Source organism: Pseudomonas sp. Ma2-10 (genome assembly GCF_054330215.1).
Window position 1 is genome coordinate 1 of the sequence record NZ_JBTEYL010000026.1, and the last position, 57487, is coordinate 57487.

Annotated in this window: 52 protein-coding genes and 4 pseudogenes (1 of these 56 cut by a window edge); 24 read left to right on the forward strand and 32 right to left on the reverse strand. The window is 57.9% G+C overall.

All coding sequences use genetic code 11. The features are described from left to right. Positions 1 to 731: 731 nt before the first annotated feature. A pseudogene (locus ACXPVS_RS23045) lies at positions 732 to 926 on the forward strand (AAA family ATPase); the annotation flags it as partial. On the opposite strand, the gene ACXPVS_RS23050 reads toward ACXPVS_RS23045, so the two are convergent. The 6 genes from ACXPVS_RS23050 to ACXPVS_RS23075 all read right to left on the reverse strand — a co-directional run bounded on the left by ACXPVS_RS23050 (position 916) and on the right by ACXPVS_RS23075 (position 5262). After that, entirely contained in the window at positions 916 to 1140 is a 225-nt protein-coding gene (locus ACXPVS_RS23050) for a hypothetical protein (RefSeq protein ID WP_458512004.1), read from the reverse strand. The pseudogene ACXPVS_RS23045 and the gene ACXPVS_RS23050 sit on opposite strands and share 11 nt — an antisense overlap. A 17-nt stretch (positions 1141 to 1157) precedes the next feature. Further along, complete coding sequence (locus tag ACXPVS_RS23055; RefSeq protein ID WP_458511949.1) at positions 1158 to 1982, reverse strand: transporter substrate-binding domain-containing protein; 825 nt, start codon at positions 1980 to 1982, stop codon at positions 1158 to 1160. A gap of 63 nt (positions 1983 to 2045) precedes the next feature. Next, entirely contained in the window at positions 2046 to 2414 is a 369-nt protein-coding gene (locus tag ACXPVS_RS23060; RefSeq protein WP_458511950.1) for a RidA family protein, read from the reverse strand. Next, positions 2411 to 3817 (reverse strand): FAD-dependent oxidoreductase, encoded by a 1407-nt coding sequence (locus ACXPVS_RS23065; protein WP_458511951.1) that lies wholly within the window; start codon positions 3815 to 3817, stop codon positions 2411 to 2413. The genes ACXPVS_RS23060 and ACXPVS_RS23065 overlap by 4 nt, the downstream gene beginning before the upstream one ends. Next, positions 3807 to 4148 (reverse strand): (2Fe-2S)-binding protein, encoded by a 342-nt coding sequence (locus ACXPVS_RS23070; protein ID WP_458511952.1) that lies wholly within the window; start codon positions 4146 to 4148, stop codon positions 3807 to 3809. Before ACXPVS_RS23070 ends, ACXPVS_RS23065 begins: the two co-directional genes overlap by 11 nt. After that, positions 4138 to 5262: an NAD(P)/FAD-dependent oxidoreductase gene (locus tag ACXPVS_RS23075; RefSeq protein ID WP_458511953.1), complete on the reverse strand. Its 1125-nt coding sequence runs from the start codon at positions 5260 to 5262 to the stop codon at positions 4138 to 4140. The genes ACXPVS_RS23070 and ACXPVS_RS23075 overlap by 11 nt, the downstream gene beginning before the upstream one ends. A 156-nt stretch (positions 5263 to 5418) precedes the next feature. Here ACXPVS_RS23075 and ACXPVS_RS23080 point away from each other — a divergent pair, with 156 nt between their 5' ends. Continuing rightward, positions 5419 to 6315, forward strand: a complete 897-nt coding sequence (locus tag ACXPVS_RS23080) for a LysR substrate-binding domain-containing protein (protein WP_458511954.1) — start codon at positions 5419 to 5421, stop codon at positions 6313 to 6315. A gap of 28 nt (positions 6316 to 6343) precedes the next feature. On the opposite strand, the gene ACXPVS_RS23085 is transcribed toward ACXPVS_RS23080, so the two are convergent. From ACXPVS_RS23085 to ACXPVS_RS23155, 15 genes and pseudogenes are all read right to left on the reverse strand, one after another. Beyond that, positions 6344 to 6907: a hypothetical protein gene (locus tag ACXPVS_RS23085; RefSeq protein WP_458511955.1), complete on the reverse strand. Its 564-nt coding sequence runs from the start codon at positions 6905 to 6907 to the stop codon at positions 6344 to 6346. Between the two features lie 89 nt (positions 6908 to 6996). After that, a complete protein-coding gene (locus ACXPVS_RS23090) occupies positions 6997 to 8553 on the reverse strand; it encodes a BCCT family transporter (RefSeq protein ID WP_458511956.1) in 1557 nt (518 codons plus the stop codon). Between the two features lie 229 nt (positions 8554 to 8782). After that, positions 8783 to 10030 (reverse strand): M24 family metallopeptidase, encoded by a 1248-nt coding sequence (locus ACXPVS_RS23095; RefSeq protein WP_458511957.1) that lies wholly within the window; start codon positions 10028 to 10030, stop codon positions 8783 to 8785. Between the two features lie 51 nt (positions 10031 to 10081). Next, a complete protein-coding gene (locus ACXPVS_RS23100) occupies positions 10082 to 11383 on the reverse strand; it encodes an MFS transporter (RefSeq protein ID WP_458511958.1) in 1302 nt (433 codons plus the stop codon). A gap of 100 nt (positions 11384 to 11483) precedes the next feature. After that, positions 11484 to 11855: an ethanolamine utilization protein EutQ gene (locus ACXPVS_RS23105; RefSeq protein ID WP_348127006.1), complete on the reverse strand. Its 372-nt coding sequence runs from the start codon at positions 11853 to 11855 to the stop codon at positions 11484 to 11486. After that, the gene (locus ACXPVS_RS23110; RefSeq protein ID WP_458511959.1) at positions 11852 to 13180 is read right to left on the reverse strand and encodes an NAD(P)/FAD-dependent oxidoreductase; all 1329 of its coding nucleotides are present in this window, start codon (positions 13178 to 13180) and stop codon (positions 11852 to 11854) included. The genes ACXPVS_RS23105 and ACXPVS_RS23110 overlap by 4 nt, the downstream gene beginning before the upstream one ends. Before the next feature lie 10 nt (positions 13181 to 13190). Next, complete coding sequence (locus tag ACXPVS_RS23115) at positions 13191 to 14444, reverse strand: FAD-dependent oxidoreductase (protein WP_458512003.1); 1254 nt, start codon at positions 14442 to 14444, stop codon at positions 13191 to 13193. Then, positions 14433 to 14597: pseudogene (locus ACXPVS_RS23120) on the reverse strand (rubredoxin); the annotation flags it as partial. The pseudogene ACXPVS_RS23120 and the gene ACXPVS_RS23115, both read right to left, overlap by 12 nt. Positions 14598 to 14602: 5 nt before the next feature. Next, positions 14603 to 16048: an aldehyde dehydrogenase family protein gene (locus ACXPVS_RS23125; RefSeq protein WP_458511960.1), complete on the reverse strand. Its 1446-nt coding sequence runs from the start codon at positions 16046 to 16048 to the stop codon at positions 14603 to 14605. Between the two features lie 10 nt (positions 16049 to 16058). Next, on the reverse strand, positions 16059 to 17249 hold the full coding sequence (locus tag ACXPVS_RS23130) for an aromatic ring-hydroxylating oxygenase subunit alpha (protein WP_458511961.1): 1191 nt from the start codon (positions 17247 to 17249) through the stop codon (positions 16059 to 16061). 317 nt (positions 17250 to 17566) lie between these two features. Beyond that, the gene (locus ACXPVS_RS23135) at positions 17567 to 18502 is read right to left on the reverse strand and encodes a LysR substrate-binding domain-containing protein (protein WP_458511962.1); all 936 of its coding nucleotides are present in this window, start codon (positions 18500 to 18502) and stop codon (positions 17567 to 17569) included. A gap of 71 nt (positions 18503 to 18573) precedes the next feature. Beyond that, positions 18574 to 18945, reverse strand: coding sequence for a RidA family protein (locus ACXPVS_RS23140; protein ID WP_458511963.1), 372 nt, complete (start codon positions 18943 to 18945; stop codon positions 18574 to 18576). A gap of 59 nt (positions 18946 to 19004) precedes the next feature. Next, positions 19005 to 20567 carry a BCCT family transporter gene (locus tag ACXPVS_RS23145; protein ID WP_458511964.1) on the reverse strand — a complete coding sequence of 521 codons (1563 nt, stop codon included), beginning with the start codon at positions 20565 to 20567 and terminating at the stop codon, positions 19005 to 19007. A gap of 49 nt (positions 20568 to 20616) precedes the next feature. After that, on the reverse strand, positions 20617 to 21603 hold the full coding sequence (locus ACXPVS_RS23150) for a membrane dipeptidase (RefSeq protein ID WP_458511965.1): 987 nt from the start codon (positions 21601 to 21603) through the stop codon (positions 20617 to 20619). 11 nt (positions 21604 to 21614) lie between these two features. Then, a complete protein-coding gene (locus tag ACXPVS_RS23155; protein WP_458511966.1) occupies positions 21615 to 23057 on the reverse strand; it encodes an aldehyde dehydrogenase family protein in 1443 nt (480 codons plus the stop codon). Positions 23058 to 23150: 93 nt separating this feature from the next. Between ACXPVS_RS23155 and ACXPVS_RS23160 the strand changes: the two genes are divergently transcribed. From ACXPVS_RS23160 to ACXPVS_RS23170, 3 genes are all read left to right on the forward strand, one after another. Beyond that, entirely contained in the window at positions 23151 to 24056 is a 906-nt protein-coding gene (locus tag ACXPVS_RS23160; protein ID WP_458511967.1) for a LysR substrate-binding domain-containing protein, read from the forward strand. A 187-nt stretch (positions 24057 to 24243) separates the two neighbouring features. After that, positions 24244 to 25965 carry a hypothetical protein gene (locus ACXPVS_RS23165; protein ID WP_458511968.1) on the forward strand — a complete coding sequence of 574 codons (1722 nt, stop codon included), beginning with the start codon at positions 24244 to 24246 and terminating at the stop codon, positions 25963 to 25965. Beyond that, a complete protein-coding gene (locus ACXPVS_RS23170; RefSeq protein ID WP_458511969.1) occupies positions 25965 to 26714 on the forward strand; it encodes a DUF3726 domain-containing protein in 750 nt (249 codons plus the stop codon). The genes ACXPVS_RS23165 and ACXPVS_RS23170 overlap by 1 nt, the downstream gene beginning before the upstream one ends. 108 nt (positions 26715 to 26822) lie before the next feature. Here ACXPVS_RS23170 and ACXPVS_RS23175 read toward each other — a convergent pair. Next, positions 26823 to 27107 (reverse strand): annotated as a pseudogene (locus tag ACXPVS_RS23175) (GMC oxidoreductase); the annotation flags it as partial. A 126-nt stretch (positions 27108 to 27233) separates the two neighbouring features. On the opposite strand from ACXPVS_RS23175, the gene ACXPVS_RS23180 reads away from it, so the two are divergent. From ACXPVS_RS23180 to ACXPVS_RS23200, 5 genes are all read left to right on the forward strand, one after another. Next, the gene (locus tag ACXPVS_RS23180) at positions 27234 to 28076 is read left to right on the forward strand and encodes an alpha/beta hydrolase (RefSeq protein ID WP_458511970.1); all 843 of its coding nucleotides are present in this window, start codon (positions 27234 to 27236) and stop codon (positions 28074 to 28076) included. 529 nt (positions 28077 to 28605) lie between these two features. Beyond that, a complete protein-coding gene (locus tag ACXPVS_RS23185) occupies positions 28606 to 29715 on the forward strand; it encodes a hypothetical protein (RefSeq protein ID WP_458511971.1) in 1110 nt (369 codons plus the stop codon). 14 nt (positions 29716 to 29729) lie between these two features. Continuing rightward, on the forward strand, positions 29730 to 30221 hold the full coding sequence (locus tag ACXPVS_RS23190) for a hypothetical protein (protein ID WP_458511972.1): 492 nt from the start codon (positions 29730 to 29732) through the stop codon (positions 30219 to 30221). 39 nt (positions 30222 to 30260) lie between these two features. Beyond that, on the forward strand, positions 30261 to 31079 hold the full coding sequence (locus ACXPVS_RS23195) for a sulfotransferase family protein (RefSeq protein ID WP_458511973.1): 819 nt from the start codon (positions 30261 to 30263) through the stop codon (positions 31077 to 31079). Between the two features lie 43 nt (positions 31080 to 31122). Next, positions 31123 to 34254, forward strand: coding sequence for an autotransporter domain-containing protein (locus tag ACXPVS_RS23200; RefSeq protein ID WP_458511974.1), 3132 nt, complete (start codon positions 31123 to 31125; stop codon positions 34252 to 34254). Between the two features lie 420 nt (positions 34255 to 34674). Here the strand turns inward: ACXPVS_RS23200 and cysC are convergent, their stop codons facing one another. Further along, positions 34675 to 35292 carry an adenylyl-sulfate kinase gene (gene cysC, locus ACXPVS_RS23205; protein ID WP_458511975.1) on the reverse strand — a complete coding sequence of 206 codons (618 nt, stop codon included), beginning with the start codon at positions 35290 to 35292 and terminating at the stop codon, positions 34675 to 34677. 1286 nt (positions 35293 to 36578) lie between these two features. Here cysC and ACXPVS_RS23210 point away from each other — a divergent pair. The 6 genes from ACXPVS_RS23210 to ACXPVS_RS23235 all read left to right on the forward strand — a co-directional run bounded on the left by ACXPVS_RS23210 (position 36579) and on the right by ACXPVS_RS23235 (position 42134). Continuing rightward, a complete protein-coding gene (locus tag ACXPVS_RS23210) occupies positions 36579 to 37523 on the forward strand; it encodes a PDR/VanB family oxidoreductase (protein WP_458511976.1) in 945 nt (314 codons plus the stop codon). 51 nt (positions 37524 to 37574) lie between these two features. Beyond that, positions 37575 to 38906, forward strand: a complete 1332-nt coding sequence (locus tag ACXPVS_RS23215; protein ID WP_458511977.1) for an aromatic ring-hydroxylating dioxygenase subunit alpha — start codon at positions 37575 to 37577, stop codon at positions 38904 to 38906. Continuing rightward, positions 38896 to 39429, forward strand: a complete 534-nt coding sequence (locus ACXPVS_RS23220) for an aromatic-ring-hydroxylating dioxygenase subunit beta (RefSeq protein ID WP_458511978.1) — start codon at positions 38896 to 38898, stop codon at positions 39427 to 39429. The genes ACXPVS_RS23215 and ACXPVS_RS23220 overlap by 11 nt, the downstream gene beginning before the upstream one ends. Continuing rightward, positions 39429 to 40022 carry a cysteine hydrolase family protein gene (locus ACXPVS_RS23225; protein WP_458511979.1) on the forward strand — a complete coding sequence of 198 codons (594 nt, stop codon included), beginning with the start codon at positions 39429 to 39431 and terminating at the stop codon, positions 40020 to 40022. The genes ACXPVS_RS23220 and ACXPVS_RS23225 overlap by 1 nt, the downstream gene beginning before the upstream one ends. After that, positions 40019 to 40831 (forward strand): SDR family oxidoreductase, encoded by an 813-nt coding sequence (locus tag ACXPVS_RS23230; protein WP_458511980.1) that lies wholly within the window; start codon positions 40019 to 40021, stop codon positions 40829 to 40831. The genes ACXPVS_RS23225 and ACXPVS_RS23230 overlap by 4 nt, the downstream gene beginning before the upstream one ends. A gap of 67 nt (positions 40832 to 40898) precedes the next feature. Continuing rightward, positions 40899 to 42134 (forward strand): dienelactone hydrolase family protein, encoded by a 1236-nt coding sequence (locus tag ACXPVS_RS23235; RefSeq protein WP_458511981.1) that lies wholly within the window; start codon positions 40899 to 40901, stop codon positions 42132 to 42134. Between the two features lie 55 nt (positions 42135 to 42189). Here ACXPVS_RS23235 and ACXPVS_RS23240 read toward each other — a convergent pair whose 3' ends face one another. The 3 genes from ACXPVS_RS23240 to ACXPVS_RS23250 all read right to left on the reverse strand — a co-directional run bounded on the left by ACXPVS_RS23240 (position 42190) and on the right by ACXPVS_RS23250 (position 45849). Next, positions 42190 to 43212, reverse strand: coding sequence for an AraC family transcriptional regulator (locus ACXPVS_RS23240; RefSeq protein WP_458511982.1), 1023 nt, complete (start codon positions 43210 to 43212; stop codon positions 42190 to 42192). A 3-nt stretch (positions 43213 to 43215) separates the two neighbouring features. Then, a complete protein-coding gene (locus ACXPVS_RS23245; RefSeq protein ID WP_458511983.1) occupies positions 43216 to 44229 on the reverse strand; it encodes an AraC family transcriptional regulator in 1014 nt (337 codons plus the stop codon). A 363-nt stretch (positions 44230 to 44592) separates the two neighbouring features. After that, positions 44593 to 45849 (reverse strand): OprD family porin, encoded by a 1257-nt coding sequence (locus ACXPVS_RS23250; protein ID WP_458511984.1) that lies wholly within the window; start codon positions 45847 to 45849, stop codon positions 44593 to 44595. A 413-nt stretch (positions 45850 to 46262) separates the two neighbouring features. On the opposite strand from ACXPVS_RS23250, the gene antA reads away from it, so the two are divergent. The 8 genes from antA to ACXPVS_RS23290 all read left to right on the forward strand — a co-directional run bounded on the left by antA (position 46263) and on the right by ACXPVS_RS23290 (position 53906). Further along, positions 46263 to 47666 (forward strand): anthranilate 1,2-dioxygenase large subunit, encoded by a 1404-nt coding sequence (gene antA / locus ACXPVS_RS23255; protein ID WP_458511985.1) that lies wholly within the window; start codon positions 46263 to 46265, stop codon positions 47664 to 47666. 2 nt (positions 47667 to 47668) lie between these two features. Continuing rightward, positions 47669 to 48160 carry an anthranilate 1,2-dioxygenase small subunit gene (antB, locus tag ACXPVS_RS23260; protein WP_458511986.1) on the forward strand — a complete coding sequence of 164 codons (492 nt, stop codon included), beginning with the start codon at positions 47669 to 47671 and terminating at the stop codon, positions 48158 to 48160. Between the two features lie 17 nt (positions 48161 to 48177). Further along, a complete protein-coding gene (gene antC / locus ACXPVS_RS23265) occupies positions 48178 to 49203 on the forward strand; it encodes an anthranilate 1,2-dioxygenase electron transfer component AntC (protein WP_458511987.1) in 1026 nt (341 codons plus the stop codon). Between the two features lie 105 nt (positions 49204 to 49308). Next, positions 49309 to 50469, forward strand: a complete 1161-nt coding sequence (locus ACXPVS_RS23270; RefSeq protein ID WP_458511988.1) for an ABC transporter substrate-binding protein — start codon at positions 49309 to 49311, stop codon at positions 50467 to 50469. A 64-nt stretch (positions 50470 to 50533) separates the two neighbouring features. Then, the gene (locus ACXPVS_RS23275; protein WP_458511989.1) at positions 50534 to 51445 is read left to right on the forward strand and encodes a branched-chain amino acid ABC transporter permease; all 912 of its coding nucleotides are present in this window, start codon (positions 50534 to 50536) and stop codon (positions 51443 to 51445) included. Between the two features lie 10 nt (positions 51446 to 51455). After that, positions 51456 to 52481 carry a branched-chain amino acid ABC transporter permease gene (locus ACXPVS_RS23280; RefSeq protein WP_458511990.1) on the forward strand — a complete coding sequence of 342 codons (1026 nt, stop codon included), beginning with the start codon at positions 51456 to 51458 and terminating at the stop codon, positions 52479 to 52481. Further along, positions 52478 to 53227 carry an ABC transporter ATP-binding protein gene (locus ACXPVS_RS23285; protein WP_458511991.1) on the forward strand — a complete coding sequence of 250 codons (750 nt, stop codon included), beginning with the start codon at positions 52478 to 52480 and terminating at the stop codon, positions 53225 to 53227. The genes ACXPVS_RS23280 and ACXPVS_RS23285 overlap by 4 nt, the downstream gene beginning before the upstream one ends. Next, a complete protein-coding gene (locus ACXPVS_RS23290) occupies positions 53220 to 53906 on the forward strand; it encodes an ABC transporter ATP-binding protein (protein WP_458511992.1) in 687 nt (228 codons plus the stop codon). Before ACXPVS_RS23285 ends, ACXPVS_RS23290 begins: the two co-directional genes overlap by 8 nt. Here the strand turns inward: ACXPVS_RS23290 and ACXPVS_RS23295 are convergent. The 6 genes and pseudogenes from ACXPVS_RS23295 to ACXPVS_RS23320 form a co-directional block, all read right to left on the reverse strand. Further along, positions 53895 to 54037: pseudogene (locus ACXPVS_RS23295) on the reverse strand (NIPSNAP family protein); the annotation flags it as partial. The gene ACXPVS_RS23290 and the pseudogene ACXPVS_RS23295 overlap by 12 nt on opposite strands. 132 nt (positions 54038 to 54169) lie before the next feature. Further along, a complete protein-coding gene (locus ACXPVS_RS23300; RefSeq protein WP_458511993.1) occupies positions 54170 to 54331 on the reverse strand; it encodes a hypothetical protein in 162 nt (53 codons plus the stop codon). A gap of 91 nt (positions 54332 to 54422) precedes the next feature. After that, on the reverse strand, positions 54423 to 54908 hold the full coding sequence (locus ACXPVS_RS23305; RefSeq protein ID WP_458511994.1) for a hypothetical protein: 486 nt from the start codon (positions 54906 to 54908) through the stop codon (positions 54423 to 54425). Further along, complete coding sequence (locus ACXPVS_RS23310) at positions 54869 to 55519, reverse strand: efflux RND transporter periplasmic adaptor subunit (RefSeq protein WP_458511995.1); 651 nt, start codon at positions 55517 to 55519, stop codon at positions 54869 to 54871. Before ACXPVS_RS23310 ends, ACXPVS_RS23305 begins: the two co-directional genes overlap by 40 nt. A 248-nt stretch (positions 55520 to 55767) precedes the next feature. Further along, positions 55768 to 57192, reverse strand: coding sequence for a diaminobutyrate--2-oxoglutarate transaminase (locus ACXPVS_RS23315; protein ID WP_458511996.1), 1425 nt, complete (start codon positions 57190 to 57192; stop codon positions 55768 to 55770). Positions 57193 to 57309: 117 nt separating this feature from the next. Then, a protein-coding gene (locus tag ACXPVS_RS23320; protein WP_458511997.1) for a TonB-dependent receptor crosses the window boundary here: on the reverse strand, positions 57310 to 57487 show its 3' portion. 1883 nt of this gene lie beyond the right edge of the window; only the last 178 of its 2061 coding nucleotides appear in the window; the start codon falls outside the window, past its right edge; the stop codon is at positions 57310 to 57312.

The following is a 57487-nucleotide window of genomic DNA, read 5'->3' on the forward strand; positions in this document are numbered from 1 at the left end:
TACATCTTTGATTTCTCGCGGAGTAACTTGTGATGCTGATAATCTTGTTGACTATCAGTCTGACTCCACAAGCACCCACACGAATTGCTTGATTCAGTTATTAAAGAGCGGTTGGTTAAGATCTTTCGTCTCAACCGAGGCGCGCATTCTACAGCAGCCCCTGTTACTGTCAAGCGGTTATTTTTCGAAGTTTTCAAAGTTTCCTTTGCAACTTCAACCACTTGCGCTTCCGATCTCTCGTTAGCGGGAGGCGAATTCTACAGCGTTACTCGCTGCTGTCAACACCTCTTTTACACCGCTTTCGACCGAGAAGACCGAATCGCTAAAAGAGCCAAACAACGCCGCTCTTTCAACTCCTTCTGGGCTTCGATGACCTGAAGCAACTCGCTGCCGAAAACCGCATAACTCTTTGTTTACCAAGGAGTTTTTCGTTTCGACTGCGCTGGAAGTGGGGCGAATTATAGACGTCCAGAATCTGCCGTCAACCCTTAATTGAGCTTTTCTATCAAACGCTTGCTGGCCGCCGTAAAACAGCCCGTTCCCCCTCTATATAGAAGGATGGGAAATCCCGAAGCCCTAGGATAGCTTTGCGCAGCCCCATAACCAGAAACAGGATCAAGCAGAAAGTGGTTGATCCTCTTAGGGGGCGCTCAATCAGCTGCCGCACACTTTCGCCGCAGGCACCGCCCTGGCCATCAATTGCTCTACCGCCCGTCCCACCTCTCCCACCGCCCAATACCGACCTGATCATCTGGCTCGATACGTGGCGGCTCACCTGTTTCACCCGGGGGATCATGCACAGCGTAATGAACCGCCCTCGCCCTGATCTCGCATCTGGCTATAAAGAGAAGCTCGACCGGGCATTCCTGACCTTTCTGAAATTCGTGTGGAATTTCGATCGTGGCTATCGCCCAGTTAGCGAGGCGGGGTGACTTTCGCCATCCAACTCGAGGAAAAGTCCAACCGCCGGAAATTTCCCGGGCGGCCTTTTGTCTGGGGATTGGATGCTCCGGGAGATAAAGTGCAAGCAGTAGTCGTCTTTGCACCCTTCAAACAAAATGCTTGTGCCACCTCACCTTGCGTGTCGCCCGCATTGAACAGCTGGCTCAGTGCGAATTGCTCGACCTCATCAAGCTGCATGTTTCTCTCCGAGAGGTTCAGTTATTTCCTGAAATATCGTATTCGAAGTATTTTTTACGAATACGATCATAAGTCCCATCAGCCTTCAAGTCTGCCAAGGCTTTATTCAGTTCACCCGCCAAGGGATCATTTTTACGCACGGCAATTCCTGCTCCCGTGCCGAAGTAGTGTTCGTCAGTGAAATTTTCACCCAGCATGTGATACATCGCCCCGCCAGGGGTTTTCAACAAGCCTTCTTCAATAGCGACAGATCCTGCGAGGGAGGCGTCGAGACGGCCGGCCGCGAGATCAAGAAATACTTCATTCTGGCTGCCATATTTAATGATCTGTGCGCCAGCGGGTTCAAACGTTAACGTCGCATAGCGGTCGAAATTCGTAGCACGTTGTACGCCAATTCGCTTGCCGGCCAGATCGCCAGGAAGGGTATTGATCCCACTGTCCTTGCGCGTAACGAGCTTGGCGGGCAAGCGATAATAACTAGTGGTGAAGTCAACGGATTTCAAACGCTCCTCAGTAATTGAAACCGAGGAAATAGCGGCGTCAATCTTGCGTACTTTAAGTGAGGGAATAAGGCCGTCGAACTCGATCTCGACCCATTGGCACTTCGCATCAAGTTTGGCGCACAACGCTTGGCCAATGTCATAGTCAAAACCCATCAGTTGGTTGTCTGGGGTTTTGTACGCGAAGGGTGGATAGGCTGCCTCAACACCAATACGCAATATTCTTTCACTGGCTTGAGCCACACCGGTCATTGCAATCATCGCGGCAAGCCCGAGGGTTTTTACATTGAATTTAAAGTGCATGTCTTTCTCTCGCTTTTTTATTTTGATGGGTGATGCCATGCGAGTGCCGTCGATGCTGAGTGACGGTACTGATGTCCGGCTATAACGGTGAATTACTAACTGTTAGTCCGTCACTGGCGACTGTGCAGCGACCACAATGAGTTCCAGGCGAATCTGTTCGTCGTCAAACACAACTTGGGCGGTCGCCCGCGCGGGAGTCTCGCCGGGAGAAAACCACTGGCTCCATACCTCATTCATGCAGTCAAAGTCAGCGACCATGTCTTTCATCCAGAGCTGTGCACTCAAGATGCGCGTGCGACTGCTGCCTGCCTGCTCCAGCAGTCGCTCCAGTTGCGCCAACACCTGGCGCGTCTGACCACCAATGCCTTCGCTGCAATCAGCAGCGACAATGCCGCTGAGCCAGGCAACGCCGTTGTGGAGGACGACCCTGCTCAGGCGTGGATTGCTGTCTAAACGTTCGATCTCGCTCATACCGTCTCCATGGGAAGATGGGGGTGGGACTCGCCAGACAGCTGGCCGAGTGTGATGGGTTTGATGGGGGGGCGAATGTGGTAGTAACCCACCTGGTCCGGGGACACCTGGCGCCGCTCGGCGATGACCTCGGTCACGCTCAGGCCGCATAACCGACCTTGACAGGGGCCCATGCCACAACGGCCAAACGCCTTGGTCTGGTTGGGGCCCAGACACCCGAGATCGACATAACGGCGCACCTCGCCGGCACTGATCTCTTCACAGCGGCACAGCGTGACCTCGTCGGCGGGGATGCGCGTTTCCTGCAGGGGGCGATACAGCGCATCAATGAGTGGTCGCGCCGCCAATTGTTGACTTAACGCTCGTTGCAATGGCACGGCATGGTGCTCAAGCGCGCATGCATCGAGTCGTTGCAACTGCTCTGCGACACGCAGCGCAGCAATCCTGCCCTGGAGTCGTGCGGCGAGTGCGCCGCCGATGGAGCCGCCATCTCCTGCGATAAAAATGTCCGGCTGACTGGTTTCACCCCAGGCATCACGACCCGCGACCCAGCACAATTGCGCGGGGCTCCAATGATGTTCAAGGCGCAGCGCCCAACTGATCTGGGTGTTGGGGACCACCCCTTGGTGGAGCAGGATCAAGTCAGACGCGATGCGCCGTTGCACGTTGTGATGATAGAAACTGAGCGCACTGGCCCGGTCCGCCCCCTCGATGCGCAGTTCCCGCGCACCTCGATAATGCTTGACGCCGGCACGCCGTAACGTGGCTAACAACGACACCCCCTTGAGCAGGTCGCGCCAACCGCGCAAGGCGCCGGGAATACTTCGCCAACTGCGCAAAACGTCACGGTGGCTTGAGGTATCGACCAACGCGGCGATTTCAATTCCAGCCCGCAGGTACTGGACGGCCAACAGGTACAGCAAGGGGCCACAACCGGCCAGCACCACTGGGTATGCCGGTAGGAGCGCGGCGCTTTTGAGCAGGATCTGCCCGGCCCCCGCCGTCATGACGCCAGGCAAGGTCCAGCCAGGAATGGGCATTGGCCGCTCATAGGCGCCGGTGGCAATCAATAGTCGTTGGGCCTGTGCAACGTAGGCCTGACCGCCAACGAGGTAGTGCACCTGCTTGTCTTCGGTCACCCACCACACAGACGCGCCACTCACCGAGTGCGCACCACACGTGATGAAGGCATCAGTCAACGCCAGGCCGGCCAAGTAATCCCCGCCAAGCACTTCCAGACGCGAGGCATCAGTGTTGCGGATGTTGCGATAGATTTGCCCACCGGGTGATGGCTGCTCGTCCAGGACCAATACGGTCAGGCCATGTTGCCGGGCTTCCACCGCGGCACTCATCCCCGCGGGGCCGGCACCGACGATGAGAAGATCGAACAGTTCAGGCTTCATAACGATCACACCCCATTTCAGCAGTAACGGCCAATGCGCGAGCACCCTGTTGGCTGCGCACACGCATGCCGGCGCGGACGGTGACCATGCACGCCTGGCAGTTCGGCACTCCGTCAATTTCCACCAGGCATTCGAAGCACACACCCATCAAGCAATAGGGCGCACGTGGCTGTCCCGACACCGGCGTGGTACGGGTACTTCTGACACCTGCGGCAAGTAAGGCTGCGGCCAGGGAAACACCTTCCGGCACCGACAAAGTGCGGCCATCAAATTCGATGGTGTGCCAGGAATGCTCGCGGGTTGTTGGATGGAACAGGCTCTCAGCAGGCATGAGCGACCTCGCTAGACGGAATGAAGCGTTGCAACGAGAATGCCGACACCGTCGGCAATACCTCTACGCCGGCAATCCAGGGTGCCAGTGTCAGTGCATGGGCAGCGGCCAGGGTCACACCGCTATGGCACGACACCACAAAGCAGCCAGGCGCATTGGCCAGGTCCTCGTAAATCGGGGCGCCGTCGGGGCTCAGCACCCGCAACGATCCCCAAGCCCTGACCAGCCGGACATGCTCCAGTTGCGGAAAACACGTCACTGCGCGACCGGCAATCTGTGACATCACCGACACGCTGGTGCGGTCATCGAAGCCCACCCGCTCGGCTGAGTCACCGAGCTGTACGGTTCCCTCATCTGTCTGGCGGACATACGTCGTGGGGTATTGAAGAAACGGCTTGAGTCTTTCGGTGATCAAAATCTGCCCACGACTAGGCTCCAGGGGAATATCTTGGCCAAGCAACGCACCAAGGGCTCGATTGCCGAGCCCTGCGGCTAACACCAGCCGGTCGCTCGCCAATCGTTCAGACCCCGCGGTGATTTCAAATCCCGCAGTGCTTTGCCGAATGTCATCTACCTTCAATCCATTGAGCACCTTTACCCCACGTAGCTTGCACGCGACATGCAGTGCATGAAGTAGCTTCAACGGATTAACGTGGCCATCCATGGGCGAGTAACAGGCACCGACCACTCCAGGTCCAATGCCGGGCAAGCGCTTGTGCAGTGCAGTTTGGTCCAGGACTTCAAACGAATAATCGCCGCCCTGTGCGACCCGAATCTCATGCAACAGGCGCGCTTCGTCGGCCAGCTCCACCTCAGACAGGCACAGTTGAAATCCACCGGGTTGCTTCAGATGCACATCAACGCCGGTTTCAGCCAATAGCATGGCGGCCAACTGGGGCCAGAGCCTGACGGAGGCTCGGGTCCACTGTGTATAGGCGCTCATGCCATGGCCTTTGCCTTGCACCCAAAGCAATCCAAAGTTGCCGCGCGCAGCACGAAAGGCCGTATCACCTTCGTCTACCACGATCACTTGACGCCCGAGCAGCGACAGGCCGTAGGCGGTCGCCATGCCCGCCAGACCGCCGCCAATGACTATAAAATCAGTTTTTTGCATAGGTCCTGCTTGATCAACTGCCAAACCACTCTGTACCGAGATAGCCAGCAAAGCTGAGACGTCGTCGAAGTAGCAATGATCCTATGACGCTGTAACACGGATTAAAAATGCTTTATTTTGCGACGACCATGTCTTTTTGTTATAGGTCGATGTGCCATGAACCTTCGTCAATTAGAGGCCTTTAGAGCCGTGATGCTCGGACAGACCGTGACCCGTGCCGCCGAGATGCTGCACATCTCGCAACCAGCAGCGACGCGCCTGATCGGAGCACTTGAGGAGAACATAGGGTTCGCCCTGTTTGAGCGGATCAAGGGGCGCCTGCAACCAACACCTGAAGCGCTGGTACTTTACGAAGAGGTAGAAAGGTCTTTGCTGGGAGTCGAGCGTATCGCCCGCACGGCGCGCGAAATCATTGATCTCAAGCGCGGCTCACTCCAGGTAGCCTGCGCTCCAGCGCTGGGATTGTCGTTTTTGCCGCGAGTCATCAGTGCATTTCTCGAAAGGCATGAGCACGCACAAATAACGTTGGTAGTTCAATCTTCCAGAGAAGTGGTGGACGCGATTGTGGGCGAACGATGCGATGTCGGATTTATTGCTCAACCCAACGCTTATCCCAGCCCGCGTGGTGAGAAGATCATTCGGTCATCTCTGCGATGCGCCCTGCCCTTCGATCACCGACTACGCGACAAGGCGGTGATCGTCCCACAGGACCTTGAGGGGGAGTGCTTCATTTCCTATCCGCACGCGGTCGCCTCGCGCCAACACATCGACTCCATCTTTGCCGCGTATGGGGTGGAGCGCAGGATGAACCTTGAAACCCAGCTCTCGATGTCAATGTGCACGTTCGTGGAGTTGGGGGCCGGCGCTGCCCTGGTCGACCCCATCAGCGCACTGGAACACAAGGGCGAAAAGGTGATTTTTCGCCCTTTCGAACCCGCCATCGAAATGGACTTCAGTATGTTAGTACCGCAACAGACAAAGCCCTCGAAGTTTCACGAGAGCTTCCTTGAACACGTCAGGGGATTTGTTGCACGTGAGGTGACCTTCAACTGAGCGGCGCAACGCGCGAAACCACGCGGCATCAGCGCGGGGTTATTTTGAACGGCCGCTCAAGATTGTTTTCCGGGTCGAACTGGCGCCGCTCGGTAAAATTCAGATGGCGGCCATACACATGAAACGAAAGGCTTGTGTGCTCAGTTTCATTGATCACACTGTGAATACTCCCGCTTGGCAAAAGTAGCGCCTCTCCAACGGTGATGCATTGCTCACCCATTAGCTGCAGCTCGGCGTATCCCGGACGTTGCGCATCGTCCAAACGCTGCCAAAACAGGTTACGTTCGGTGCCATCGACACCCACCACCACCGCCCAAGTATCGTGGTCATGAGGCGGTACGCCACGCCCGGGTAGCCAGCTATCGACCACCACGAATAATGACTGGTCGGGCTCCACGTGTAACAGCGTCGTGCCATAGCCCAGTTCTGAGTCGGCCTCATACATGTCGGCACTTAGCCAACTACGTTTTTGCACCATTCGCTGGACGATAGGTCCGACCTGCACAAGCAGTTCAGCCTCATCCGTCACCTCATGCACAAGTTTCCTAAGCGCCACGACAAAATTCTGTATGTCGTCCTGTTGCGGTCCCATCTTCAACGTCCCCTTTTGGCCGGTTTGCCTTCCACACATTGGCCAACGGTCTGCCTCCGAAGAGGCAGGCCGTTCTCCTTGAAGCAACCTTAGTCGCGAGGCTCTTTGGCCAGCGCTTTAACGAAGCCGATCATTAGCAACAGCATGAGCACCATAAACGGTAACCCCATGGCCACTGCGCCGGCCTGAATGCCTTTGAGCGCGGTATCGCCACCGATTACGAACAGCGTGATGGTGACTAATGCAATCATCACTAACCAAAGCACCCGCTGTACTGGCGAAGTTTCCGGGTCACCGCCCGCGGCCAGGTTATCGACTACTAAGGCCCCCGAGTCCATGGAAGTCACCATAAAGATGACCAGCAGGATGACCACCAGTCCTGAGCTGATGAGCGGCATCGGAAGCATCTGCAGGAACTGGAAAATCGCCGTATTGACGTCGGTCAGACCGGCCGCGAGGGATCCACTACCCGAGATGACTTGATCGATGGCGCCTCCTCCGAACGCGGTGAACCAGGCGATAGCCGCCAGGGTTGGCACCAACATCACCACGCCGACCATATGACGCAACGTACGGCCTCGGGAAACACGTGCAACGAATACACCGACCAATGGACCCCACGTGCACCACCACGCCCAATAGAACACCGTCCATCCTTGGAACCAATCCTGGTCTGGACGATTGACCCAGTTACTCAGTGGCAGGAAGAACTCGACATAATCAACGGTCGTGCTCAGCACACCGGAAAAAAAGGTCGACACCCCAATACCGATCACTACCAGTATGAACAAGCCCAACGCCAGCAACATATTGATATTGCTTAGCAACTTGACGCCAGCATCCATGCCGCGCCATAAAGAAAATCCGGCAAGGCCAGTCACTATCAGGATGAACAGCAACTGCAAACCAAAGGAGTTGGGAATACCCAGTACTTGTGAGATGCCGGCAGTCGACTGCATGGCGCCCAGGCCTAGAGAGGTGGCCAAGCCGAACACCGTAAGCACCACAGTAAAAACATCCACCAACTGCCCTGGCAGCCCTCGATGTGCTTTACCAATCAATGGTTGCAGCCCCGAACTAAGGGCAAATGGGAGGCCTTTGTTATAGGCAAAAAAGCCAACCACCAACGCACTGGTCAGGTAGATGGCCCAAGGATGAAAGCCCCAGTGAAAGATCGTCGCACCCATTGCGGCATGCTCGGCCTGCGGGGTGTTGGCGAGGACATTGAGTGGCGTTTTCCACCAAGCGGTATATTGTGCGACCGGCTCAGCCACCCCCCAATACAGCAGCCCAACACCCATCCCTGCTGCAAATAGCATCGAAAACCAGGACAGTGTGCTGAACTCCGGCGTCGCGTCCTTGCCACCCAAGCGAATTTTACCAAAGGGTGAAATGGCCACGCCGGCGCAAAACAGCACGGCCAGGTTGCCCATAATCATAATGAACCAGTCGCAGTTCTTAAGAATCCAGCCTTTGGCCCCCTCCAGTGACTGGCCGAAGGTTATCGGGTCATGCAATGCAACTAAAACCAGCGCCAATACAATCAAGAATGAAACAGGAAAAATAACCCGATGAATATTCAATCCTAATATTCGGGTATTGAACGATCGAGAACAGGATCCTTCATCGACAACTAACTCTTTCATGCTAAGGGCCTCTCTATTATTTTTGTATTTACAGCCAACATCGAATAACCGCTAATCAGGCGTAACGTTATCCAGACCAGAACGCACGGCAACGCATTGGGATTTATGTTCAAACAGGAAGCGGTGCACGACAAATCATTTTATCTGCGCCACTAATGACTATTTCTCATGAGTACTCGTGTACCCGTTTTGGCTGTGCGCACAACGGCGACCACCCGCGATGAACGACTTACAACCAGTCCTCCTGCCACGGATATTGGGAAAGTACCTCACAGCCGTTTGGGGTAATTAGCACTTGCTGTTCAAGTTTTATACCTTCCTTCCCTCCTCGTTCGCCCATATAACTTTCTACGCAAATCACCATATTCTCTTCGAAAACGCCCTCATAACCACTGCTCTTCCAATCAGCGCCTTTATGCGCCAGTGCCGGGTATTCATCGGCCAAACCGACACCGTGTACTACACAGCAGTAACGGTTGTGTTGATAGGGTTGTGGAATGTCCCACGATCGTTGAGCGAACTCGTGATGGCTCAGGCCTGGGCGCAACAGCGCCATGTTGTGCTGAATATGTTCATGGGCCAGCGAATACAGCTTGCGTTGCTCGGCGGTAGGAGCAACGTGACCGACGGTCCAGGCGCGCGATATATCCGCGCAATAGCCATAGGGACCGATCAGATCCGTGTCGAAGGAAATGATTTCACCTTCCTGCATCACCCGATCGCTGGACTCCTGCATCCACGGGTTGGTTCTAGGCCCGGAGGCCAGCAGGCGGGTTTCGATCCACTCTCCACCGTGGCGGATATTCTCGTAGTGCAGCCAGGCCCACAGTTGGTTCTCGGTCATGCCCGGGCGCTGTTCATCATGCATGCGCTGAATGCCTTTCTCGCACACCTGGATGGTCCAGCGCATCAACTCCAGTTCGGCGGCTGATTTAATCTTGCGCGCCTCCTCCATCAGACTGTGCCCCTCGACCACCCTCAGCCCCCGAGCCTGAAGCAGCTCAAGCCCTTCAAAGTCGGCCTTGTCCACGGCCAGGCGCGCGTTGGCACCCGCGTGCTCGTGCATCACCTCGACAATTTCACGGGCCCAAATGGCAGCTTTCTCGGATATGCGCGAACCGGCGCCGAAATAACTCCAACTGACGGCCTCGCGCACTTCATCGATCAAACTGATGCCCTCGTGCAAGTGTTCGCAATTGTGGAACTCCCACAAGATCACCGGCCCTGTGGCGAACACCAAGGTGTAACGAGCGAAGTTGTGCAACGTCCACACCTGCATGTTTGAGGTATCAGTGGCGTAGCGAATATTGACCGGATCATAGAGCAGGATGGCGGCGCAATCGCGCGCCAGCAATTGATCGCGCACCCGCTGCAAGCGATAGGCACGCGCCGCTTGCAGCGTTTCCAGCGTGACGGGGTTGTGCAAGGGTTGCGTGGAGTAATCGCCAGTACGGTATTTATTCTTATTTTCGAACATGCTTTCGAATCCGTTAATCGCAATAGGAGAAAGGACGGTCACCCTTTGGCTTCATGGATGATTCAGCGTCGTGGATGTTTCAGTCTCGTTGATCGCGCTGTCGCACTGCGTGCTCTGGGCGTTTATGCCGACCGACTCGACGACTGCCACCAGACTGGAACTGGCCAGTCCATTGGGCGTTGTCGGGTGATGAAGGGGGGCGTCGTCTTGCAAGTGCTCGCCGGTGACCTTGCCTTGGCCTACGAACACGACAAGCAGCGCAGCGCAGGCAGCGAAGAAGAAATAAAGACTCGATGCGCCGAAGTGCTCCATCAGTGAACCGGCCAGCAGAGGACCGACCCCGGCCCCCACACCAAACGCCACCAACAACACGCTGGCCAATGAAACGCGCAATTGAGGTTCGATATTGTCGTTGGCCAGTGCCACACCGAGCGGATACAGGCAAAACTGCAAAAAGCCTATCCCCGCACCGAACAACATCAAGGTGTTGAACGAAGGGTGTTGATAAAACCCCAGCGGCAGCGTGACGAACATCAACAGCGCTGCGACAGCGCGAATCAAGCTGGCACGTGGCAGTCGATCCGAAAGCCAGCCCAAGGGTAGCTGGGCCAGCAATCCGGCCCCAATCACCAAGGCCATGAACTGACCGATTTCGACCGTATCGAGTCCCTGCTGACTGGCATAGATCGAGGCCAGACCGTAAAAGCCACCCGTCATCATGCCCGACACCACCAGGGTCGCTAACGATTGAGGTATTCGACGCAGGAACAATTTAATGTCGACAGGCGCCGCAAGGATGGGCGTCGGATGCGGGCAGCGGGTCAACGCCACCGGCACCAGGCTCAACGCAAAAGCGATGGCCACGCCAAGCAGCGCGCGGATCCCCAAGTCGCCATTGAGACTCAGCGCCAGTTGGCCAAGCATCATGCCAACGTAGCTGGCAACCATATAGAGGGCCAGCACGCTGCCGCGCTGTTCGGTCTGAGCCTGATCGTTGAGCCAACTTTCCAACACCATGAACTGACACATCATGGCCACCCCAACCAGCGCTCGTAACAGCAGCCAGAATGGCAAGGCATTACTGAACTCATGGGCCAGCACTGCAGCGGCAATTCCGCCAGCGCAGGTGACGTAACTGCGGATGTGTCCGACCCGTTCAATCAGGTAATGCCCGACCTTGCCGCCCAGAACCATGCCCAAGGCATTGGCCGCCATCAATGCGCCGCTCCATGTCTCGGCCCCACCTCCTGCGTTCAGGCGCAGCGCCAGATAGGTCATCAACAACGTCGAACCCAGTTGCATCAGCAAACTGGTCAGATATAAGGCGCCAAACGTCTTCGTCAGTCCAAGCACTGAGCAACCTCGTCGATGATGTGTGCGTTAGAGTGCAAGCTGCAACGTTGCCGCCCCAGGACATCGCTCTGTACATACTGCATTGCACTGCGCTCCCGACTCAGGCCAAACCGTGTCGCTGCTTCCAGTCGCCTGGCTGAACCACATACCCGAACAACGCATGGCCGCCATAGACCAGTTCGGTGCCTTCGGGAATCCACAGCAACTGTCCCGGTTCAACCCGGTACACCTCACCGTTGGCCTGCAATTCGAAGCAGCCTTCGATGACGAAGATCACCTCGTCATACAGCAGGGTCCACGCGACTTGCGCGCCCTCCCAGCGGGCAAAGCCGATACCGATATTCGGCGACACTTCATTGCTGATTGCACGAGCGACATAAGCGGCCCCGGGTGGGCCACCACGCAGCGTGAAATCCAGATCATGATGATCGACCCGCAGCACTGGGCCTTTTCCAGTAACGACCTTGCTCATAGCTCACTCCGACTGTTCCAGGCCGCCAGGCGGATACGCGAACGCACGCCGAGGCCGAGGAAGGGTTCCGGAGGATTGAGTGACGGCATGCCCGTCACGGCCTGAATGTCGCGCAGTTGCGCCGAATCGGCACCCACGGCGAGGTCCGCGAGCAAGGTACCTGAGATGGTGCCCCAGGCCGCGCCGACACCGTTGTCGCATGCCGAGGCGTAGACACCTTTCTCCAGTTCGCCAAAGAAGTTGGTGAAGTTACGCGAGATGGCGTAAACGCCGCCCCAGGTATGACTGAAAGGCACTTCAGCGAGCTGCGGAAAACGCGCCTGGAACGCTTTTCGGTGATCCTTGCGCACACTCTCGCGCATGGCATCGTTGGTACTTTGGCCGTATTTGGGAACATGCTTGTAGGTATTGCGGATGATCAAGCGGCGGTCCTGAGTCATGCGTACCGTGGTACCGGCGTGGTCTGCCGGGGTCAGCCCCCAATCGAGTTGACCGCCATAGGCCGCCAACTCGGCATCGGTCAGAGGGCGAGTCCAACTGGCGAAGGTCATCACCGGCAACAGACGATTACGCAGAAAACCGAACTCTTGAGTGAAGATGCTGGTGCCAAGCAACAGCTGCGCAGTGCGAATCCGCCCCTGATTGCCGTGCAGAATCCAGCCGCCCTGGCCATCACGTTCAAGGCGCTGGATCGGTGATTCCTCAAGCAGTTCGACATTACTCGGCAGTGAGCGGCCCAGGCCATTGACCAGCGCTGCCGGCTGCATCAAGTAGCAACCAGGGGTGTAGATCGCGCCACTGTAATGGCGGGTGCCCACCACCTGAGCCAACTCGGCACGCTCGACCCGACGGAACGGCTCACCGAGGTCGCTCAACAAGTGTTCGAAATGATCCAGATAAGCCAGGCCGCGAGGACCTACCGCGCCTTGATACTTGCCGGCATGGGACCATTGGCAATCGATTCCATGGGTTTGAATCAATCCCTGTAACTGGGCGATGGCGCCGCGATTGAGCGCGAGCAAACGCTGTTTGTGCGCGGGATCCGGATGTTCCAGGGCGAATTTGTGTGGCAGGTCGATGACAAAACCCGAGTTGCGTCCAGAGGCACCATAAGCGACGCGCTGGGCATCGACCAGCAGGATTCTGGCCTCTGGACAGAGCTCGGCCAACCGGCGGGCCGCGGCCAGGCCAGCGAAGCCGGCGCCGATCACCGTGTAGTCGGCGCGCTGTTCACCCTGCAAGCGCTTGCAGGGTGGCTGCTCGGGCAAGGCGGCATACCAGCCACAGCTGGCATCGTCATGGGGAAGGTTGATTGTATTTTTCATGGTGCTGCCCTCAGGCCACGGCCCGCTGAGCGTTCTGACAGGACTGCAGCAATGTATTGCGCTGCAATTGTGCTTGGCGACCGAGCAGGACGAAGCCGCAGAGTGCCCCCTCGATGTCGTAATAACTGGCACTGAGGCCATCGGCAGTCGGCGTGCAACGCCACTCCCCGGCAACGCCGACGGTGGGTGGCAGCAGACACAGTGGCGCCGCCGGGGTCTTCACGGTGACTGGCATCAATGGATAGCTGACGTTGGTAGGCTGGCCAAGCAAGGTCTTGCACAGTGCCTGAATACCCTGGTTGATGGGCGCCAGGTACGGGAGCAATTGGCCGTCGATTTCGATGCAGTCGCCCAGGGCATAAATCCCCGGTTGCGAAGTCTGCAGTTGGGCGTCCACTTGAATGCCGCGGCCAACGGCGACCCCGGCGGTCTCGGCCAGGCTCAGGTTGGGACGCAGACCCACGGCGGACAACACCAGGTCGGCTTCCAGACTTTGGCCATCGGCCAGGCTCAGGCGATAGCCGTCTTCAGCCGATTCAATGCGTTGCAGGGTGTTCTCCAGATGCCAACTCACCCCCAACTCGCTCAAGGCAAGCTGCAGCTTCCGCCCCGCCTCCACCGGCAGCAGACGCTCCATCGGCCAATGGCCGAGACCGATTACGCTGACGGCAAAGCCACTGCTGGCCAAGTCGTTGGCAAACTCGCAGCCGATCAGGCCGTCACCCAGGATTGCCACTCGCCGCACGCCTACCAGGCGCTCACGCAAGCGCTGGTAATCGTGCAGGTTGTTGACACTGAGTAACGCCGCAGTCTCACCCTCGATCGGCAGTCGGATGGGCTGCGCACCACTGGCCAGTACCAACTGGCCGTACTCCATTTCGCCGAAATTGGTGTGCAGGCGTTGCCTCGCGCTGTCGATACGCGTCACCGTACAGTGCGGATAGACTCGGATATTCAAGCGTTTTTCGATCGCCAGCGGCGCCTCACCCGCCAATGCTTCCGCACTCTTGCCCTGTGCCAGGCCAATGGACAGCGTCGGCTTGGAATACAGGTGGCCAGACTCTTGAGTCAGCACGCGGATCTCGACCTTCGGGTCGGCCTTGCGTAACGCCTGGGCCAGGCCATAACCGGCATAGCCACTGCCGATAATGACGATCGGCTGGCGAGGCAGTGTGGCCGTTGGCGGCGGTTGCAGCTGCACCGCAGGCGCAACCGGCGCACTGACTGCGGCGGTCGCCACTACCGATTCACTGATATCCAGCATCTCGAAATCGCCCTTGCCGACGCCACACTCGGGGCATTTCCAGTCTTCTGGCACTTCTTCCCAACGCGTGCCGGCGATGATGCCGTCCTGCGGCCAGCCGAGGGCCTCGTCGTAGATCAGCCCGCAGACCACACAAAGCCAAGTCTTGAACATGTTGCTTACTCCCCCGCTACGCGGATCGCTACGTTCTTTGTACGCACGTAGCTGTACAAGGCTTCCTGTCCCTTTTCCCGGCCAAAACCGGAGAGGCCGACACCGCCAAACGGGGTTTCGATGCCACCGGCATACCACTCGTTGACAAACACCTGGCCAGCTTTCAGGCGCCGAGTGCAGCGCATGGCGCGACTGATGTCTTGGGTGAACACACCCGCCACCAGGCCAAAAGCGGTGCCATTGGCGATGGCGATCGCCTCTTCTTCGCTGTCAAACGGGATCACCGCCAACACCGGACCGAACACCTCCTCCTGAGCGATGCACATCTCGGGGGTCACGTCGCGAAATACGGTCGGGCGCATGAAGTGCCCGGCACGGTCACTGAAGCCCTCTCCGCCAGTGGCCGCTACCGCGCCCTCTTCGATGGCGCGTCGACACAAAGCTTCAATGCCTGCCAGTTGCCCGGCACTGACCACTGGCGTGAGGTCTGGGTTGTCATGGCCGACGCCCACGCTGAGCCCTTCGGCCAAGGCGACGACAGACTCGACGACCTCGTCATAAATCTCACGCTGCACCAGCAGCCGCGACATGGCAGAGCAGACCTGACCGGCGTTGAAGAAAATACCGCCCTTGACGCTGGCGAGCAGTTGCTCGCGATCAGCATCGGCGAAAGCAATCGCTGCCGACTTGCCACCCAACTCCATTACGCTGGGGATGGCATGTTCGGCGGCATCGCGCAGAATCGATTGACCGGTTGGCACTGAGCCCGTGAAAACAATCTGGTCGACAGCGCGATGGCCAACCAGATGCGCGCCAACCTCACGACCACGACCGCAGATCAGGTTGACCGCGCCCTTAGGCAACCCAGCCTTGGCAACTGCACGGATCAGTACGCACATACCCAACGGCGACAGCTCGGGCGATTTGATCACCACCGCATTGCCAGCCGCCAACGCCGGTGCAAGCGAGCGGGCACAGATCGAAACCGGGAAGTTCCACGGCACGATCTGCGCGGACACACCCATCGGGTCATACAGGGTGAAATCCATGTAGCCATTGCCGAGTGGAATCGAAGTGCCTTCGATCTTGTCGGCCATGCCTGCGTAGTACTCGAAGTAGCGTGCAGCCTCGACGAACTCATCTTTGGCATCATTGAGGCTCTTGCCGTTTTCCTGGCACAGCACCCAGGCGCCCTCTTCGGCCACGGCGCGGATTTCTTCGGCAATGCGCAGCAACCAGGTGACACGCTGCGCCGGACGAACGCGGGTCAACTCACCGCTGTCCGCGCAACGACGAGCCGCCCGCACGGCGCGCTCGGCATCGGCGACAGTGGCCTGGGCGATAGTCGCCAGCGGCTCGGCAGTGCCGGGGTTGTTCACCGTCAGCTGTTGCGCGCTGTCGAGCCATTCACCATCGATGTAGTTGAGCCAATGGGATGCGATTGGGTACATGCTCATCTCCTCAGGCCTCCGGTACGGTGGCTAACAGCTGACGTGCAGCCCACTGATGGAAGAAGTGAGTCGGAACGTCCATCTCCGGCGAGAACGCACCGCCTTTGTAACCAGGAGAGTGACGGCCTTTCTGCATGCCTTCGACCGAGCTGATGTCTTCGGCAAATACCACCTTCCAGGACTCCAGAATGGCGTTACGGCAAGCGGCGTATTCATCACCCAGGGCCTCGTCTCCTACATAGAACAGGCGCAGGTGTTCAATAGTTCTACCGGGTGCAACCGGCTCCAACTGCATGGCGAACGCGTGATCAGCCTGGATGCCCAGCAATACGTTCGGGAAGAAGGCTATGTATTCGGCATTGCGCAGACGGTCTTGCGGCCAGCTCGGAAACTTCGGCAAATGCGTACCGGCTACATCCGACAGGTTGTAGGCATAGCTGCCCTGTCCGCCGAAATGCTCGTCAAAGAGGATGTTGTAGTGATCCTCCAGGCGCGAATAGGCGTTCAGGCTCGGGTGTACCCACGGCAGGTGATAGGCTTCGCAGTAGTTCTCGACGGCCAGCTTCCAGTTGCAGTTGATGTCCAATGTGGTCGCGTCATGACCCGGACGGCGGCGCAGCAGGCTCATGCCGTCCTCGCCAAGGAACTGAGTCCAGCGCGCGGTCAAGGGTGCAAGCATTTCTTCAAGCGGCTGTGCGTCACCCGACAGGTTGATGAACACCATGTCCATCCAGATGGCGCTGTTGATTGCTTTCAAACCGTGCTTTTCGCAAGCGAAACGCTCGTCCTTGTGCTTATCAATACCGCCGACATGCGGAGTGCCACGCAAGGCGCCATTGAGGTCATAAGTCCAGGAGTGGTAGGGGCAACGAATAACGCCCTGTACTTCACCCTCTTCTTGCACCAGCTTCATGCCGCGGTGGCTGCAGACGTTATGGAAGACCTGCACCAGGCCTTCGCGGTTGCGCATCAGCAGCAATGGCAGCCCCATGAAGTCGACAGGCTTGACCGAGCCGTTCTTGGTCAGATCGCTGGCGAAACCGACACACGCCCAGGTCTTGCCCATCACCTGGTCGCGTTCCAATTCGAAGTAATGCTGATGGGTATAGAACTCGTTGCTCAACCCGGTGGCTTGATGAATCGGGTTAAGTACGGTTTCCAGATGATGCACAGGAATCTGTTGCAAGGCGGTATTGCTCATTATTGTTTTCCCCTGCTGGGCACGGTGTGAAATGTTCGGCAGGCTCACTGGCCATCGTCCGTTGGCAGTGAGTTTCGAGAAAACGAGCAGTGCTCGACAAACGATATTTACATCACGATTTATGACTTTTAATCATAAATTCAAACAGGCCAGATTCATGCATCAAAACGACAGACACGCACTGTCCGACGATCGCTGATCAACGCTTTCAGACCGTGGGAATGCAGCAGGTTTTGATGATGTGTAAAGACGCGGAGGCATATTGCAGGCGTGCCGCAGGCCACCAGCCTGCGGCATGTTTCATTGAAGAACGGAATCTATTCGCTGGAACCGAAATCTGAGTCACTGAGCGTCGTCGGTAACTGCTCGATCAACCAGGTGCGAAAACATTTAACACTTTGCCGCATCCTCCCCTGGCCCTTCGGCTCCAGCAGGCAGAACTGCGCGTCTGAACTCAATACTGTATCGATCGGCCGTACCAAAGCACCGGTTTGCAGGTGATTGTCGACCAGGTTCGACCAGGCCAAAGCGATACCCTGCCCACCGAGTGCCGATTGGATCAGCATGGAGTAACTGTTGATATTGATCCGGCGCCTGGGCTCAACGCTCTTTAGCCCAAGCCGTTGGAACCATTCAGTCCAACCAATCCAATCGCGCTGTGGATCTTCCAGCCATAACCAAGTGCACTCAGCCAAATGTTCTGGCGTTTTCAACTCAGGGTACTTTGACAGGTAGCTCGGGCTGCAGACCGGGAACACCTCTTCGGAAAATAGCGGCGTTACCTGCATGTCTTGCGGAGGGGTTCGGCAGTAGTACAACGCCAAGTCACAATCCAGCCGCGTGAAGTCCTTTACCTGATCGTAGGCGATAATGCGCAGATCAATGTCTTCGTTATTGCGCTGAAATTCAGACACCTTGGGTAGCAGCCACAGCGAAGCCATCGCGGAACTGGTGGCCACTGTGACCTGCTGCGCGCCCTGCCAGTGGCGGATTTCGCCTGTGGCCTGAGCTACCTGCATCAGTGATGCTCGCACCGTTTCATAGTATTGGCTGGCGGTTGGGCTAAGGTGGATCGAGCGCGTAGTGCGCTCGAACAAAGTCTTTCCCAGGTAGTTCTCCAGCAGACGCACTTGCCGACTGATCGCCCCTTGGGTGACATTCAGTTCCTGTGCGGCCAGCGTAAAACTCAAATGGCGCGCGGCCGCTTCAAATGCCACCAGACTGTTGAGTGGCGGTAGTGGATGGATTTTCATGCAGGCAAGGTCACATCTGTATTTTGATTTTATCGAATCAGTCTAGCCCCTGCCGCTCAACGATGACAGCCTCAAGTCGCGGCATATACCACTAGTTCTACCAACATCTCTTCACGCGCCAGCCCGGCGATGATCATGGCCGCCCGGTTCGGGTATGGGGGCGAAAAATACTCGGCGTACACCGCGTTGACGGTGGCCAGATAAGCGCGGTCAGTCACGTAAATCAACACCTGGGTTACCGCATCCATGCCCAGGCCAGCCGCTTCAAGCGTGTGCTTGAGGTTGTCCAGGGTCTGCCGGGTCTGCGCCTCGATACCGCCGGCAACCACCTGACCTTGCACATCAATCGGAATCTGTGCGGTGTAAAGCGTCCCGTTACCGACAACCGCCCACTCAAGGGGCGCTTTTGATGGAAATAGTTGGGTTTTAACTGCTTGTTTCATTGTTGGCTCCATAAAAAAAGGGAGGCGGCGGCTGCCGCTCTCCCTACAGAACGGGGGTGTTAGAGGTTTTGTTCGTCGGCCATGCGTCGGGCTATCTGCGGAGCGTTCCACAGTGAGGGCAGCAGGATCAGCGACACCGGAACGGCGGTGATCACGATGAATGACTGCAAGGCGCTGATGCCTCCCGACCCAATGGAGATCAATAACGCGGCGACCAAGCCCATCATCACACCCCAGAACACACGAATTTCCGCACGAGGGTGATCGGTACCGGTCATCACCATGGAGACGCAGTAGGTCATGGAGTCACCCGTCGTCGTCACAAAAATGATGGTGAGTATCAAGAACAACACCGACATCAAATAACCCAATGGCAGTTGCGCGGTGATCGCCAATAAAGCGGCAGGCAGGTTGAACCCGGCAAAAGCGGTCGATATCGAGCCCGGGTTTTGCAGTTCGAAAGCCAAACCGCTGCCACCCACAATGGTGAACCAGAAGCAGGTGATTACCGGTGCGACAATCGAGATCAACACCACCAGTTCACGAATCGTGCGTCCTCGAGAGATACGCGCCACGAACATCGCCATCAAAGGGCCGTAACCCAGGAACCATCCCCAGAAGAACACCGTCCACCAGTCCAGCCAGGCCGGGTCGGCACGGAAGGTCGCCATGGGAATAAACTTGTCCAGGTAAATCCCCATGGATTGCACGTAGGCATCAACGATAAAGCCGGTAGGCCCGAACAGCAGAATGAACAGCATCAGCCCAACCGCAAGCACCACATTGATGCCACTGAGCAGTTTGATCCCCCGCGCTACGCCTGAAACCGCCGAGAGGGTATAGACCGCCACCAGCAAACAAATAATGGTTAGCTGGGTGGTGTAGTTATTGGTGATACCGAAGAGTTTCTCCAGGCCGAAGCTCACTTGCAGGCCAAGAAAGCCGATGGGGCCGACGGTGCCGGCGACCACGGCGACCACACAGCACGCATCAACTAGCGCCCCCAACCAGCCGCGCATCACCCGCTCACCCAGCAGGGGATAGAGCAATGTACGGGGCTTCAGCGGCAGACCTTTTTCATAGTGCAAGTGCATCAGCACGATGCCGGTCAAACTGCCCAGGATGGCCCAGGCCAAAAATCCCCAGTGCATGAAGCTCTGCGCCAATGCGTTGTAGGCGGCGGCAGGCGTGCCGGTCACACCGCCAAACAAGGGCGGTGGTGACAGGAAGTGAGCCATGGGTTCAGCCGCCGCCCAGAACACACCCCCACCTGCGAGCAAGGTGCACATGATGATCGAGACCCAGCTGAACGTACTCATTTCCGGCTTTTCCAGGGCGCCAAGGCGCACCCGGCCAGTGCGACCCACCGCCAGGAAAAGACCGATGACAAACGTCATGAGCAACAACATTTGCCAGTAGGCGCCGAACAGTTTCGTGGACCAGGAGAACGCTGTGTTGACCGTTTTGGTCATCAAATCAATATCGAGCAATGCAAGGATCGCAAAGAGCAGAATGAAGCCTCCGCTCATTAGAAATACCGGGACATCCACGCCCTGCAGAAAATTGCTTTTTTCAACCATCGCGGGTTTCCCCTGCTCGGCAGCGTGTTGAGAACTCTTCATTAAAGCCTCCTGACAAAATTTTGTAGTTGTTGATTGTTCAGGACCGGCGCTATGCCGGTTTGAGACCTTGTTCCAAGGTGTTCAGCCAATTAAGGCCCATCACTTTTGCAGTGTCCTGGGCACTGAAACCTCGTTGCAGGAGCCCTTGAGTAATATTCGGGAAGTCACGGCTGTCGTTGAACCAGCTCAAGGGTTTTGGCCAGTCGGCATTGCTGGCAGAGCCTTCGCCATAGTCGACCTGCTTCGACCAGCGACCCGTTCGCATCCATTCGAGTACCGACTGCGGCTGCTGCTGGCACAGATCAGTACCAATGCCAATATGGTCGATACCCATCAGATCGACGGTGCGCGCCACCATGTCGCAGAATTGCGCCAAGGTGCAGTCGGAGCCGTTCTGTAGATGGAAGGGATAAAGGCTGAAACCAAGCAGGCCACCCGAACGGCCTAGTTCACGCAATACGGTTTCTGATTTATTGCGCTTGGCCGGGTGAAAGAATTCCGGGTTAGCGTGCGAGATGATAATCGGCCGGCTAGACAACTCGATGGCCTCCAACGTGCTGCGCTCGGCGCTGTGGGACATGTCGATCAGCATGCCGACACGGTTCATCTCGGCGATGGCCTGCTTGCCGAAGCGGGTGATGCCACTGTCGCTGCCCTCGTAACAACCGGTGGCAAGCAAACTCTGGTTGTTATACGTCAACTGCATGATCATCAGGTTGAGTTGCCGGAACACCTCGATCAGGGCGATATCATCTTCGATCGGTGAACAGTTCTGCGCCCCAAAGAAGATCCCGACCTTGCCGAGTTTTTTTGCCAGACGAATATCGTCAGCGCAGCTCACCGGCATGATCAAATCGCCATGCTGTTCGAAACGAAGGTTCCACTCCCCGAGGCGACTGAGCGTCTCACGGGCGTTTTCGTGGTAAACCAAGGTCACGTGAACCGCCGTAATACCGCCTTCGTGCAGCTGGGTAAAAATGCTCCGATCCCAGTTGGAATACTGCAATCCGTCGATAACTATCAGGTCGTCATGCATGGCGCTGCTCCTCAGGCCCGGATATAGATGGTTTTAACCACGGTGTAGAACTCGCGGGCATACTGACCCTGCTCGCGAGGACCGAAGCTGGAGTCTTTGCGGCCGCCGAAAGGCACGTGATAGTCAGTACCGGCGGTTGCCAGGTTGACCATGACACAGCCAGTCTGGGCTCGACGTTTGAAGTCACTGGCGTACTTCAAGGATTGCGTCATGATCCCGGCAGTCAAACCAAAACGGGTGTCGTTGAGGGTGGCCAACGCCTCTTCGTAATCCTTGACCTTGATCACGCAGGCGATTGGGCCAAACACTTCGTCCCGGTTGATCTGCATGTCATTGCGCGTGTCGACGAACAACGCCGGGCGCATGTAGAAACCTTCATGCTCCTCGTTGATGCGTTCGCCACCGCACACCAGGCGTGCACCTGCCGCTTGTGCCTGCTCGATGTAACGCAGGTTCTGATTGAGCTGCTTCTCATCGATCACTGCGCCAATCTGTACCCCTTCCCGCAGCGGATGCCCGACTTTGAGTTGGCCCATGCGCTCGATCAGTGCGGCAACGAAACGGTCATGCACACCTTCGGTCACAATCAGACGTGACGAGGCGGTACATTTCTGCCCCGTACCGAAAAAGGCGCCGTTCACCGCACATTCAACAGCCAGTTCCAGGTCGGCATCATCGAGCACAATGAGTGCGTTCTTGCTGCCCATTTCCAGTTGGCAGCGTACAAAGTTGGCAGCAGTTGCCGAGGCGACTTTGCGTCCTGTCTCCACCGAGCCGGTGAAGCTCAGCGCAGCGATCTTGTCAGAGTGGATCAAGGCATCACCCACCGAAGCGCCGCTGCCCATGACCAGGTTGAATGTACCGGCCGGCAAGCCCTGGCGAGCGATAATCTCGGTCAGTGACCAGGCACTGGCGGGCACCGCGTTGGCAGGCTTGAATACCACGGCGTTACCGAAAGCCAGCGCAGGCGCGATTTTCCAGGCCGCGGTGGCCATAGGGAAATTCCACGGGGTAATGATTGCGACAACGCCTACCGGCTCGCGCCGTGTTTCGATTTCAACACCGGGGCGTACCGAGTCGGCAGTCTCGCCCATCTGGCGGAGGACTTCGGCAGCGTAATAATGGAAGAACTGGCCGGAGCGATAAACTTCTCCGACACCCTCGGCGAGAGTCTTGCCCTCCTCGCGAGCCAGTTGCTCACCCAGCTCAGCCTTGCGTTCAATGAGCTCGTCGCCAATCGCCATCAGTACCTGATAACGTTGCTCCAGCCCACTGAGCTGCCATTGCGCCTGACCCAGGATAGCGGCATCGACGGCCTGTTCAACTTGAGCGGTGTCAGCCTGCGCGTAGCTACCCAGTCTGTCCTGAATATTGGCCGGGCTGACGTTGATGATGGTCGAAGCGCCCGAAAGCCATTCGCCGTTGATGTAGTTATTAAAAGTCTCGCCGTGCATATGCACCTCCTCTCATGCGTTGAGAAGATGGTATGCCTCGGCTTTGATAAACTAAAATCAATAGTAACTATTGTTTGATAAGGAAAACTTACCATGCTCGCCGACCTCAAGATCGTGCAACTGCGGCACTTCGTCTGGGTCACCGAGCTGCAAGGCTTCCATGCGGCGGCTGAACGGGCACACCGCACCCAGCCCGCCATCTCGCTGTCGATCCGCGATCTGGAAAGCAAACTCGGCCAGCAATTGTTTGAAAAGCGTAACGCCCGAGCAGCGCGTCCCGAGTTGACGCCATTCGGCGTGCAGTTACTTGGTTATGCCAAAGAGTTGATCGCTCACCATGATCGGGTGGTCAAAGACATGAGTTTGATTGCTCAACACAAGTCAGGGCACTTGCGTATCGCCTCTGTTCCGTCCATCGCCAGTCGATTGTTGCCAGACATTCTCACCCGTTTTATCGGCGATGCTGTCGACCTTCACGTGAGTCTGTTCGACGACAGCTCCGAAGTGGTAGTGACCATGGTGGAGAATCAACAAGTGGATTTCGGCATCGCCAGTGTTTGGGAAGCAGAAAGCGATATCCAGTTCATTCCTATTTGGGAAGACAGCATCGGGGTGGTTTGTCGACGCGATCATCCGCTGGCGGCAGAGCCTGAATTAAGCTGGACGCAGCTGCGCGCAGAACGCCTGATTTCCAACGGCACCTCTCGCCTGTTAGAAGGAAGCGAAGCGGAAGAGTTGGTCGCGGACTCCCAATTCTATATGTCCAACATGATTTCATTGCTGGCCATGCTTGAGGCGGGCATGGGCATTACCACGTTGCCGCGCTTCGCATTCCCCCCGGAACACAGCAGCTTGTGCTTCATCCCGTTGAGTACGCCCCTCATCCATCGAGATATCGGCATCGTACGCCAGGCCAATCGATCTTTACCCGTCGCAGCTCAGGCGCTGTTCGAATTCATATTGCGCGACAACGAGCTGGACCCTGCCGATTGGCGGTGAGTGTTTATTCTCTGATCAACAGCGCCCACAAGATAAGTTTCACTTATCAGTCGATAGGCCGATCTAAATTGATTGGCGGCGGTCCATGGACCAACATCGTCAGCAGATAAAAACAATTCTGCGCGCCAGGCACGCCGTTCAACGGTCTGTGCGACGACTGCGGCGTCCGCCATAAGAGGACACACGTATGAATACCCTTTCGAGCATTGATCCGGCACCGGAGCAAACCGCCGTTTTGCGCATGCGCCCGGCCAATGTCGTGATGAACCTGGAGCGACTTGGCAGCTTGCATCAAAGTCGCTTGAGCTTCATGCGCAGTCTTGTCCGCAAAATCATGCGCGAAGGCTGGCAGATACAACCACGCCGCTTCGATCTGGATGCTGATGGCTACGGCACAGTGATCTACCGCGTGCAAACCAAACAGGACGTGTTCAGCTTCGTACTGTTTTCGCAATATCTGGCGCCGGAAAATCGCAATGACCGGGTCATCGCCACCGAATGGGACCTGACAATGGCGTTGTGCGAAGGCGACGTTGACGATGCCTATGTCGAGTTCCTGCGCCGTAATGTGCCCCTTCAGGAAGCCGGTCGCCTGGATGCAAAAGTGATGGTGCTTTCGCGCGCCAACCGAAGCATGCGCAACTTCGACATGGTCGTGTCAGCCCTTAGCGCGGGTCGCCAGCCTGACGTTGAGCAGATTACTCAGGTTGGCTACCTCTACCGCACTACGGCTGTTTATGGCAGCGGCAAGCTGGGAATGGCCGACTGGGAAAAAGTCAGTAAAAAGCATCCTGACTTTTCCCGCCCTTTTGCGGCCGAGATGTTCAATTGCTTCATGCTACGCAACTTCAGTTTGCAACAAGCCGAACATATCGCCCGACAACGTGCCCCACAGACGGCCGTTACTCTGCAACCCGCCCTTAAACGTTACTTTGGTATCGGCAACTCTACCGGTTTGGGCATGGCACCGTATTTGATCAACCACCCTCAGTTGATCAGCCGCTGGGTGGAGATGCGCGAATTAGCGCTGGCCCGTGTGCGTGGTGAGACTCAAATTACCGAAGAGCGCCTGGCGCGCCTATCGACGCTGATAGACCGTGGCGTTCGTCACTTGGCCGAAACCGTCACTGAAGACTCATGGCAGACGCAAAACAACCAAACCGTCTGTGAGGATCTGTCGAGGTTACAAGACTGGCTTGCCACTGATCGTCTGCAACACTGGGAACAGCTTTTGTCGTGGTCGGCAAAATCGCTCAGTTTGCAGGCGGAGGAATTGCTTAATTGCATCCTGCTGGAACTCTATCCTGATCTGGTCGACGAACTGGAAGATCGCCTCTCGCTGGTGGAGTCGCTGGAGTTGCAGCCAGAAATGGCCATCAACGAGCTACGCGCCTTGATTGAACGCCACTATGCCTGGGCGCTGGCCATCGACTTCGACGCCGACGGTGCCGCTGAAACGTTCTGGTACCGCTCCGAAGAGAAACAGGAACCTCGTCTGGGTAACTGCGACCTGGAAAGTGGCAGGGAAAAGCAGATGCCACTGGGCATTGGCCACCTGGTTCAGCAGTGTTATCGCCTGCTTAATACGTCGGTCGACGCGCACTCAACGCTATGCGTTGCCAGCTTTCTTCTGCGTCACCCCCAGCAGCGAGGAATCATAAGGCGCATCCAGAGCATGGCAAAAACCCACTACGGTGAAATTCAAGCCAATCTCCTGGATCGCAATGTGCTGCCCATGCACCTGCTGCGTTGCAAACTGGCGTTCTTTGGGGTCAGTAAATTCGACCCTCGCTCACGTCTCTGGGTGCGCAATACGATGTTCCAGGGTGCACCGTTACTTGAAGATATCGGCAAGCCTTTTGAAGACGACTGGTTCCTGCCACTTGCCCCGACCCCGGAGACTCGCTGATGTTTATTTCAACGAACGAACTGACGTCTCTGCTCAAGCGAGTCTTCGAGGGAATGGGTTACCCCGTTGGTTATTACGAGGACGCCGCCGTACTGGTCAAATGGCTGCAGGTCCATGGCGAACAGGGATTTGCCGAATTACAGCGTGCGCTGCCTTATGTGGCCGACAGTCAACGGCCTGCCTTGCAGTTACTTGTAGAGGAAAGTCAGGCTCTGATATTTGAATGCAACGGTAGGAGCGCTCTGAACTGCCTGCCAAGCATTGTCGAACTCGCGCAGAACAAGGTGCTTGAAGAAGGGTGCGTCAACGTCAAAATCCGTAACTGCCACAATCGCAAGTTTGTCCTCAAACTGCTGGTTGATTGCGCAAAGCACGGCATCAGCGCAATGGCTTACTGGCAAAATGGTAAAGCGCCTGTCAGTGAACACGTCGCCTGCATCTCGGCAGGCTCAGCCTATCCCGGTTATGCCGAAGCCCTGCTGACAGAATCGGGCGCACCTTCCGACACTCAGACAATGACGCTTCTACTCAACACCCGCATTGACCTGCAAGGCCAATTGCGTGATGCCGGTAGTCATCGTCCGGGTTTTCGCCAGGTCAGCCCCGAGCAGTTCGCACTCGCTGGCGATCGCGCAATCGAAGAAGGCATGGATATCTCGATTGAGCTTTGGCAGAACCTCAACCAGCTAGCAGAGGCCGTGCTGGTTGAGAACTCTGAACAATCGAGAAGCGGTGCTGGCGCTTCATAAGACTGATTCGTCGCTCACTCAATCTACACATGCGATTGTCTGTACTGGGGCAGAAATCGGCCAAGTGCGGCCGATCCAATCGCTTTTCGATCGCGTATGGCAACGAAATCAGGCATCTTGCAGAATCAGGTCGGCGCCCTTCTCTGCCACCATCAATACTGCGGCGTGGGTATTACCGCTGGTCAAGTTGGGAAAAATCGACGCATCGACAATACGTAAACCGTCGAGACCGTGGACTCTGAGCCGTTTGTCGACCACCGATTTCTGTTCATCCGCACCCATCGCACACGAACCGCACAGGTGATAGATCGAACCGCTGTTCTCGCGAAAATACTGCAACATCTGCTCGTCGCTTTCGACCACAGGCCCTGGCAGCACCTCGGCGACGGTGATTGTTAACGGCGTCGGCGTCAACACTCACAATGCTATTATGATGATTGGGGAACAGTACTGTCGGAAGCTCTCGAACGAGCCGGCGGGCAAGTTCCAGGAGATTGTGTGAGCGTGGACAGGCGGAATATGGCATACCTGAGATTAATCTGTTGGGTGCTGGTCGCCTACCTGGTGAGTGCTTGCACCACTGTGCCCAAGCCCGAGGCGCGTCGGCAACAGGCCATGGCTCTGGGGAAGGAGCGGGGTTGGCAGGTCATGGAAATAGACACCGTTCCTTTTCGCCTGCTGGCCATAGCCTCGCCTGACATAACCCCTGCGGCCGAGCTGACGGTCTATCTGGAGGGCGACGGTTTCGCCTGGATGAGTGGGTCCCAACCTTCGAGTGATCCGACACCGCTCAACCCACTGGCCTTGCGCTTAGCTCTGGCGCAGCCGCAGGGGCGCGCCGCCTATCTGGCGCGCCCTTGCCAGTACCTCGCGGCGCAACCAGCCTGCGCCCAGCGCTATTGGACGGACGCCCGATTTGCGAAAGAGGTGATTGCCAGCCTCGGCCAAGCCCTCGACGAGCTCAAGGCACGCAGTGGAGCACAACGGCTCAACCTGGTCGGTTATTCCGGCGGAGCAACCCTCGCGCTGCTACTCGCCGCACGTCGGAACGACCTCAGGGAGGTCATCACGGTCGCCGGCAACCTCGATCATGCGCTCTGGACTCGCTACCACCGGGTGCGCCCACTGCAGAACTCGCTCAATCCCGCTGACGAACTGGCCGCACTGACACGGGTACACCAGCTGCATCTGGTGGGTAGCGAGGATCGAATTGTGCCACCGGAACTGGTTCAGGCTTTTGTCGCAACCCTTGCGCCGGGAACGCCCGTTGGTTTGCAGGTGATTGAGGGCTACGACCACGTTTGCTGCTGGGCTGAGCACTGGACGAAGATCTGGCTGACCCTAACGAACTCCGTACGCTAATTCTGAAGACGTCTCACGGTTAAACCACGCGCACTTCTCGGCGGATCAGCCCGATGACAGTGACATTTTCTCGATTACTAATGAGAGAAAAATGACCTTTCGAGTTGGACCTTTAGTATCGCTCTGTATATGGAGAACCCTGAAGACACGAGGCTACAAGGGGGGGTTTTCGTTGTTTGCCAGGTATGGCGTGATGCGTGGAAGCCTCCCAGTACGACAACGGTACTCACCGGGCGGTCCCTCCGATACTCGGCGTAATGAACAGGTCAAGCGTGCAGCGTCAACTTATTGGCTCTTATTGGTGACAGTAATTGGTCGGAAAGTTGCTGTTTTCGAGTATTTCCAGCCGAGCTGACGGGAAATATAAAGAAACCCACAAGAAGACACGTTTACAAATTGGCATTTTAATATCAATAGAGCATCATCTGCCATTCTTCTGACTCTGTCTTGTTTGAGCTCTGACGGCTGTCGCCGAGCAGAGTCCCTCGAGTCGCTTCCGCCCCGTAAATTCCTGCCGGAGCCATCGTGAATGGATGTCCTTGAAGTTGTTCGTGGGCCGCAATTGGGTGGGCGATCGCTGAGTGATGCCGAGTTCTGGAAACTGTTGCGCCAGGAACTACTGCCGCTTCGTCCCAGCCAGTTCGACATCACCTCGGCCTGCAATCTGACCTGCGAAGGGTGCCTGTTCTTTTCGGGCGACGATTACCTCGGACACAAGGATGAAAAAGATCTGCAGAATATCGAGGCCTTCTTCGCCAGCGAAAGTGCCCGTGGCGTACGCTATGGGTATTTCGGAGGCGCTGAGCCGTCGCTGGCGGAGAATAAATTGCTCATCGCCAACCGGCATATCCCCTACGGCGTGGTGTTCACCAACGGCATCAAGCGCCTGAGTGCCGAAATCGACTATCGCGTGCATGTGTCGCTCTGGGGCAATCCGGAACGTAGCCGCGAGCTGCGCGGGGCCGACATTATGGCCAAGCAGATCAGGAACTACCGCAACGATCCGAGGGCGGTCTTCGTGTTCACCCTGACGGCGCGCAACCTCGACGATATTCCGTACATCGCCACGGTCTGTGCGGATAACGGCCTGGCTCTGACCTTCAATCACTACAGCCCCACCAGCAAGTACCTGGACTTTATCAGAAGCGGTGCCGGTGCCGACGCCTACCACATCACCAGCACGGCGGCTGACAACCTGGTCCTGACGGGCGACGATCTGCTGCGTGCGCGGAACAGCATCGCGCTTCTCCTGCAGCAACCGGGGCAGCGGATCCTTTATGACCATGACTTCAACGAGCTGATCCACGCCCCAGCGGGCCTGTATCCCGATGCACAAAGTCCTGGCGCGGTTACCCGTGATTGCGGCGTACTGCTGACGTCTTCCCTGCGGCACTACAACACCGACTTGAGCCAGAGCAACGGCAAATGCTGCACGCCGAACATCGATTGCGGCAGTTGCCGGCTCTACGCCCAATCGTTTGCAAGCGTACTAGTTCGGGCCACTCGGGAACTGCGCCAGGAAGGCGGTCAGCAACGACTGATCAAGTTGTGGCGCCTGTGGTGCGAACTGTTCTTGAACGACGATCGCCTGCGCATGCCGTTGCCGAGTCATGGCGCCCACCCTGTCTCTGACCTTTAACGCGAGAAGCTGCTGTGTCTGCCATTGGTTCCTTCAAAAAACATTCGATTGTCTGGGTATGGGGACAGATCACCCCACAACTGCGCGGCGAACTCATCACTTTCTGGAACGAGACCGGAGCGCTGATGGATCTCGCCGAGGCCTGGCGCAGGACCTTCGAGGTGGCCAGTGTCGTCATGGATTGCGATGGCCGCCTCGTCGGCGTCAGCTCGGTGTATTGCTCCTATAGCCCTGGCGCCGGGGGGCTCTATTGGTTCTATCGCACCTTTATCCGTGAAGACAGCCGCGATGTTGGCCTGGCCCCCCGGCTATTTGCCCACACCTGTGAGCAGTTGGCGCTGACCTATGCCGGTGAAACCCTGGCACCAGTGGGAATGATGATCGTTGTCGAGAATCCGAAGCTGGAGACCGCTGCCGGCATCCGTGTGATCCAGCGTGCCGGTTTCCAGCACCTCGGGGTCGATGAGAGCGGTCAGAGTGTTTGGCATCGGCTGTTCCTATCATGAGCCAGCGTGTTAACAGCCCCTTCAACAGGAACCCGGTCGATGACTGAACGCAGCTTGCATTTCATTTCCGGCTTGCCCCGTTCCGGCTCGACCTTGCTGTCGGCCTTGTTGTGCCAGAACCCGCGTTTTCACGCGCACATGAGCAGCCCCGTCGCGGGCCTGGTCGATGACCTGCTCCATGGCATGAGCGGCAAGAACGAGTATTCGCTGTTTATTTCGGATCAACAGCGCGAGCGCATCCTGCGCGGACTGTTCATGCAGTTCTACGGCGAAGAGTTTGGCACGTCGGTGATCTTCGATAGCAACCGTTCCTGGTGCTCGCGTATGACGTTGCTGCGCGACCTGTTCCCCGCGAGCAAGGTGATCGCCTGCGTGCGCGACGTCCCCTGGATCATCGACAGCATTGAGCGCCTGATCCAGAACAACGCGCTTTCGCCCTCGGCGCTCTTCAATTTTCAGGCCGGTGGTACGGTTTACAGCCGCGCCGACGCCCTCGCGCATGCCGACGGCATGTTGGGTTACCCGTACAACGCCCTCAAGCAGGCGTTTTATGGCGACCATGCGAGCCGCTTGCTGCTGGTGCGCTACGAGAGCCTAGTGGGCAATCCGCAAGCTGTGCTCGACGGCCTCTATGACTTTATCGATGAGCCTGCCTTCAGCCACGACCTGCACAACATCCAGTTCGATGCCCACGAGTTCGACCGGCGCGCCGGTACGCCAGGCCTGCACGACGTAAGGCCCAATGTGCAAGCGGTTTCTCGACCGACGCTGCTGCCACCCGACGTGTTTGCGCGCTTTACCAACGACGCTTTCTGGCAACACCCACAACACAACACCCAAGGGGTCAGGATTCTGTGAATGTCCCTTATAAAAATAGAAAAAAATCATTGGAGCGGTGTAGATGAACAAGGGCATTTATCGGTTGGTCTGGAATAGCAGCCAGGGGGCGCTGCAAGTCGTTTCCGAGGCCGCCAAGTTAAAAAGCTGCGGTGGTACAGGCGTGCGCCTGTCGGGCGTTCGCAGCAAGACAGTCGTCTGGCCGCTGGCATTGCTTTCCCTGGGCATGGCCTCTTCAGCCTGGGCCATCCCCAGTTTTAATGTCACCACCGGTGCCGACTCCGGTACGGGTTCGCTGCGCGAACAGTTGACCAGTACCGGATCGCTGTTCGTGAACCCTGGCGTCAGCACGATTACCCTGAGTTCGGATGTTTCGGCTTTCAGTGGCGGAACGACGTTGCACGCCACGGCGCCACTGACTATTACCGGTGCCGGCCTGGCGGGTAATGGTAGTTTCCTGAGCCTGAATGGTACTAACGCGGGCACCGTAACCACCGCGATTTCGGGTCAGTTCACCGGCAGTCCATCGGTCGCCGGATCGGGGATCAACGGACTTGCGGGAGGTGCCGGGGCGAACGTCAGTTCAGGCGTCGCTGGTGTCGGCGGTACGGGTTCAACTGGCAAATACTCTGCCGCGGGGGCCAGTGCTTCAAGTGCCGTCAGCGGGAATTACTTTGCCATTACCAACAATGCCACGCTCACTGGAGGCGCGGGAGTATCTGCCGTGTCCACAGGGGCCGGCGGTGCGGGGGGTAGCGGTGGCAATAATAGCTCCAATACCTATTGGAACTCTGGCGGCACGGGAGGTAACGGTGGCGCCGGTGCCAACGGCGGGACCGGTGCCGCGGGCGGTGCCGGTGTTTCAGGCAGTTTCTTTGCGGTCACCAATAACGCCAGTATCTTCGGCGGTAATGGTTCCGCTGGCGTCGGCGGAGGGGCTGGTGGCGTGGGGGGCGCCGGTAGCAATTCCGGTAAATACGGCGGCAGCGGTGGCCGGGGCGGCAATGGTGGCAACGGCGGCACGGGTGGTGCCGGTGGTGCCGGTATCACCGGTTCCGACATCCAGGTAACCAACACCGGGACCATTCAGGGTGGTAACGGTGGCGTCGCGGGGATTGCCGGCGCGGGCGGTGCAGGAGGTGCGGCAGGCGTGGGCGATAGATACGGGCAGGTAGGCGGCGCAGGCACCAGTGGTATTGACGGCAGTGCGGGCGTGGGCGGAGTGGGTGTCGTCGTGACGGGACGTTCCACCATCTACAACGCCGGGACCATTTCCGGCGGTTTTGCCAAAAACGGTGCCGGTTCCCGGGCCAACGCAATTGAACTCAGTGGCGGCAGCAACAAGCTGATACTCGCTGCGGGCTCAGTGATTAATGGCAATGTCGTCAGCTCCAGCGATGGCGGCGATGTTCTGGCCCTTGGTGGCAACAGCAATAGCAGCGCCACCACACTCGACCTAGGTACGGTCGGTGCTCTGGGAGGCTCCATGCAGTATCAGGGATTCGGCAGCTTCGCGAAGGACGGCAGCAGCACCTGGACGTTGACCGGCACCGATACCTATGGCAAGAACTGGAGTGTCAACGCTGGCACCCTGGCCCTGGCTGACAGCGCCAGCCTGCAGGGCGCCGTGGCTGTCGTCAACGGTGCGAAGCTGAATGCCGGTAACGCTTCCATCGCGGGCGGCCTGAACAACGCAGGCACGCTGGCGATCGGTAGCACGGCCACCCCTTATGCGACGCTGAGCGTCGGTAACGATTTCAACCAGGTCAGCAGCGGCACGATACGGGTCAGCGCCTTGAGTTCGTCGCAGTACAGCAAGCTCAGCGTCAATGGCAATGTCCATCTGGACGGCACCCTGGACGTCGATGTCAAAAGTGGCAACACCCTTGCCACGGGCAATCAACTGACCAGCGTGATCAGCGCGACCGGCACGGTTACCGGGCAATTCAACCATGTCACCGATAACAGCCTGTTGTTCGACTTCACGCCGAACTATCACACTAGCAGTGTCGACCTGGACCTGATTGCCGCTGCCAGTAACGGTGGCGCCAGCATCGGGGGCACCAGCAACCGTGGCGCCAATAGTTTCCGAGGTAGTGTTCAGGCCCTGGGCAACTCGGCGGCCCGGGGTGCGGCCGCGGCCTTGGACCGGATCATTGGCAGCGATCCGAATGGCAAGCTGGCCACCCACTTTGTCGCGCTCAGCACGCAGGCTGAAGTGTCACAGGCCGTGACTGAAACCTTGCCGCTGATGACCGGCGGTTCCACGGCCGCGGCGAAGACCGCACTGAGCAGCATCAACGGCGTGGTGCAAGCGCGCAGTGAGTCGGTCCGTGGCGGGCTCTCCTCCGGCGACAGCGTACTAATGGACCAGCACCTATGGATCCAACCGTTCGGCTCTTGGGCTGACCAGGACCGTAGCGGTGGTGTTGCCGGGTTCAGTTCCAGCGTGGGAGGCATGGCGTTCGGTCTCGACACCAGCGTCAATGATCGTTGGATGCTGGGTACCGCGTTCGTCTACGCCAAGGCGGACACGCATAACAATGGCGAGTCTGCCCGCCAACAACTCGGCACCGATGTCTACCAGTTGGTGGGCTATGGCACTTACCATCTGGACGACACGACCAACCTAAACTTCCAGTTCGATGGTGGACAGAACCACAACGATGGCAAACGCGATCTCGATTTTGCCGGACTGCAAGCCAAGTCGAATTATGACTCCTGGACCGCTCACGCCGGCGTCAGTCTGGATCGGACTTTCAGCCTGACACCTACCACTCGCTTCACCCCCTCGGTACGCGCGGACTACACGTGGATCAAGGACGAAGCCTACAACGAGAAAGGTGCCGATGAGCTGAGCTTGCAGGTCAAGAGCCGCAGTACCGATCAATTCATTCTCGGTGTGGATGGCAAGCTGGCCCATGACTTCACGCAACAGGTGACCTTGAGTGGCAAGCTGGGGGTCGGCTATGACTTCCTGGCGAGTCGCGACTCGCTGACCAGCAGCTTTGCCGGTGAGCCAGGCACAGCATTTAACACTTTCGCCAGCAGCCCGCAGCGTTGGCTGGTTCGGGGCGGCACCGAGTTGAACTACAAGGTCAACGGTCGACTGCAACTGGCTGTGCGCTATGACGTTGAGGAGCGCACGGACTTCCTCAACCAGACCGCGTCGGCCGAGGCACGCTGGGCGTTCTAAACAGGCAGCGTTGGCAGCCAGACGGGCAAAGCCCCAGGAGTCGCGAGATTCCAGGGGCTTTTTCGTATTCAGTCTTTTGGCTATGCCGAAAGCTGCGCCCATCGATCAGAATGAAGGGCTCAAGAGTGTACTGAAACTGTGAAGATGACTCTTAGAGGCCTCCATCCACGGAGGAAGTTGCAATGTGAGCATTAGAGTTTTGGATCAAGCGTTCACCAACTCTAATAGTCAGATTTTGCTAATTGACCGTCTTCATTATGTATTCGATGACTTCGCGTCGGCGAGAGCTGCGTATTTATCTTCGTGCGATCAGGCCAAAATTCTCGAAATATCCGATCAAACATGAAATGCAAGCCAGCTTAACTGACCGACATTGGCCCAAAAGCTGAATTTTAATCTCCGAAATACTCCCATCTCAACCTAGACCTTTCCAGGCAGCCTGCTTAGCGAGACATTGGCCAGCACATAACTCAATAGTGTTTGCAGACTTTCCGCGATGGAGGCATTACCTGTGTCAATCGTTAGCTCCGGATTCACCGGCACTTCATACGGAGCACTGACTCCGGTGAATTCAATCAGCTCGCCGGCGTGTGCTTTCTTGTATAAACCCTTAGGGTCACGGGCCTCACAGGTCGCAAGATCTGCTGCGACATGAACTTCGTGGAACATCGGTCCGATCCCATCACGGGCGCGCGCACGGTCCTTGCGGTAGGGTGAAATGAACGCAGTGATACAGATCAGACCAGCATCGGCAAACAAGGCCGCAACCTCGCCTACTCGACGGATGTTCTCGGTCCGGTCTTCGGCACTGAAGCCGAGATTAGCATTCAAGCCTCTGCGAACGTTGTCACCATCGAGTACGTAACAGGAATACCCTAGCTTCGTCAGAGCGAGCTCCAACGCCATGGACAAAGAGGATTTACCCGAAGCGGACAGTCCGGTCAGCCACAATACTGCGCCGCGGTGGCCATAATGCACTTCGCGGTCTAACGCGCTCAGTGCGTGCGGTACAGCAGCCAGGTTGTTATTCATTTTCATGGGACTCGTAGAGCACGTGGATTAGAGATCATCTCGGCCAACGGTGAGCTCAGTCGCCTTTATGGCTCACGCCCGGCACGATTTTGGATATGCACACATAGACTGGCAGTGGTGATAACAAAACGTTGTGTAATGACCGTCGGCACAACATTGCCATCAGCCATCGTTTAAGTGCAATGGCTGTACCGTACATAGTTGGGCCAAGGCCAATGGCGATCTCCTACATTTTGACTATTCGAGCGTATTGCCGGAAGAGATGACTCGGGCCGGGCATTGGGTCGAAAAAAAGAAGACCTCACCGCGTTACACGGCGTGATGAAACCAAGGTTCTAGGATCGCTCGGGCTCACCCTGTTATTTAAAGTTGCTAACGGTGCTGAGTCTTCTGCTGCATCACCATGGCTCATGACGACATGTGCTCCCCATGGGCTATGTCTCGTACTCGCAGCTTGGTTAAGTCCCAGGCAATACGGCATCGGCGTCAACAGCCCCACGACACCAAGTTCAGGTCCCGGCCGGTGGCAGAGTGTAGATCGTCCACAGCCATCAAGTTCGCGGATCCACGCGTCTACCCAGGCGGTACGGGCAATCGAAAGCAGGGCGCCGATGCGAACCAGCTCGTTACCGGGCGCTTGGGGTTTTATCCCCCCCTCTCCCTCGTTCTCCATAAACAGCTCACATTGCAGAACCAACATCAATTGGCAACCAGAAAAGCCGAAACCACAAATAAAAAATCTCAGCCGTTTCCGATCTGGACTAAGTCATTGAAAAATATGGTCGGGACGGAGTGATTCGAACTCTCTACCCCTCGCCCCCATGCTAGGGACTGTAGCAACTTAAGCATCTGTTTTATAAGGGTAGTTGCCCTTTATGAGCATGGCAAAACCGGCGTTTTTCAAGGTGATTGTCGCGTCAGCCGTCTCAACTCTCCTCAGACGAAACCTCATTGAACATACAGAGCTACGGGCGTGCAGGCGAACGACGAGCCTTTTATCCGGATCACCAGCATCGACTAAACTGAATACCCGGCCCGCACTGCCTTGCACAGCGCCGCGGATTGCTCTGTGCATATCCACTCCCGGTGAACGCCGCTGCACTCATGAATTGCCCCATCACCACTAATGACACCCACGTACGATTGGCTCACTGCCTGACGCCCAGTCGCGCGTATTTACGCAAAATGCGGCTATCGACTTGCCGATATCGGCTTTTTTAACCCTAGCCCCCCCACCTACAGTGTGTACGACTTCAACGGCGAGTAGCGCTCGCCCCGTTCAGGAATCGTGCATGCCCAGCCTGTCTTTGCGTATCGAACGAATCGACCCGCTCACGCCTAAAATTCGTCGCCTGATCCTGGTCGCTGACGCCGACCACCTCCTGCCCGGTTTTACCCCAGGTGCGCATATCGAAGTGCAGATACCAGGCAGCAAACCCATGTGGCGTGCTTACTCGCTGGTCAGCCTGCCTGATCACCCTCACTACGAGATCGCCGTACAACTGGAAGACCAGAGCAGCGGTGGCTCACGCTGGATGCACCAGGTGCAAGTCGGTCAGCAACTGGTGGTACGCGCGCCCAACAATCATTTTCCATTGGTAGCAGATGCCAGTGATTACTTGCTGATCGCGGGAGGGATAGGCATCACCCCAATGCTTGGCATGGCCCGCGCGCTCGCGGCCAGTCAGCAGCCATTCACCTTGCACTATGCCGGTCGCGACGCAGACCGCATGGCTTATCTGGAAGAGGTTCAGGCGCTCGGCACCGCCCGATGCTGGATCAGCGGCGGCGACTCTACTCGGCGCCTGCCCCTGACCAGCCTGCTGGACTCACCCGCCAGCGGACGTCAGCTCTATGTCTGCGGCCCCAAGTCATTGATCAGCAACGTGCTGCAAACAGCTCGCGCGCTGGGCTGGGACGACAGCCAACTGCACAGCGAATTATTCATCGGCAGCCTCGACGCCGAGACCGAAGCCGGTTTTAAAGTGGAGCTGCGCGCCACTGGAGTAACGCTTCAGGTGCCCGCGGGCAAAAGCGTGCTGGACGCAATGATAGAAGCCGATCTGGACCCGATGTTCGATTGCCGTCGGGGTGACTGTGGAGTGTGCGTGGCCCAAGTGCTCGAAGGCGCCGCTGACCACCGCGACATTTGTTTGTCGGAGCGCGAACGGGCTGACGGCAGCTTCTGCACCTGTGTGTCCCGCGCCTCCAGCGCTGGACTGGTGCTCGATTTGTAAGTGCGTTGCGGGTTGTGCGCACCTCTTTATGGCAGGTTGAAAGGAGACATCATGATTCCCTCGAACGAACAAATCGCGGCACTGATCCGCAACGACAGCGTGCACAAAAGCGTCTACACCGATCCTCAACTATTTGCGCTGGAAATGCAGCGAATCTATGGTCAGGCGTGGATCTACGTCGGCCATGAGAGCCAGGTCAAAAACGTCGGTGACTACCACACCACGCGCATCGGCGATCAGGACGTAATTCTGGTTCGCGGCGCCGACAAAAACGTCAACGTGCTCTACAACCGTTGCCCGCACAAAGGCGCAAAACTGGTGACCGAAGGCGACGGCAATGTCGGCAAGTTTTTCCGCTGCCCCTACCACGCCTGGACTTTCAAACTTGACGGCCAGCACCTTTCGGCACCACTGAAGAACGGCTTCGAAGGCACCTGCTTCAACCCTCAGCATCCGGACTTTTCAATGGTGAGCCTGGCGCGGGTCGACTGCTATAGGGGCTTCGTGTTCGCCAGCCAGATCGATCATGGTCCAGACCTGAAAAACTTTCTCGGCGGCGTGATCACCTCTATCGACAACCTCTGCGATCGCTCGCCCGTGGGTGAAGTTGAAGTGGCCGGCGGTATTTTTCGGGTCATGCAGCGCTCCAACTGGAAAGTCTTCTACGAAAATCTCCACGACACCATGCACGCTCGCGTCACGCATGAGTCATCGGTGGACGCAGCCCGCAGCGAGGCCAAATCCCTGGGAGAAATGCCCTTCGAACTGCTGATCATGGACGGCAACGGTGAGCCTTACGATTTCTGGGAGAAGCTCGAACTGCGCGCTTACCACAATGGACATGGCTACATGGAAGCGATCTTCGACCCGGCAGCCGCCGAGCGCGACGAGGTGTCCAAGGCCCACTTCGAGTGCCTGAGCGAGGCCTATGGTGAAGGCCGCGCCCGAGACATCATGGGGATGAATCGCCACAACACAGTCATCTACGGCAGCGGCTCGCCCCACACCGTGTTCATGCAGTTCCGGGTGATCCGGCCGATGGCCGTCGACCGCACTCTGGTGGAAATCCAGACGTTCCGATGTAAAGGCGCCCCGGATGCCGTATTTGATCGGGCGTTGACGTACGCCAACGTCATCAACTCACCCTCCTCCAACGTCATGCCCGACGACGTGGAAGTCTATGCTCGCTGCCAGGAAGGCAACATGACCCGTGGCGGCGAATGGATCAGCATGCATCGTTATGCCGGCACCGACCGCTTGCTGCCCGACGGTGCAGTCTCGACCAATGGCACCAGCGAGCTGCCGATGCGCAACCAGTTCGCCGCCTGGAAGCACTACATGACCGCCACCCTGATCGCCAAGGAGAGCACCCATGCTGCTTGATCGCACGTTCGACGTCTCGACTCACGACCTGATTCCGGCCCAGGTACCCAGCGAAACCTTGCGCGAGATCGAGCAGTTTCTCTATCGCGAAGTACGCCTTCTGGATGAGCGCCGCTTCTGGGAATGGGACCAACTGTATACCGATACGGGCATGTATTGGGTGCCGCATCAACACGCGCAGGTCGACCCGTTCGAGCACATTTCTCTGTTCTGGGAAAACCGCATGCTGCGCGAAGTGCGCATTCGCCGGGTAGAGAACGTACGAAACTGGTCGCAACAACCCCCGACCCGCACGGCCCATCTGGTGGGCAACGTGATGGTCGAAGGACTCGACAGTCAAGGGCTGCTGGTGGTGAGTGCGACTTTCCAGGTCAGCGAATGGCGTCTTGAACAACGCCAGTTGGCCGGACGCTACACCTACAAGTTGGCCAGTCAGGACAGCGGCGGCTGGAAAATCCAGCTCAAGCAGGTTGACTTGATCAACTGCAACGATGTGTTCGCCAATCTTGAGGTTTTTGTCTGATGGGGCGCCCGACCGTACTGGCCCTGCATTATCAAAACGACGTCTTGCACCCTGACGGACGCATCCGGGTCGGGCTCGCAGCCGATGATCCGGCGCGCGACGCCGTGCTGGACGCCGCCATCAGACTGCAACTAGGTGCACGCGCACGGGGCTGGCCGATTATTCATGTGCGCGTGGCGTATCGCCCGGACTATGCCGACCTGGTACAGAACGCACCGATCCTGCGTGCCGTCGTCACCAGCGGTGCCGTTCAGGAAGGCACCTGGGGCGCGCAGTTCCATGACGCGCTGCAACCGCTGGTAGGCCCGGACGAGTTCGTCGTCACTCATACCCGCATTAACGCGTTTTACGGCTCGCCGCTGGACACCCTGCTGCGCCAGCTTGATGCGCGTCATCTGCTGATCGCCGGCGTCGCTACCCACTCGGTGGTAGAAAGCACCGTACGGCATGCCGTCGATTGCGGTTTCGAGGTCACGGTGCTGGCCGACGCCTGCGCTGCCGCCCGCCCCGCGACTCATCTGGCGGCGCTGGACAGCATGCGTTTGATCGCCACCGTCACGGATGTCGCAAGCACTCTGGAGTCAATGCAATGAAGCCCATTCCCACTGCCAATCTGCAAGATCAAGTAGCGATTGTCACGGGCAGCACCCAGGGCCTGGGTACCGATATTGCTCGTCAACTGTTACAGGCCGGTGCCAGCGTCATGCTGGTCGGCCGCAACCGTGACGTGGGTGCGGCACTGGCGAGCGAGTTGGGTGAGCGCTGTCGTTTTGTCGCCTGCAATGTCGAACTGGACGAGGACATCGACGACTGTATCGACACAACCCTGGCCGCCTTCGGCCGTCTCGACATTCTGGTCAATAACGCCTGTGTCTACGACGATCAGGGGCTACAGTCAGACCGCGAGCAATGGTTGAACACCCTCAACATCAATCTGGTGTCGGCGGCGATCTTCGTCCAGAAAGCCACGCCGCACATGGGTGAAGGTGGCACCGTGATCAATATCGGGAGCACCGGCGGCAAATTCGGCGCGGCCGGGCGAGCCCTGTACCCGGCGTCCAAGGCCGGGTTGCTGCAACTGACCCGAAACCTTGCGGTGAGCCTGGCGCCGGCGTCGATCCGGGTCATCAGCGTCTCGCCAGCCTGGACCTGGTCGCCGTCGGTGGCGAGCCTGAGCGGCGGCGACCTTGCGGTGGCCGACCGTGTGGGGGCGACCTTTCACCCGCTTGGGCGCGTCGGGCGTGGCGAGGAGGTTGGCCAGGTGGTCGCCTTCCTGTGCAGCCATGGCGCGTCCTGGATTACGGGGGTGGACATACCGGTAGACGGAGGTTTCTCGATCCTGGGCCCCGATCAAGGGCTCTCGCCCCGCGTGTGGTTCGAGCGCTTGCATGACCCGGCCTGAATCGCCCGGCAGCTCCCACTGAACAACTCCAACACAACCTGATGATGAATCGATACGAGGTAACACCATGGGCAAGATGATCACCGTAAAAGCCAGCGACGGTAGCGGCAGCTTCACCGGCTACCTGGCACTACCCGCCGCCGGCAAAGGCCCCGGCGTGGTAATCGGCCAGGAAATCTTTGGGGTCAACGCCAACATGCGTGAAGTGGCCGATTTTTATGCCGAGGAAGGGTATGTCGCCTTGGTACCGGACCTGTTCTGGCGTCTGGAACCGGACGTGGATTTGGGCTACACCGAAGCTGACTTCGCCCGTGCAATCGAGCTGTTCCAGCGCATGGATATGGACAAGGCTGTCGATGACATCGACGCCAGTTTCAAAGCACTTCTCGATTTACCCGAAGTCGAGACGGCTGGCGTTGGCTATGTAGGTTTCTGCATGGGCGGCAAGCTGGCCTACCTGACGGCGACGAGAACCGACATCGCCTGTTCGGTGGGCTATTACGGCATGGGCATTGAACAGCTGCTCGACGAGGCCGACAACCTCAAAGGGCGCCTGGTGCTGCACTTCGCCGAACAGGATAGTTACTGCGACGCCAATGCACGCACGCTGATCAGCCAGCGCCTGGGCGGGCGCAACAACGTCGAGATTTACACCTATCCGGACGTCGACCATGCTTTCGCCCGCAACGGTGGCATGCACTACAACAAGCCGGCCGCGTTGATGGCCCATCAACGCAGCATCGCGGCGCTCAAACAGGCCATCGGCCCGAACTACAACTTGTCCGAGCTGTGGGAAAAGCACATCGAATTCGAATTTTCCGTCCGCAATGTCCCGGCAACCATGGCGACCATGGTTGCCGAACCTTACGTCAACCACATTCCGACCATGACGGGTGGCGTGGGCTATCGCGAATTGAGCCGTTTTTATCAAAACCATTTCGTCCACGCCAATCCGCCGGACATGAAACTGGTACCTATCTCGCGCACTGTTGGCGCCTCGCAGATCGTCGACGAGTTCGTGATGTGTTTCACCCACACCAGTGAAATCGACTGGATGCTGCCCAACGTCGCACCGACTGGTCAATATGTCGAAATACCGATGCTCGGGGTCATCAAGTTCCGTGGTGACAAGCTGTGTCACGAACACATCTATTGGGACCAGGCCAGCGTTCTGGTGCAGATCGGCCTGCTCGACCCCACCGGGCTGCCCGTGGCCGGTATCGAAACGGCAAAGAAACTGCTCGACGAACAACGTCCGTCCAATACGCTAATGGGCAAATGGACGGACAGCACCGAACAGTAATCGAACACTGCACCCTTGTAGCCGCGAGTTTGCTCCTACAAGGGGCAGCGTTTGATTATCTGATGGCCGCAGTCTGATGCGGCAGTTCGCCAAAGCGTTCACGGTAATAACGGGCAAAACGACCAAGATGGCCAAAGCCATGCTCCAGGGCGACATCAGTAATACTCGCGTCGCAACGACCGAGCAAACGATCACGCACCGCTTCAAGCCGCAGGTTACGCAACCGCTCCATGGGCGTTTGTCCGTAACAGCGCTGGCAGAGGGTGTTGAGGCTGCGCTCGCTCATGCCCGCCGCGGCGGCCAGTTCGCCCAAGGAAATTGCTTCACCCAGACGATTTCGCATCAAGTCTTCAATTTTGTGCAACTGCCGCAATGCCTGACGCTGTGCCGGCGACTCAACGACCGCCATCGGCGATCCGTCGACTTTCGGTGGATGGGTCAGCAGGAACAGCGGCAGGCTTTCTTCCAGATGTCGCAACCAGTGCGCATGCACCGGCTCACCTACGCCGGCCCCCAGTTGCTCAAGCAAATCATCGACCAGACGCAACCAGACACGCGCCTGACCGGTGTCGAGCCGATACGCGGGCGGCAAGCTGAAATCGGCGGCCAGCCCGCCTTCGTCCGCCAGCCGTTCCTGCATCAGCCTCAACAATGAGCGCGGCACCTTGAGCAGCAACTGTTCGCAGCCACTGTGCCAGACCAGTCGCACGTGTCGATTGGGCGAAAGCACGGCCACCTGACCCGTCTCCAGCTCCAGCGCCAGCCCGTCGCACTCAATGCTGGCCCGCCCGCGCAATGGCATCTGCATCAAAACGAAATCGGTAAAAGGCCGTGGCCGAACCTCAACCTCGGCGCCATAGCGCAGAACAAACAATTGGCAACGCCCCACTTCAGCGCGGAAAAACGCAGTGTCGACATTGCCACTGCGCCAACTCAGATCGTGTTCGACCAACTCTCGAGCGAGCAGTCGATGGCTTTCTTGCCGCGAGCGGCTGGTAAAGACGGGGGTCTGGCACAGCCTCGACAGATCAAGCCCGGCGCCAGCGCCAGGCAGAGGGTGAACCGATAGCGCAGCCATGGCTTACAGCGACCGGTTTCGGCGGGCTTCGTTACGTTGCAGGGTGGTACTCGGGGTTTCATCGAACAGCTTGCGATACTCGCTGGAGAACCTGCCCAAGTGGGTAAAGCCCCACCCCATGGCTATCACCGAGATATTACGCACCGAGTTGTCCTCGAGAATTTCCTGGCGTACGGCACCCAGCCGATACTTCTTCAGATACGCCATTGGCGACATGCCGAAGAACTTCTTGAAACCTTCGAACAGCTTGAACCGCGACACACCGGAAATCGCCTCGATGTCCTCCAGGTGCAGCACTTCGCGGGCATTTTCGTGGATGTACTGCTTGGCTCGAATGAGGTAGTGCGGCAGCTTGACGCCGAGTACATCGCGCAACTCATCGGAGTAGTTGTTCGGCTGAGCGAGGATCAAACCCTTGATCAGCGAACTCTCGATGTCGCGAGTAAAAAACGTCTGGTCATACAGCTCGCGGCTGCGTTCCAGCTCACCGATAAAGTAGCGTGCCATGCGCCACCAGGATGCGGAGGAACCGTTGACAGCGTCCATCATCGGCTCGAAACGCAAGGGGGTTTCCAATGGCCGCTGCAACATGTCTTCCAGGGATTTGCGCATGGCCGCACGGGTGATGGCGACCTGGACCTTGCGGCAATCACCGTTGATCGTCAGCTCCTGGTTTTCGTGAGGCGACACGATGATTGCGCAGTCCCGATCAGACGTCACCTGGCAGCCGTTCTTGCTCAAGTGCTGTTCGCCGACGAGGGGCAGGCTGAGGCTGTAGCTGTTCAGGTGTTCGGCGTCTTCGATGCCGACCGTGACGTCGGTGCCATATTCGATTATCCCCAGCGTAGTGGACATCGATTTGAGTACATTGCCGCTGTGATGGAACTGAATGCGGTTGGGTTGGCTGGTCTTGAGCAGATGTGGCCCACAGATCCCGGCCATCCACTGCTGCGCGCCATTGAGGTCATAACGCTCGATACGAATGTCACGAACATGTACATCAGGACTTGTACTCATCACGGGGCACCCACGGCTGTTTTATGAACGCGCTCTAACGGCACGCCTCTGTTTGAAAGAGCAATCTTCATGCCGCGAGCCTCCCTCCGGGGGCAGGCCGAAATATGCGGATAACATTCACCGAGTAATCGGATAGGGACCGTGTATCGCCAGGGCCGTCCATGCCCGTGAGCGCCCCTCTCACGCCGTAAACACAGCTATGGCGCTGCAAAAAAGAACAGACGCCAACCGGTCGGCACAATAGGCATACATTGAACACCAGGCGTGATTGGGTATTACCTGCCCAGATAAGCAGCAGGTGTTACCCCCCTGGAGTTGTTGAAGCGCAGGAGCCCGAAATCTTGCTCGGGAGGGGCTGATCGCTTACCAGAATTTCCAGGTGTAGGTGGTAATTAGGCGGTTTTCGTCGAAGTCATTACCGTGTCGAAACTTGACGTTGATGTTGCGCAGTTCAACGCCAAGATTCTTCAGCGGGCCGTCCTGGACCACGTAGGACAGATAGATATTGCGCTCTGATTCGCTGTTATCGCTGAGCGCACCGCGATCGATGTCGGTGCCGCGCATATAACGCGTCATCAGTTTCAATCCCGGCACCCCCATACCCGCGAAATTGAAGTCATAACGCGCCTGCCAGGATTTTTCGTTGGGTTTGACGAAGGCGATGGCGGACCAGTTCACCAGGTAAGGCTGGGGCGCGTAACCGTTGAGCGTCGGGAACGCACTGTCGCCGAGCATCCGCTGATAACCCAGGCCGAAAGAGTGAGCCCCTTTGCGCACGGTGGTCATGGCGCCGTAGGAGCGGTTATCGATGCGACCGTACAGGGCGTCGCCATCTTCCTTGTTGTTGAAATAACGCAAATCGGTTTTCAGAGCGTACCCGCCGCCCAGGTCTGCCAGGTAGGTGGCACCCAGGTAGTGCTGACGGTAGATGTCTTCCAGCTGCCCGTAGAAATAGGTCCCGGTCAGCGCCGGCGTGAACGCGTAGCTGGCGCCGCCAAAGTTCAAACCGTCGCTGCGGTGCTGCACGTCAGGCCCGTTGAACAAGTACATTTTTTCGCTGTTGGAGGATGCACGGCCGCTGATTTCGGTGAAGCGCCCGCCTGTCAGGGTCAGCTTATCCACCTCGTTGGACTCGATCAGGGTGCCGTGATACGTGGTGACCAGTTGCCGCGAATCATCAGTGTAGGCCACCGGCAGCGTGGGTCGATGCTCACCGTATTTCAACTCGGTTTTGGAATAGCGTACCTTCGCTGTATAGCCGCCGCGGCCGTAGTCGGTCGCTTGCTCTTGCTTGCTGACGCTATAAGGAATGATGCTGTCGGCCCCCCTGCCACCACCGCCGTCGAGCCGGTAGGCGTACTGTATCGACGCGTCCAGACCAAACTGCAGCGACCCCTCGGTGTAGCCCGAGATGAAGCGCAGGTCGAAACCCTGGGTCCAACTGCCGACGCGGGAGTTCTTCGGGTTTTCGCCCTTGAAGTCGCGATCGATATAAAAGTTGCGCAAGCCCAGCCCCAAGTGGCTGTCTTCAACGAAATCCGCCTGGGCCATCATCGGTGTAATCATTCCGGCCAGGCTGGCCGTCTGCACGCAGCGGGTAAACCAACTCGCTTGAAACATAACTTATCCCCTCTTATTTAATGTGCGAACACATCAAGTAGCGGCGCGACCAAAGTGATCACGCCAATCGTTGGCAGTTGTTTCTTTATTAAAATATTCAGCATGAGTCGTTATGGTTGATGTCGGTCCGGCGAGGCAGCCGATACGCATCGAAAATGATTAAGCCGGATTGGCGCCAGAGTCTCTATCCTGTTAATTCGAGACTCATATCCGTTTACTTCGATTTATCAATCTCTGCGCGTCCGCCGTGTCGCCCCCAAGCCGGCTATGGCCGGGCAAATGCACACGGGCCAATTTTATGGACTGTGTTTGCCGACAAAGCGGATAGACCCAGACGCGGGCAACTTATTTAATGCAGACACGAACAACTTATTGAATGCACGAAATATCCCGATGCAACGAGGTATCGATTAATGAGCAATGCTAAAAGCGTCGAACAGTGGAAAAGCTTCATTGAAAGCTGCCTGGATTTTCGGCCAGCAGAAGGCATATTCCGAATTGCCCGGGACATGTTTACCGAGCCGGATTTGTTTGATCTGGAAATGGAACTGATCTTTGAAAAGAACTGGATCTACGCCTGCCACGAAAGTGAAATATCCCAACCTCACGACTTCATGACGATGCGTGCCGGGCGCCAGCCGATGATCATCACTCGTGGCGGCGACGGCCAACTCAATGCACTGATTAACGCCTGCCAGCACCGGGGTACGACCCTGACACGCGTCGGCAAGGGCAACCAATCGACCTTCACCTGTCCGTTCCACGCCTGGTGCTACAAAAGTGATGGCCGATTGGTCAAGGTCAAGGCGCCCGGTGAATACCCGGAAGGTTTCGACAAAGCCACCCGAGGCCTGAAAAAAGCCCGCATCGAAAGTTACAAAGGGTTTGTGTTTGTCAGCCTTGATGTCGAGGGTACGGACTCGCTGCAAGACTTCCTCGGCGACGCCAAAGTGTTCTTCGACATGATGGTCGCCCAGTCGCCCACCGGTGAACTGGAAGTGCTGCCGGGCAAGTCTGCCTACACCTACGACGGCAACTGGAAACTGCAGAACGAAAACGGTCTGGACGGTTATCACGTCAGCACCGTGCACTACAACTACGTGGCCACCGTACAACATCGCCAACAGGTCAACAGCGAGAAAGGCCTGGTCGGGGCTGACACCTTGGACTACAGCAAGCTCGGCGCTGGCGACAAAGAAACCGACGATGGTTGGTTTGCCTTCCACAATGGCCACAGCCTGCTGTTCAGCGACATGCCAAACCCGGCGGTCCGCCCCGGCTACGCCACGATCATGCCGCGCCTGCTGGAAGAGCACGGCCAAGGCAAGGCCGAGTGGATGATGCACCGGCTGCGTAACCTGAACATCTACCCAAGCATGTTCTTCCTCGACCAGATCAGCTCGCAGCTACGCATTATTCGTCCGATCGCCTGGAACAAGACCGAGATCAACAGCTTCTGTCTGGGCGTGGTCGGCGAGTCGGATGCCGATCGGGAAAATCGCATTCGTCAATTCGAAGACTTCTTCAACGTGTCGGGCATGGGCACCCCCGACGACCTGGTGGAGTTCCGCGAAGCCCAGCGCGGTTTCCAGGCACGCCTGGAGCGCTGGAGCGACATTTCTCGTGGCGTCGGCAAATGGGTCGAGGGGGCGACACCCAACAGCGAAACCATTGGCATTTCACCGGCGCTGACCGGCACCGAGTTCACCCATGAAGGCCTCTACGTCAATCAACACGGCAACTGGCAGCGCTTCATGCTCGAAGGCCTGGCGCGCAAAGCCGCTGAAGAGCAACCGTTGAAACTGCGTGAGGTGTGAACATGAATTCGCAACTGCAATACCGCATCGAGCAATTTTTCTACCGCAACGCTGAAGCTTGCGACAACCAGGAATGGGATACGTACTTGTCGATGTTCAGCGACGACAGCGAGTTCCATCTGCCGCAATGGGACTCGGAGCATGTCTACACCAGCGACCCGAAAAAAGGCATGTCGCTGATTTACTACCCCAACCGTGGCGGCCTCGAAGACCGGGTGTTCCGTATTCGCACCGGCAAGGCGGCATCGACCATCCCGATGCCGCGCACCCTGCACCTGATCAGCAATGTGCGGATTGCGCCTTTGGACAATGACGAACTGGAGGTGCGGGTCAACTGGCACACCCTTTACTACCGCCTGCAAACCGCCGAGCAGTTCTTCGGTCGCGCCACCTACCGCCTACGGCCCGATGGCGAGAGCTGGAAGATCAGCCGCAAGCATGCGGTGCTACTCAACGACACGATCAATTCGGTACTCGATTTTTATCACCTCTGACGGGCGGAATCTGGATCATGAGTCACAAGGTCGCGTTCAGTTTTGCCGATGGCAAAACATTGTTCTTCCCGGTACAGAACAATGAAATCCTGCTCGATGCGGCGCTGCGCAACGGCATCAATATTCCGCTCGACTGCCGGGAAGGCGTGTGCGGAACGTGCCAGGGACGCTGCGAATCGGGCCAGTACAGCCAAGACTATGTCGACGATGAAGCACTGTCGGCGGACGATCTGCGCCAACGCAAAATGCTGACCTGCCAGACCCGAGTTGAATCCGATGCCGCGTTTTACTTCGACTTCGCCTCCAGCCTGTGCAATGCGCCAGGCCCGGAGCGGCTCAAGGGCATCGTGCGGGCCGTCGAGCAAGTGTCGCCGAATACCGCGATCCTGCATCTGGACGCTGGTGCCGATGGCCAGCAGTTGGACTTTTTGCCCGGCCAATACGCTCGACTGCAAGTACCGGGCACCGACAGTCAGCGCTCCTACTCATTCGCCAACCGCCCCAACGGCAGCAACCAGTTGCAGTTCCTGATCCGGCTGCTGCCCGACGGGCTGATGAGCAATTACATCCGCGAGCGCAGCCTGATCGGCGACGAGATCCTGCTCGAAGCACCCCTTGGCGCCTTTTATCTGCGCCATGTCGACAAGCCGTTGGTGTTCGTCGCCGGCGGCACCGGGCTCTCGGCGTTTCTGGGCATGCTCGACGAGATCGCCGAGCGTGGTGGGTGCGGGCATCCGGTGCATCTGTACTACGGCGTGCGCAACGCGGCGGACCTTTGCGAAACCGCGCGCATCGCGGCCTACGCAGAGCGGATTCCCGGTTTTCGTTTCACCCCGGTGATCAGCGATCCGACACCGGAATGGGACGGCAAACGCGGCTATATCACTGAGCATTTCGACCTTGCCGAGTTTCGTGATCAGGACCTGGATATGTACCTCTGCGGCCCGCCGCCAATGGTCGAGTCGATCAAGCAATGGCTCTCCGGCCAGGCCCTGGATCAGACCCGCCTGTACTACGAGAAATTCACCGAAAGCAACACCTGACACTGGAACCCATAGCCAAAAAAATCCCAGGCATCCGGATATTTTTTACTGCCCTCAACTAACAACTACGTCACGCGCGATGCGGACTTCATTAAAGGCGTCACTATGAAAAAATTACTCGTGGGTACATTGCTGGCGGCCAGTTGCGTGGCCAATCTGCAGGCCCAGGCCCAGGACCCGGTGCGCATCGGCTTTATCACCACCCTCTCGACCCCCGCCGGTTATTTAGGCGAAGACTCACGCGATGGCTTCCAACTGGCCATCGATCAGGAAGACGGCAAGCTCGGCGGTGTTCCCGTGAACCTGCTCGTCGAGGACGATGGACTGCAACCTGCGCGCGCCAAGCAGATCATCGACCGGATGAGCCTGGACGGCATTTCGTTATACACCGGGGTGATCTTTTCCAACGTGCTGGCGGCGGTGGTCAACACGGCGTCGAAGGACGGTTTCTATATCAGCAACAACACCGGCCCTTCGAGCCTGGCCGGCAAGCAATGCAAGCCCAACTACTTCGTGGCTTCGTACCAAAACGATACGATCCATGAAATGGCGGGGGTCGCGGCCAACGACCTGGGTTACAAGAAGATGGTCATCCTGGCCCCCAACTACCAGGGCGGACGCGATGCGCTGGAAGGCTTCAAACGCACCTTCAAGGGTGAGGTTACCGAGATCTACACCAAGCTCAACCAACTGGACTTCTCGGTCGAACTGGCCCGGGTGCGCTCGTTGGCGCCGGATGCGATTTTCGAATTCCATCCCGGCGGTGCCGGCATCAACTTCGCCAAACAATACGGCAGCTCGGGCCTGAGCAAAACCATCCCGATGGTTGTACCTGTGTTCTCCATGGACGAACGCATGCTCGCCGCCACCGGCGATGTGGCCAAAGGCATGAACATCGTGACCTTGTGGAACCCTGAATCGAAGAACCCGGCCAACCAAGCGTTCGTCAAAGCATTCAGCGAAAAATACAACCGCGTGCCAACGGTGTATGCCGCTCAAACCTACGACACGGCGCGACTGATCGGCGCAGCACTCAAGAGTGTGGGCGGTGACATGAAAAACCCCGAGGCATTTCGCAATGCGCTGCGCAACGTCAAGTTCGACTCGATCCGTGGCGATTTCGCGTTCGGCAAGAACCAACACGCGGTCATCGACTGGTACCTGCTGCGCGTAGAAGCCGATGCCAACGGCAAGCTGATCCAGGTGCCGGTGCAGACCATCGCCAAATCGCAAGTGGACAGCTTCGCCGCCGAATGCGCCCTGTGATCCGACCTTTTGGTCTCGTGACCGGCGGCTTCGGCTGCCGGCATTTTTCGTAGGATTCCCCAGCATGCTACTACTTGAACAAATTTTGAACGGCTTGCAATACAGCGCCTTACTGTTTTTGCTCGCCTCCGGCCTGACGCTGATCTTCGGCATCATGGGCGTCATCAATCTGGCCCATGGTGCCTTTTACATGGTCGGCGCCTTCTGCGCCGCCTACACCGCGTCGGCCAGTGGCTCATTCTGGCTCGCAGGGCTGGCGGCGATCGTCGGTTCCGCGCTGTACGGGCTGCTGATTGAAACCAGCATCATGCGCCGGCTCTACAGCCGCGATCACCTCGACCAGGTGCTGGCTACCTTGGCCGTGGTGTTTTTCACCAACGAGTTGATCACCGTGTTGTTCGGTCGAAGTCCGCCCGCCATGCCGACCCCCGAGTGGTACGGCGCCTTCGTCGAAGTCCTGCCTGGGTTGATGTACCCGATCAGCCGTCTGCTGTTCATCGCTGCCGGAGCACTGGTGGCGGTTGCAATGTGGTTGCTGATCAACCACACCCGCCTGGGAATGCTGATACGTGCTGGCGCCGACGATCACGAGATGGTGGGCGCGTTGGGCGTGAACATCGCACGCCTGTACACCTTGGTGTTCGTCTTCGGCTGTGTGCTCTGCGGACTCGCCGGCTTCATGGTGGCCCCGCTGCTGTCGGTGGAAATAGGCATGGGCGAAAAAATTCTGATCACCACCTTCGTGGTCATTGTCGTTGGCGGAGTCGGCTCGGTGCGCGGCGCACTCGCCGGTGCTCTGCTGATCGGCATGGTCGACGGTCTTGGGCGAGCGTACATCCCCCAGTTGCTCGACCAACTGTTACCCGCCGAAGTCAGCGGTACCTTGAGTGGCGGGCTGATTTCCGCCAGTGCCTACATCGTCATGGCCATCGTCCTGCTGGTCCGTCCACGCGGCCTGCTGCCCGCCCGCGCCTGAGGAGAAAACCATGTCCCGTCGAGTCCTTATCGATCTGTTCTGCCTGGCGACGTTCGCCCTCCTGCCACCGCTTGCGTCATTTTTGCACGAACCTTTTCTGGTCAGCCTATTCACGCGCCTGGCGATCTATGGCATGGCCGCTGCCAGCCTAGACCTGTTGATCGGTTATGGCGCGATGATCAGCTTTGGTCATGCCGCGTTCTTTGGCCTGGGCGGCTATGTGGTCGGCGTCATCGGTTTCCACACCTCCCAGGCCATGCCGTTGTTGGGCTGGGAAGGCTCTAACAGCGCGCTGATCGTCTGGCCGCTGTCGCTGTTGGTGTGCGCACTGTTTGCCTTGGTGGTCGGCTATCTGTCACTGCGTACCAGCGGTGTGCAGTTCATCATGATTACGTTGGCGTTCGGCCAGATGCTCTATTTCCTCCTCAGCTCGCTGTCGCTGTACGGCGGCGACGACGGCATCCTGCTTAACGAACGCAACACACTACCGGGACTGGACCTGGAAAATGCGGTGCAGTTTTACTACCTGTGCCTGGGGCTTCTGGTGGCGTGGTTGCTGTTCTGCCGGCGACTGGTCAACTCGCGCTTCGGCTATGTCTTGCGCGGCCTGAAGCAAAGCGAACGGCGCAGCATCAGCCTGGGCTTGCACCCATTGCGCTACCGGCTGAGCGCCTTTGTCATCGCTGGCGTCGGGGGTGGCCTGGCCGGAATTTTGTGGGCCAATTACGCGATGTTCGTCAGCCCGGACATGGGCGCCTGGCACAAGTCCGGCGAATTGATGGCGATGGTCATTCTTGGCGGCGTGGGCACCCTGCTCGGACCGGTGCTCGGCGCTGCGGTGTACCTGGGACTGGAGCAGGTGTTGAGCCTCTGGACCGAGCACTGGCTGCTGATCTTCGGCCCGTTGTTGCTGGTCGTGGTGCTGTTCGGCAAAAAAGGCCTGTACGGCCTGCTGCTCAGTCCATGGCCGCAATGGCGCAAGCCCCCGGTGCCACACGCTCCGCCCGCCATTGCCAACAGCGAGGTACGTTCATGATCCCGCAATTGTCGATCCAGAATCTGGAAAAAACCTTTGGTGCAGTCAAAGCCACCAACGGTGCGAGTTTTGATATTGCTCCGGGGGAGTTGCACGCCATCATCGGCCCCAATGGCGCCGGTAAGTCGACGCTGATTTCGCAGATCGCCGGGGAGATACGACCGGACAAGGGGAGGATCTTCCTCAACGGTCAGGACATCACCGCCGTGCCTGCCCATCAACGCCCCTGCCTCGGCCTGGCGCGCGCCTTCCAAGTCAGCCAGTTGTATCCGGAATTCACCCTGCTGGAAAACGTCGCGGTCGCGATCGCCGCACGCGATGGCCAGACCTTCGGCATGTGGAAACCTCTGAGCAGTGACCGCCGCTTGCTGGACCCGGCGACGGACTATCTGCAACGCGTCGGCCTCGCGGCGCGTGGCAAGGCACTGGTCAGCGAGTTGTCCCACGGCGAACGGCGGCAACTGGAAATCGCCCTGGCGCTGGCCCAAGAAGCTTCGGTGTTGTTGCTCGACGAACCGATGGCGGGAATGGGTGCAGAAGAATCGGCACGCATGACGCAATTGTTACTCGAGCTAAAGGGCCGCTACGCGATTTTGCTGGTCGAACACGACATGGACGCCGTGTTCGCCTTGGCTGATCGCATTACCGTGCTGGTCTATGGCCAGACCATCCTGACCGGCAGCGTCGAGCAGATTCGCAACGACCCGCAAGTGCGTGCCGCCTACCTGGGAGAAGAACATGCTTGAAGTGACTGGATTGCAGGCCGGCTATGGCCTGAGCCAAGTATTGTTTGACATGCACTTGAAGATTGAACGGGGCCAGGTTGTGTCGCTGATCGGGCGCAATGGCATGGGCAAGACCACCACGGTCAAGTCGATCATGGGTCTGCTCACACCCACCGCCGGCAGCGTTTTGATTCACGGCCGGGAAATGCGCGGCGCCCCACCGTACCGCATCGCCCAGTCCGGACTGGGACTGGTGCCCGAAGGCCGGCGCGGGTTTGGCAGCCTGAGCGTGCGGGAAAACCTTTTGGCCACTGCGAACCGGGGCAAGTGGGACCTGGCACGGATCTACCAATTGTTTCCGCGGCTACAGGAACGTCAGGGTCAGTTGTCGAAAACGCTATCGGGCGGCGAGCAGCAAATGATGGTGGTGGCCCGCGCCCTGCTGACCAACCCGCAGTTGTTGATTCTCGACGAGGCCACTGAAGGCCTGGCGCCGATCATTCGCGAAACCATCTGGAGTTGCCTCGCGAACTTGAAAACCGAGGGTGAGACGATTCTGGTGATCGACAAGAACCTCAAAGAAATGGCCCGAGTGGTCGACTGTCATCACATCATCGAAAAGGGTCGGCAGGTCTGGCACGGTACGCCGGCGCATCTGGCCGAAACACCTGAGTTGTCTAAACGCTACCTAGGGGTCTGAGTTTTCCGGTGGCCAGACGCCGTCCTGCACGGAACGAGTGCGCACGTCCAGGTGTTGCTCGAGCGAAGCGTAAGGCCAGATGTCCAGTAACGCGGCAACTTACCGTCGGTGGCATAAAAGACCGCGTATACCGCGATCTGATTCAGGACCAGACAGAGGCGTGGATGACCTGCATCCACAACAAATAAACCGGCGCAGCCAAAACGGCGTGCCGGTGCTGCAACCAGGCCGTGAAGCTGTCGTAATCACACGTCGCTTCACGCTCAGAACGCTGCCACGCCACCGTTGAACACCGGCGACAGCCCCATCAACTCAAGCTTGCGGGTGAACTCACCCAGCCTTTGCAGTTTGTAGGCCTCCAGGTCAACGTCCCGATATTCATAAAAACCTTGACCTTCGCGCAATCCGTTGCGCCCTTGTGCCATGTTCTCGGCAATGACCTTGGGCGGCAGGAAACGCGGATCGATGGCTTCTGCCAGATAATGGGAGGCGAAGAGATGCCCTGCGCGTAGGCCATCAATTTTTCCGAGATCGGGATGAGTTCCGCGGGTAGCGCAAGACGGGGTTCGCCTTCGTCAATTTCGCCAAATGGCACGCCATTTGCGAAGGCAAGTTCGCGCATGATTCGATAGTAAACCAAAGACAAATCGCTGCGGACTTCGCGCTGACAGCAGCATAAACGTATTTGATGTTGGCACGGTTGTCCTTGTCTGTGGAGCGATATGGCACTTCCCACGTCCGCACCTCCAGAGGAAGATTGTATTGCGCCAACTGATCCTGAAGCCGTCTCAAGTCCTGCTGCGCTATCGTGTAACTGTTGGCCTCAGTAAATGGTGTCTTTTCGTCCACCGCGCTTTTACGCGGATTACTGAGCAATATGCGCTCCATGGCCTTGGGCAAATAGCCGCCGCCGAGGTCCGAATGCACTCCAGGCAAGACAATATCGGCCGCACCAAGGCTGTTCAGTGCAAAGTTATAACGCCGCTCATTTCTAGCGACCAACTGGACGATCTTCTCATCAACTTGCCCTGCCGGGTTTGCGCCGGACTACCGACCTTCACCGTTACTTCGGCTGCACCCGTACCGGTCAGGGTCAAGCGACCACTGGCCACGGCTTGCTGCATAGCCACGATCTGATCGACGGACTGGGTAAAGTCGGCGTAAATCGGGTCCAGTTGCTGAATCCGCGCCATTTGCGTGGCTTCGTCCTGCCCCACCGGTGCGCCTTCACTGACCAGAGCACGACCAATTCGGCCACTGATCGGCGCTCGCACCTGACAGTAACCGAGGTTGAGTCGGGCAGTCGCCACATCGGCTTGAGCGGCCAGGCGGTTAGCCTTGGCGCTCTTGAGATCAGAGAGCGCGTCGTCGAATACCTGCGGGCTGACGGCGTTGATTTCCACCAGTTGTTTGTAGCGTTGCACATGAGCGTTAGCGCGATAGACATCGGCTTCTGTTTTGGCCAAGGCGCCTTCGACCCGCATTAATGCAGCCTTGAGCGGCGCTGGGTCGATGCTGAAGAGCAGTTGGCCAGCCTTGACGTCGCTGCCCTCTTCAAAATGTCGGGTCAACACAACACCGGCAATCCGTGCGCGCACCTCGGCGATGCGCACCGGTTCTATTTGACAGGCAGGTCTGAGGTCATGGCAAACGGTCGCGGTTGCACTGTGAGCGTCTTGACCTGCGGCGGCGACGTACTGCGTTCGGGAGGCTGATCTTGACCACCACACCCGTTCAATCCCAACACCGCCATCAAAACCCACGCGGGTTTCATCGTCGCTAAAGCCTTGCGCAGTGTCAGTCCCAGTTCAAAAAGAACGGGCTTGCCGGTCCATCTCGGCCAGCCCTGTGCATCGGCAGATCATTGACGCGTGGAGCGCTCATTGATCGAACTCGCTGCCTGGAACAGGATTTGTGCGACGAAATCGATTTCCTGTTCGGTGATGATCAGCGGCGGCAAGAAGCGTACGGTCGCACCGTGGCGTCCGCCGAGCTCGACGATCAAACCGTGCTTCAGGCAAGCCTGCTGGAAGGCCTTGGCCCGGACCGCGTCTACCGGCGGGTGGCCCTGTACGTCGAGGGCGCCTTGCGGGTCGACGATTTCCATGCCGAGCATCAAACCACGACCGCGAACATCGCCAATCCAGGCGAATTCGCTTTGCAGCATCTGTAACTGCTCACGCAGATGCGCGCCAGCGGTTTCGGCGTGTGCCACCAAGCCTTGATCTCGGATGAAGCGCAAGGTCGCGGTGCCAGCGGCCATTGCCAGTTGATTGCCACGGAACGTGCCGGCGTGGGCACCCGGCTGCCAGACATCCAGCGAATCGTTGTAGACCATGACCGACAGCGGCAGGCCGCCACCGATGGCTTTGGATAAGGTAATGACGTCAGGCGTGATACCCGATTGCTCAAAGCCGAACATCCGGCCGCTACGGGCGATGCCGCACTGGATCTCGTCGACGATCAGCGGAATTCCGTGGGCCTTGGTCAATCGACGAAGCTCCTGAAGCCAGCGATCCGGCGCGGCAATCACCCCGCCCTCGCCCTGGATCGGTTCCAGGATCATTGCTGCCGGTGCGGTCACACCGCTTTCCGGGTCGTTGAGCAAATGCTCGAGGTAACGCACGTTCAACGTCACACCCTGATCACCGGCCACACCGAACGGGCAACGGTAATCATGGGGAAACGGCAGGCGCTGAACACCTGGCATAAGGGCACCAAGCGCATTTTTCGGTGACAGGTTACCGCTGATGGAAAGTGTCCCCAGCGTCATGCCGTGGTAAGCCCCTTCAAAGGCCAGTACCGAATGGCGGCCGGTGGCGGTGCGCGTCAGTTTGAGTGCGGCTTCGACTGCGTCGGCGCCACTGGGACCACAGAATTGGATGCGCGCGTTTCGCGCGAAGTCAGCCGGCAGGCAGCCGAAGATTTCCTGTACGAATGCATCCTTCACCGGCGTCATGAGATCCAGAGTATGCATCGGCACACCCGCAGCCATGACTTGGGTTATGGCTTCGATAATCACTGGATGGTTGTGGCCCAGCGCCAGGGTGCCGGCGCCGGCCAGGCAATCAACGAACACTTGTCCGCGGCTGTCCTGCACGTAAATGCCATGGGCCCGCTCCAGCACAAGTGGAATGCGCCGCGGGTAACTACGGGCATTGGATTCCTGCTGTTGCTGGCGTTCCAGCATTGGCGTCGGATCCAGGCAGTAAGGGCTCGACAGACCGGTGTGCAACAGGCGTAGCTGTTGTGCGCCACCCGTCGTGACATTCGAAAAAGCACTCATGATTTCCTCCAGGGAGGCTGGGCTTGGAAGGGAACAGGGCTGCCTGAAAACGAACGCATCAGGCAACGACAGCCGTGAAACCGGACGCGAGGAACTTGCTTCCCCGCGCCCTTGGGTTTACATGTCGTAACGCAGAACCAGACCCACAGTGCGCGGTGCACCGACATCGATGATGTCGCCGCCGCGGTTGTTGGTGACGTATTCCTTGTCGAAGGCGTTTTTCACGAAACCGGACACGGCGACGTTCTTGGTGACCTTGTACTCGGTGTTGAAGTTGACCAACACGTAGTTGTCG

Bases quoted from the DNA above. Each gene is read 5' to 3' on its own strand.
- ACXPVS_RS23050 (WP_458512004.1), bottom strand. From the start codon at position 1,140: ATGCAGCTTGATGAGGTCGAGCAATTCGCACTGAGCCAGCTGTTCAAT.
- ACXPVS_RS23055 (WP_458511949.1), bottom strand. From the start codon at position 1,982: ATGGCATCACCCATCAAAATAAAAAAGCGAGAGAAAGACATGCACTTT.
- ACXPVS_RS23060 (WP_458511950.1), bottom strand. From the start codon at position 2,414: ATGAGCGAGATCGAACGTTTAGACAGCAATCCACGCCTGAGCAGGGTC.
- ACXPVS_RS23065 (WP_458511951.1), bottom strand. From the start codon at position 3,817: ATGAAGCCTGAACTGTTCGATCTTCTCATCGTCGGTGCCGGCCCCGCG.
- ACXPVS_RS23070 (WP_458511952.1), bottom strand. From the start codon at position 4,148: ATGCCTGCTGAGAGCCTGTTCCATCCAACAACCCGCGAGCATTCCTGG.
- ACXPVS_RS23075 (WP_458511953.1), bottom strand. From the start codon at position 5,262: ATGCAAAAAACTGATTTTATAGTCATTGGCGGCGGTCTGGCGGGCATG.
- ACXPVS_RS23080 (WP_458511954.1), top strand. From the start codon at position 5,419: ATGAACCTTCGTCAATTAGAGGCCTTTAGAGCCGTGATGCTCGGACAG.
- ACXPVS_RS23085 (WP_458511955.1), bottom strand. From the start codon at position 6,907: ATGGGACCGCAACAGGACGACATACAGAATTTTGTCGTGGCGCTTAGG.
- ACXPVS_RS23090 (WP_458511956.1), bottom strand. From the start codon at position 8,553: ATGAAAGAGTTAGTTGTCGATGAAGGATCCTGTTCTCGATCGTTCAAT.
- ACXPVS_RS23095 (WP_458511957.1), bottom strand. From the start codon at position 10,030: ATGTTCGAAAATAAGAATAAATACCGTACTGGCGATTACTCCACGCAA.
- ACXPVS_RS23105 (WP_348127006.1), bottom strand. From the start codon at position 11,855: ATGAGCAAGGTCGTTACTGGAAAAGGCCCAGTGCTGCGGGTCGATCAT.
- ACXPVS_RS23110 (WP_458511959.1), bottom strand. From the start codon at position 13,180: ATGAAAAATACAATCAACCTTCCCCATGACGATGCCAGCTGTGGCTGG.
- ACXPVS_RS23115 (WP_458512003.1), bottom strand. From the start codon at position 14,444: ATGCTGGATATCAGTGAATCGGTAGTGGCGACCGCCGCAGTCAGTGCG.
- ACXPVS_RS23125 (WP_458511960.1), bottom strand. From the start codon at position 16,048: ATGTACCCAATCGCATCCCATTGGCTCAACTACATCGATGGTGAATGG.
- ACXPVS_RS23130 (WP_458511961.1), bottom strand. From the start codon at position 17,249: ATGAGCAATACCGCCTTGCAACAGATTCCTGTGCATCATCTGGAAACC.
- ACXPVS_RS23135 (WP_458511962.1), bottom strand. From the start codon at position 18,502: ATGAAAATCCATCCACTACCGCCACTCAACAGTCTGGTGGCATTTGAA.
- ACXPVS_RS23140 (WP_458511963.1), bottom strand. From the start codon at position 18,945: ATGAAACAAGCAGTTAAAACCCAACTATTTCCATCAAAAGCGCCCCTT.
- ACXPVS_RS23145 (WP_458511964.1), bottom strand. From the start codon at position 20,567: ATGAAGAGTTCTCAACACGCTGCCGAGCAGGGGAAACCCGCGATGGTT.
- ACXPVS_RS23150 (WP_458511965.1), bottom strand. From the start codon at position 21,603: ATGCATGACGACCTGATAGTTATCGACGGATTGCAGTATTCCAACTGG.
- ACXPVS_RS23155 (WP_458511966.1), bottom strand. From the start codon at position 23,057: ATGCACGGCGAGACTTTTAATAACTACATCAACGGCGAATGGCTTTCG.
- ACXPVS_RS23160 (WP_458511967.1), top strand. From the start codon at position 23,151: ATGCTCGCCGACCTCAAGATCGTGCAACTGCGGCACTTCGTCTGGGTC.
- ACXPVS_RS23165 (WP_458511968.1), top strand. From the start codon at position 24,244: ATGAATACCCTTTCGAGCATTGATCCGGCACCGGAGCAAACCGCCGTT.
- ACXPVS_RS23170 (WP_458511969.1), top strand. From the start codon at position 25,965: ATGTTTATTTCAACGAACGAACTGACGTCTCTGCTCAAGCGAGTCTTC.
- ACXPVS_RS23180 (WP_458511970.1), top strand. From the start codon at position 27,234: ATGGCATACCTGAGATTAATCTGTTGGGTGCTGGTCGCCTACCTGGTG.
- ACXPVS_RS23185 (WP_458511971.1), top strand. From the start codon at position 28,606: ATGGATGTCCTTGAAGTTGTTCGTGGGCCGCAATTGGGTGGGCGATCG.
- ACXPVS_RS23195 (WP_458511973.1), top strand. From the start codon at position 30,261: ATGACTGAACGCAGCTTGCATTTCATTTCCGGCTTGCCCCGTTCCGGC.
- ACXPVS_RS23200 (WP_458511974.1), top strand. From the start codon at position 31,123: ATGAACAAGGGCATTTATCGGTTGGTCTGGAATAGCAGCCAGGGGGCG.
- cysC (WP_458511975.1), bottom strand. From the start codon at position 35,292: ATGAAAATGAATAACAACCTGGCTGCTGTACCGCACGCACTGAGCGCG.
- ACXPVS_RS23210 (WP_458511976.1), top strand. From the start codon at position 36,579: ATGCCCAGCCTGTCTTTGCGTATCGAACGAATCGACCCGCTCACGCCT.
- ACXPVS_RS23215 (WP_458511977.1), top strand. From the start codon at position 37,575: ATGATTCCCTCGAACGAACAAATCGCGGCACTGATCCGCAACGACAGC.
- ACXPVS_RS23220 (WP_458511978.1), top strand. From the start codon at position 38,896: ATGCTGCTTGATCGCACGTTCGACGTCTCGACTCACGACCTGATTCCG.
- ACXPVS_RS23225 (WP_458511979.1), top strand. From the start codon at position 39,429: ATGGGGCGCCCGACCGTACTGGCCCTGCATTATCAAAACGACGTCTTG.
- ACXPVS_RS23230 (WP_458511980.1), top strand. From the start codon at position 40,019: ATGAAGCCCATTCCCACTGCCAATCTGCAAGATCAAGTAGCGATTGTC.
- ACXPVS_RS23235 (WP_458511981.1), top strand. From the start codon at position 40,899: ATGGGCAAGATGATCACCGTAAAAGCCAGCGACGGTAGCGGCAGCTTC.
- ACXPVS_RS23240 (WP_458511982.1), bottom strand. From the start codon at position 43,212: ATGGCTGCGCTATCGGTTCACCCTCTGCCTGGCGCTGGCGCCGGGCTT.
- ACXPVS_RS23245 (WP_458511983.1), bottom strand. From the start codon at position 44,229: ATGAGTACAAGTCCTGATGTACATGTTCGTGACATTCGTATCGAGCGT.
- ACXPVS_RS23250 (WP_458511984.1), bottom strand. From the start codon at position 45,849: ATGTTTCAAGCGAGTTGGTTTACCCGCTGCGTGCAGACGGCCAGCCTG.
- antA (WP_458511985.1), top strand. From the start codon at position 46,263: ATGAGCAATGCTAAAAGCGTCGAACAGTGGAAAAGCTTCATTGAAAGC.
- antB (WP_458511986.1), top strand. From the start codon at position 47,669: ATGAATTCGCAACTGCAATACCGCATCGAGCAATTTTTCTACCGCAAC.
- antC (WP_458511987.1), top strand. From the start codon at position 48,178: ATGAGTCACAAGGTCGCGTTCAGTTTTGCCGATGGCAAAACATTGTTC.
- ACXPVS_RS23270 (WP_458511988.1), top strand. From the start codon at position 49,309: ATGAAAAAATTACTCGTGGGTACATTGCTGGCGGCCAGTTGCGTGGCC.
- ACXPVS_RS23275 (WP_458511989.1), top strand. From the start codon at position 50,534: ATGCTACTACTTGAACAAATTTTGAACGGCTTGCAATACAGCGCCTTA.
- ACXPVS_RS23280 (WP_458511990.1), top strand. From the start codon at position 51,456: ATGTCCCGTCGAGTCCTTATCGATCTGTTCTGCCTGGCGACGTTCGCC.
- ACXPVS_RS23285 (WP_458511991.1), top strand. From the start codon at position 52,478: ATGATCCCGCAATTGTCGATCCAGAATCTGGAAAAAACCTTTGGTGCA.
- ACXPVS_RS23290 (WP_458511992.1), top strand. From the start codon at position 53,220: ATGCTTGAAGTGACTGGATTGCAGGCCGGCTATGGCCTGAGCCAAGTA.
- ACXPVS_RS23300 (WP_458511993.1), bottom strand. From the start codon at position 54,331: ATGGCACAAGGGCGCAACGGATTGCGCGAAGGTCAAGGTTTTTATGAA.
- ACXPVS_RS23315 (WP_458511996.1), bottom strand. From the start codon at position 57,192: ATGAGTGCTTTTTCGAATGTCACGACGGGTGGCGCACAACAGCTACGC.